46 protein-coding genes and 1 tRNA gene (1 of these 47 running past the window's edge) are annotated in these 57,671 nt (G+C 40.1%); 29 read left to right on the top strand and 18 right to left on the bottom strand.

The features are described from left to right. Positions 1 to 227: 227 nt before the first annotated feature. The 6 genes from xerA to ACE01N_RS18700 form a co-directional block, all read right to left on the bottom strand. Positions 228 to 1,586: a site-specific tyrosine recombinase/integron integrase gene (xerA, locus tag ACE01N_RS18675; protein ID WP_380592265.1), complete on the bottom strand. Its 1,359-nt coding sequence runs from the start codon at positions 1,584 to 1,586 to the stop codon at positions 228 to 230. A gap of 551 nt (positions 1,587 to 2,137) precedes the next feature. Continuing rightward, positions 2,138 to 2,209 (bottom strand) — tRNA-Gly (locus ACE01N_RS18680). Positions 2,210 to 2,438: 229 nt separating this feature from the next. After that, entirely contained in the window at positions 2,439 to 3,785 is a 1,347-nt protein-coding gene (locus tag ACE01N_RS18685) for a glycoside hydrolase family 88/105 protein (protein ID WP_380592267.1), read from the bottom strand. Positions 3,786 to 3,975: 190 nt separating this feature from the next. Continuing rightward, entirely contained in the window at positions 3,976 to 5,484 is a 1,509-nt protein-coding gene (locus ACE01N_RS18690) for a rhamnogalacturonan acetylesterase (RefSeq protein ID WP_380592269.1), read from the bottom strand. A 195-nt stretch (positions 5,485 to 5,679) separates the two neighbouring features. Beyond that, a complete protein-coding gene (locus tag ACE01N_RS18695; RefSeq protein ID WP_380592271.1) occupies positions 5,680 to 6,558 on the bottom strand; it encodes a M90 family metallopeptidase in 879 nt (292 codons plus the stop codon). 5 nt (positions 6,559 to 6,563) lie between these two features. Beyond that, the gene (locus ACE01N_RS18700; protein WP_380592273.1) at positions 6,564 to 7,187 is read right to left on the bottom strand and encodes a hypothetical protein; all 624 of its coding nucleotides are present in this window, start codon (positions 7,185 to 7,187) and stop codon (positions 6,564 to 6,566) included. A 137-nt stretch (positions 7,188 to 7,324) separates the two neighbouring features. Between ACE01N_RS18700 and ACE01N_RS18705 the strand changes: the two genes are divergently transcribed. Next, positions 7,325 to 7,783 (top strand): GAF domain-containing protein, encoded by a 459-nt coding sequence (locus ACE01N_RS18705; protein ID WP_380592275.1) that lies wholly within the window; start codon positions 7,325 to 7,327, stop codon positions 7,781 to 7,783. A 52-nt stretch (positions 7,784 to 7,835) separates the two neighbouring features. Here ACE01N_RS18705 and ACE01N_RS18710 read toward each other — a convergent pair whose 3' ends face one another. Genes ACE01N_RS18710 through pyrB form a run of 3 tightly spaced genes read right to left on the bottom strand, consistent with a single transcriptional unit; the run spans position 7,836 to position 9,848 of the window. Then, complete coding sequence (locus ACE01N_RS18710) at positions 7,836 to 8,411, bottom strand: flavin reductase family protein (RefSeq protein ID WP_380592277.1); 576 nt, start codon at positions 8,409 to 8,411, stop codon at positions 7,836 to 7,838. Between the two features lie 45 nt (positions 8,412 to 8,456). Then, positions 8,457 to 8,921, bottom strand: a complete 465-nt coding sequence (gene pyrI / locus ACE01N_RS18715) for an aspartate carbamoyltransferase regulatory subunit (RefSeq protein WP_375726301.1) — start codon at positions 8,919 to 8,921, stop codon at positions 8,457 to 8,459. 18 nt (positions 8,922 to 8,939) lie between these two features. Next, positions 8,940 to 9,848, bottom strand: a complete 909-nt coding sequence (pyrB, locus tag ACE01N_RS18720; protein ID WP_380592279.1) for an aspartate carbamoyltransferase — start codon at positions 9,846 to 9,848, stop codon at positions 8,940 to 8,942. Positions 9,849 to 10,173: 325 nt separating this feature from the next. Between pyrB and ACE01N_RS18725 the strand changes: the two genes are divergently transcribed. Both ACE01N_RS18725 and odhB read left to right on the top strand, forming a co-directional pair. Then, positions 10,174 to 13,020 (top strand): 2-oxoglutarate dehydrogenase E1 component, encoded by a 2,847-nt coding sequence (locus tag ACE01N_RS18725; protein ID WP_380592281.1) that lies wholly within the window; start codon positions 10,174 to 10,176, stop codon positions 13,018 to 13,020. A 12-nt stretch (positions 13,021 to 13,032) separates the two neighbouring features. After that, positions 13,033 to 14,283, top strand: a complete 1,251-nt coding sequence (odhB, locus tag ACE01N_RS18730; protein ID WP_380592283.1) for a 2-oxoglutarate dehydrogenase complex dihydrolipoyllysine-residue succinyltransferase — start codon at positions 13,033 to 13,035, stop codon at positions 14,281 to 14,283. 575 nt (positions 14,284 to 14,858) lie between these two features. On the opposite strand, the gene ACE01N_RS18735 is transcribed toward odhB, so the two are convergent. Next, positions 14,859 to 15,236 (bottom strand): GxxExxY protein, encoded by a 378-nt coding sequence (locus ACE01N_RS18735; protein ID WP_380592285.1) that lies wholly within the window; start codon positions 15,234 to 15,236, stop codon positions 14,859 to 14,861. Positions 15,237 to 15,910: 674 nt separating this feature from the next. On the opposite strand from ACE01N_RS18735, the gene ACE01N_RS18740 reads away from it, so the two are divergent. The 5 genes from ACE01N_RS18740 (at position 15,911) to ACE01N_RS18760 (ending at position 22,338) form a co-directional block, all read left to right on the top strand. After that, positions 15,911 to 16,792, top strand: a complete 882-nt coding sequence (locus tag ACE01N_RS18740) for a T9SS type A sorting domain-containing protein (protein ID WP_380592287.1) — start codon at positions 15,911 to 15,913, stop codon at positions 16,790 to 16,792. A 189-nt stretch (positions 16,793 to 16,981) separates the two neighbouring features. Continuing rightward, on the top strand, positions 16,982 to 17,287 hold the full coding sequence (locus ACE01N_RS18745) for a hypothetical protein (RefSeq protein WP_375726307.1): 306 nt from the start codon (positions 16,982 to 16,984) through the stop codon (positions 17,285 to 17,287). A 316-nt stretch (positions 17,288 to 17,603) separates the two neighbouring features. Then, entirely contained in the window at positions 17,604 to 18,422 is an 819-nt protein-coding gene (locus ACE01N_RS18750) for a FixH family protein (RefSeq protein ID WP_380592290.1), read from the top strand. An 11-nt stretch (positions 18,423 to 18,433) separates the two neighbouring features. Continuing rightward, a complete protein-coding gene (locus tag ACE01N_RS18755; RefSeq protein WP_380592292.1) occupies positions 18,434 to 20,485 on the top strand; it encodes a TonB-dependent receptor plug domain-containing protein in 2,052 nt (683 codons plus the stop codon). Between the two features lie 284 nt (positions 20,486 to 20,769). Then, entirely contained in the window at positions 20,770 to 22,338 is a 1,569-nt protein-coding gene (locus ACE01N_RS18760) for a carbohydrate binding domain-containing protein (RefSeq protein WP_380592294.1), read from the top strand. 92 nt (positions 22,339 to 22,430) lie between these two features. On the opposite strand, the gene ACE01N_RS18765 is transcribed toward ACE01N_RS18760, so the two are convergent. Further along, entirely contained in the window at positions 22,431 to 23,090 is a 660-nt protein-coding gene (locus tag ACE01N_RS18765) for a metal-dependent transcriptional regulator (RefSeq protein ID WP_380592296.1), read from the bottom strand. Positions 23,091 to 23,181: 91 nt separating this feature from the next. On the opposite strand from ACE01N_RS18765, the gene ACE01N_RS18770 reads away from it, so the two are divergent. Further along, positions 23,182 to 25,041, top strand: coding sequence for an Nramp family divalent metal transporter (locus ACE01N_RS18770; protein WP_380592298.1), 1,860 nt, complete (start codon positions 23,182 to 23,184; stop codon positions 25,039 to 25,041). Positions 25,042 to 25,164: 123 nt separating this feature from the next. Then, complete coding sequence (locus ACE01N_RS18775; protein WP_380592300.1) at positions 25,165 to 26,091, top strand: NAD(P)H-binding protein; 927 nt, start codon at positions 25,165 to 25,167, stop codon at positions 26,089 to 26,091. Positions 26,092 to 26,096: 5 nt separating this feature from the next. On the opposite strand, the gene ACE01N_RS18780 is transcribed toward ACE01N_RS18775, so the two are convergent. Then, positions 26,097 to 27,269: an MFS transporter gene (locus tag ACE01N_RS18780; protein WP_380592302.1), complete on the bottom strand. Its 1,173-nt coding sequence runs from the start codon at positions 27,267 to 27,269 to the stop codon at positions 26,097 to 26,099. A 340-nt stretch (positions 27,270 to 27,609) separates the two neighbouring features. Between ACE01N_RS18780 and ACE01N_RS18785 the strand changes: the two genes are divergently transcribed. The 4 genes from ACE01N_RS18785 (at position 27,610) to ACE01N_RS18800 (ending at position 31,250) form a co-directional block, all read left to right on the top strand. Beyond that, positions 27,610 to 28,173 (top strand): Crp/Fnr family transcriptional regulator, encoded by a 564-nt coding sequence (locus ACE01N_RS18785; protein WP_380592304.1) that lies wholly within the window; start codon positions 27,610 to 27,612, stop codon positions 28,171 to 28,173. Positions 28,174 to 28,238: 65 nt separating this feature from the next. Continuing rightward, positions 28,239 to 29,018 carry an acyl-ACP--UDP-N-acetylglucosamine O-acyltransferase gene (gene lpxA, locus ACE01N_RS18790; protein WP_380592305.1) on the top strand — a complete coding sequence of 260 codons (780 nt, stop codon included), beginning with the start codon at positions 28,239 to 28,241 and terminating at the stop codon, positions 29,016 to 29,018. A gap of 229 nt (positions 29,019 to 29,247) precedes the next feature. After that, complete coding sequence (locus tag ACE01N_RS18795) at positions 29,248 to 29,796, top strand: DUF1697 domain-containing protein (protein WP_380592307.1); 549 nt, start codon at positions 29,248 to 29,250, stop codon at positions 29,794 to 29,796. Positions 29,797 to 29,879: 83 nt separating this feature from the next. After that, positions 29,880 to 31,250, top strand: coding sequence for an MFS transporter (locus ACE01N_RS18800; RefSeq protein WP_380592309.1), 1,371 nt, complete (start codon positions 29,880 to 29,882; stop codon positions 31,248 to 31,250). 140 nt (positions 31,251 to 31,390) lie between these two features. Here the strand turns inward: ACE01N_RS18800 and ACE01N_RS18805 are convergent, their stop codons facing one another. The 3 genes from ACE01N_RS18805 to ACE01N_RS18815 are packed head-to-tail and all read right to left on the bottom strand — an operon-like array spanning position 31,391 to position 35,573. Next, positions 31,391 to 32,149, bottom strand: coding sequence for a LytR/AlgR family response regulator transcription factor (locus tag ACE01N_RS18805; protein ID WP_380592311.1), 759 nt, complete (start codon positions 32,147 to 32,149; stop codon positions 31,391 to 31,393). After that, entirely contained in the window at positions 32,146 to 33,174 is a 1,029-nt protein-coding gene (locus ACE01N_RS18810) for a sensor histidine kinase (protein WP_380592313.1), read from the bottom strand. Before ACE01N_RS18810 ends, ACE01N_RS18805 begins: the two co-directional genes overlap by 4 nt. Positions 33,175 to 33,179: 5 nt before the next feature. Further along, a complete protein-coding gene (locus ACE01N_RS18815; protein WP_380592314.1) occupies positions 33,180 to 35,573 on the bottom strand; it encodes a TonB-dependent receptor in 2,394 nt (797 codons plus the stop codon). A gap of 243 nt (positions 35,574 to 35,816) precedes the next feature. Between ACE01N_RS18815 and ACE01N_RS18820 the strand changes: the two genes are divergently transcribed. From ACE01N_RS18820 to ACE01N_RS18835, 4 genes are all read left to right on the top strand, one after another. Then, positions 35,817 to 36,296 carry a DoxX family protein gene (locus ACE01N_RS18820; RefSeq protein ID WP_380592316.1) on the top strand — a complete coding sequence of 160 codons (480 nt, stop codon included), beginning with the start codon at positions 35,817 to 35,819 and terminating at the stop codon, positions 36,294 to 36,296. Between the two features lie 4 nt (positions 36,297 to 36,300). Beyond that, on the top strand, positions 36,301 to 37,038 hold the full coding sequence (locus ACE01N_RS18825; RefSeq protein WP_380592318.1) for a hemerythrin domain-containing protein: 738 nt from the start codon (positions 36,301 to 36,303) through the stop codon (positions 37,036 to 37,038). Positions 37,039 to 37,285: 247 nt separating this feature from the next. Then, the gene (locus ACE01N_RS18830; protein WP_380592320.1) at positions 37,286 to 38,596 is read left to right on the top strand and encodes a DUF6055 domain-containing protein; all 1,311 of its coding nucleotides are present in this window, start codon (positions 37,286 to 37,288) and stop codon (positions 38,594 to 38,596) included. 775 nt (positions 38,597 to 39,371) lie between these two features. Continuing rightward, on the top strand, positions 39,372 to 40,424 hold the full coding sequence (locus ACE01N_RS18835) for a two-component regulator propeller domain-containing protein (RefSeq protein ID WP_380592322.1): 1,053 nt from the start codon (positions 39,372 to 39,374) through the stop codon (positions 40,422 to 40,424). A 175-nt stretch (positions 40,425 to 40,599) separates the two neighbouring features. On the opposite strand, the gene ACE01N_RS18840 is transcribed toward ACE01N_RS18835, so the two are convergent. Then, on the bottom strand, positions 40,600 to 41,556 hold the full coding sequence (locus tag ACE01N_RS18840; protein WP_380592324.1) for an AraC family transcriptional regulator: 957 nt from the start codon (positions 41,554 to 41,556) through the stop codon (positions 40,600 to 40,602). 54 nt (positions 41,557 to 41,610) lie between these two features. Between ACE01N_RS18840 and ACE01N_RS18845 the strand changes: the two genes are divergently transcribed. From ACE01N_RS18845 to ACE01N_RS18870, 6 genes are all read left to right on the top strand, one after another. Continuing rightward, a complete protein-coding gene (locus ACE01N_RS18845) occupies positions 41,611 to 42,504 on the top strand; it encodes a dihydrodipicolinate synthase family protein (protein WP_380592326.1) in 894 nt (297 codons plus the stop codon). A 1-nt stretch (position 42,505) separates the two neighbouring features. Further along, entirely contained in the window at positions 42,506 to 43,984 is a 1,479-nt protein-coding gene (locus tag ACE01N_RS18850; protein ID WP_380592328.1) for an aldehyde dehydrogenase (NADP(+)), read from the top strand. Positions 43,985 to 44,056: 72 nt separating this feature from the next. After that, the gene (locus tag ACE01N_RS18855; protein ID WP_380592330.1) at positions 44,057 to 45,070 is read left to right on the top strand and encodes a 4-hydroxyproline epimerase; all 1,014 of its coding nucleotides are present in this window, start codon (positions 44,057 to 44,059) and stop codon (positions 45,068 to 45,070) included. A 6-nt stretch (positions 45,071 to 45,076) separates the two neighbouring features. Next, the gene (locus tag ACE01N_RS18860) at positions 45,077 to 46,333 is read left to right on the top strand and encodes an NAD(P)/FAD-dependent oxidoreductase (RefSeq protein ID WP_380592332.1); all 1,257 of its coding nucleotides are present in this window, start codon (positions 45,077 to 45,079) and stop codon (positions 46,331 to 46,333) included. 254 nt (positions 46,334 to 46,587) lie between these two features. Continuing rightward, positions 46,588 to 49,209: a YCF48-related protein gene (locus ACE01N_RS18865; RefSeq protein ID WP_380592334.1), complete on the top strand. Its 2,622-nt coding sequence runs from the start codon at positions 46,588 to 46,590 to the stop codon at positions 49,207 to 49,209. A 575-nt stretch (positions 49,210 to 49,784) separates the two neighbouring features. Beyond that, positions 49,785 to 50,861, top strand: coding sequence for a sensor histidine kinase (locus tag ACE01N_RS18870; RefSeq protein ID WP_380592335.1), 1,077 nt, complete (start codon positions 49,785 to 49,787; stop codon positions 50,859 to 50,861). A gap of 1 nt (position 50,862) precedes the next feature. On the opposite strand, the gene ACE01N_RS18875 is transcribed toward ACE01N_RS18870, so the two are convergent. Then, entirely contained in the window at positions 50,863 to 52,311 is a 1,449-nt protein-coding gene (locus ACE01N_RS18875; RefSeq protein ID WP_380592337.1) for a TrkH family potassium uptake protein, read from the bottom strand. A gap of 296 nt (positions 52,312 to 52,607) precedes the next feature. On the opposite strand from ACE01N_RS18875, the gene ACE01N_RS18880 reads away from it, so the two are divergent. From ACE01N_RS18880 to ACE01N_RS18890, 3 genes are all read left to right on the top strand, one after another. Next, complete coding sequence (locus ACE01N_RS18880) at positions 52,608 to 53,828, top strand: MFS transporter (RefSeq protein WP_380592339.1); 1,221 nt, start codon at positions 52,608 to 52,610, stop codon at positions 53,826 to 53,828. Positions 53,829 to 53,871: 43 nt separating this feature from the next. Continuing rightward, entirely contained in the window at positions 53,872 to 54,174 is a 303-nt protein-coding gene (locus ACE01N_RS18885) for a hypothetical protein (RefSeq protein WP_380592341.1), read from the top strand. 349 nt (positions 54,175 to 54,523) lie between these two features. Beyond that, on the top strand, positions 54,524 to 55,390 hold the full coding sequence (locus ACE01N_RS18890; protein WP_380592343.1) for an ATP-grasp fold amidoligase family protein: 867 nt from the start codon (positions 54,524 to 54,526) through the stop codon (positions 55,388 to 55,390). Between the two features lie 48 nt (positions 55,391 to 55,438). Here the strand turns inward: ACE01N_RS18890 and mnmE are convergent, their stop codons facing one another. Continuing rightward, entirely contained in the window at positions 55,439 to 56,839 is a 1,401-nt protein-coding gene (mnmE, locus tag ACE01N_RS18895; RefSeq protein WP_380592345.1) for a tRNA uridine-5-carboxymethylaminomethyl(34) synthesis GTPase MnmE, read from the bottom strand. A gap of 471 nt (positions 56,840 to 57,310) precedes the next feature. Here mnmE and ACE01N_RS18900 point away from each other — a divergent pair, with 471 nt between their 5' ends. Continuing rightward, positions 57,311 to 57,571, top strand: a complete 261-nt coding sequence (locus ACE01N_RS18900; protein ID WP_380592347.1) for a hypothetical protein — start codon at positions 57,311 to 57,313, stop codon at positions 57,569 to 57,571. Further along, positions 57,555 to 57,671, top strand: the start of a protein-coding gene (locus ACE01N_RS18905) for a T9SS type A sorting domain-containing protein (protein ID WP_375726338.1). Its footprint extends 123 nt past the window's final position; only the first 117 of its 240 coding nucleotides appear in the window; it begins with the start codon at positions 57,555 to 57,557; the stop codon falls past the right edge of the window. Before ACE01N_RS18900 ends, ACE01N_RS18905 begins: the two co-directional genes overlap by 17 nt.

Genomic DNA, 57,671 nt, shown 5'->3' on the forward strand with positions numbered 1-57,671 from the left:
CTGAGCTTTACCCTCTCTTTTATTCTCACTTTTTTTCTTTAATTTAAAATCTTGTCCAAATAGGGTATTTATTTGGGTTATTAATATTAATACAAGCATAAAGTTTTTCATATTCCATTTTTTTAAAGTTGCGCACAACTAGTATATATACCGATATAATATCGGTATATCCAACCATATTGGTCGATAAAGCCGAATTCTTATCGGTTTTATTTTATTAAAGATAATCAAAATTTTATATCGTCAAGTGGGTTGCCGAGTTCTCCAAGTTTCCGGTTCGAAACATACGTGTATATCTCGGTCGTTTTACTGCTCTTATGCCCAAGTAATTCCTGAATGTAACGAAGATCAACACCTTTTTCAAGCATATGAGTAGCATAACAATGGCGCAAAACATGTGGTGTGATACGTTTATTTATGCCTGCCCGTTTTGCACAACGTTTCACAATATTCTGTACACTCGATGGGGCATACGATTCACCGTTGTATCCATCCAGTAAAAGATGTTGAGGCAAATAACTTTTAATATATTGTTCCAACATCTCTTTAATGCTTCGGGGAATCGGTAAACGTCTGTCTTTGCTCCCTTTACCTTTACGAACCCAAAGCGTATTATTATTCATATTGATATCTGAAACCTTTAGCATTAATAATTCGTTCAACCTCAACCCACAACCGTAAAGTAACAACAAAATAAGGCGGTGTTTTGCATTATTAGTAGCGCCAATCAGTCGTTCGACCTCTTCTTTCGAAATTACTTTGGGAAGCTGACGGCCTTTTTTAGGCCTTGGTATATCAGCGTCCATCACGTTACGATGGTACATAATTTTATAGAACGATTTTAATGCACTTACCATCTGGTTTTGGTACGAAACGGAATATCCTTTGTATTGCCGGTGATCCAGAATATATTCCCGAATGTTTTCAATAGAAATTTTATCAGGTTCAGTATCGTGAAAATGATTCAAAAACTGGTTTATAAAACTCTGGTAAATTTCAATAGTTCGCCTGCTTTTATTTTGCAGCATTAACTGGTCAGTGTAATGCCTGGGAACCAGGTCATTTTCGGGCTTGGTTTTATACTGCTTAATGGCTGAAAGAGGATTATCGGTAGTCCTTTCTGTCACACTAAAGTTATTCTCTGGAAATATCAGACGCAGAGCCTCAAGGCTGTCTTCATTATCAGGAACGGACCATATTTTTGCTCCGGGATGATACCAAATTCCTTTTATATGTTTCAGTTTTTCTATCACATCTTCGTTGTAGAAAAATTTAATATAAATTACCCTGTCGCTGCTGTTGTGTTCAAGAGTAATATTCTCTTTTGCAGGCACAGGTGCCGGTGAGACTGTCTCGTGTTCCTTTTTGCGGTCATAGGTAATTTCAACTTCATCCTGAAGTTTGCTTTTAAAATCTTCAAAATTAAATACGGCCCTGGGAATATACCAACACTTATGAGTATTGGAGTAGGTGGCACCAACTGGTTTAAGCAGGGCCGCAACAATTGGGTCATAGCTGAACCGGATGAAAATAACCTGCTTTTCCCGGTGTATTCCACGTTCTAATTTTATGATAGGTTTGATCATTATTTATGGATTTTTCACTGCTTCGCCATCTCAGTTACATACGTATACTGACTATGTACTTCCGGAAATTGGATTGCTTCCGGAATTAAATTAAATAACGTTCATACTTCCTAAAGAATTTCAGGCAAAATCTTTTTTAAATATATATAAAATTAGATTACAGTCGCTCTGTTGAGGTTATTTGAGCCGCAATATGGAAAGAATTTAAATTAGGTTGCTCACAATATGTTAGCCGGAATTTTTCCAGGGAAAGACATGACGGTTTATTGAAAGAAGTATAGTGTGAGAGGGGAGGCGTGAACAGAATGAACTGGTACTGCTATCCTGGGTAAATCAGATAAATACAGTAACAGAATGTGAATCTAAAAAATAATGAGCGGGAAACGGTCCCGACACATCGGGAGGACCCGCGACCCCTCAGCAACCTACATTATTATTTTTAGAATGAACTTTAAGTATAGTGAGCGGGAAACGGTCCCGACACATCGGGAGGACCCGCGACCCTTCAGCAACCTACATAATTATTTTTAGAATGAACTTTAAGAATAATGAGCGGGAAACGGGATTCGGACCCGCGACCCTCAGCTTGGGAAGCTGATGCTCTACCCCTGAGCTACTCCCGCTAGTAATTCGAAATACGTATCAAAAGTAAGTAATCCCATTTATATAACAAAGAGGGAAATAAGTATTATTTAAGATAATGCCGGTATAGAATTAATTGAGCATTATGAGTGAAACGACATAAGGCACATTTTAATTCATAATCGGTATAAAATACGGATTAGTTATTATTAGCCTGAATGTTTTTTTCAATGCAAATTATAATCGCAGACAAAAATAGCGGCATTTACTTTAGTCATAAAACATTAAGGCACTATCGTTAATTTCAATTTTATGTGTGTTTACCAGTTTTATCATTTCGGCTCCTGCCAGTAATACCGGACCATAACCATGTGCAGCATACACATTAACTGGACGGTAATAATAAAAGGCCGGGTCAAAACCCATACCGGTGCCCACACAGGTTCCTTCAACCTGACCTTTTTCATTTACTTTAGTAGCAACGGCATTCCACCCAAGGCATACCATCGGGCCGTAAACCTTGGCATCCACATATCCGTTATTAATGGCTTTTGCAATGGCATATGTATAAATTGCTGTGGCTGATGTTTCAAGATAGGTGTCATTTCGGTCTATTAACTGGTGCCAGAAACCTTTACCTGACTGATATTTTGCCAGACCATAGATGTGAGAACGCAACAGATCCAGAACTTCGTCTCTGCCTTTGTAATCCTGAGGTAATACATCAAGCAGTTCAACTAGGGTCATTACTGCCCATCCATTGGCGCGTGCCCAGTGAAACTGAGGATGTTCATCCATTCCCTGGATCCAGCCGTGCATAAACAATCCTTTTTCGTTATTGAACATGCGTTTGGAAAACTGCAGGACCTGTTTCACGGCATCATCAAAATATTTCGTGTTACCGGAATATTTTCCCATCTGAGCCAAAGCAGGAACGCTCATGAACAGATCGTCCAGCCACAGCGAATTGGGTTGTGGCCTGTTACGGGCTAATGTCCCGTCTTTTAATCTGAACTGTTTCGTGCTGATGTAATCAATATAATTCTCAATCATCGGATCAAGGTTTCCTTTGTAACCATCGCGTTCAGCTTTAATCATGGCAGCACACATAGCACCCGCATCATCCAGTGCATGAGGATGCAGAACCGAAAACATGGCATAACGCTGACCCTGATTTTCTTTGTCGAGCTTTATAAACCACGGACGAATATCCTCTAAAAACTTAAAGCGTTGTTCGGTATATCCTGCATATTTAGGATCTCCCGTATTTTGTGTTGCCAGCAACATTCCGGCATATGTCACACCCCATTCATAGCTGATGAGCCTGAAGTCGCCCGGTTCAAAAATCGTATTAAGATTTATATCGTTGTGATCCGAAATTTCCTTTCCCGTTGTTTTATCCACCAACACTGTTGGTGTTGTGGCGCTCAGATAATCATACACACGGTCAAGCACGGTAACAATGTCTGCCTTTTCCGGTTTATGATACGGCGTTTCATAGTCTGGCTGCATCAGGTGAAGCGGAGTAGTGGAATCAGTTTGCCGCTTTTGAGCACTAACTGAAAGGTTTATAAGTAATAACCCTGTCAGGGATACGAATGCAGTTTTTATGTTCATATTATCAGATGTTTAATTGATTAATTCCTCGTGGCTTGCCACGGGATCTCCTTATTGTCTCCCCATTATTTTCAAGGTGGCTGTCAGTGAGGTAAAATATATCCTTTATTCTATCAATGAATGACATACAATAACTTTAGTTCTTCCTCTTAAATCTTATATCTTAAGTCTTACGTCTTGATTCTTATGTCTATTTCAACTCCACATATCCTCTCAGTTTACAATCCCTTAGCTCATATATCTGCTGTGCCAGAGTCAATGCATTAAGCTTAGCGCCGGCCTCATTGGTATGGGTATGATCCTTAGGGAAGTATTCGCTAACCATTTTGGGTCCCATTGTCTCATAAATTTCAGCAACGGCATTGTTAAGGTCAACAAAAAATGCGCCTTCATTTATGGCAGCTTCCTTGGCCCATTTTCCATATGTTTCATCAGCACGTTCCACCTTGCCATCGTGCCAGATGTTTCTCGGGATCTGCGAGATAATAATAACACTCACCCCTTTTTCTAAAGCTTCAGAAACATACTTTTCCATGTACCAACCGTACGTGTGTACAATTTCAATGATGCTGTCCCGCCTGGTAACCTGAACTACGGAGTCGCTCATTCCCTTTAGCGACCCTCTGAATTTTGGTTTGTCAAGGTTTCCGCCATCATTATGTCCAAACTGAATCAATAAAAAGTCACCCTTTTTAAGCTGATCCAGAACATTCTTCCACAATCCTTCGTACCGGTAGCTACGACTGCTTCGGCCACCTCTTGCCTTATTTATCACATTTACGCGGGTGGTGTCCATGTATGCATACAATTCACGTCCCCAGCCAACAATACTGTCATTTCCATTGGCTACGGTAGAATCACCAATGATCCAGACATTTCGTTTCACGGGAAATTTAATTACCGGATTGGCCAGTAAATAATCCTTCAGGCTGCAGTCTTCCAGTTCCTTTAAACCTTCTACAACTTGTGAGGCTGCCAGTACCGCACCCTGTGCGCTGGTATGTGTGTGATCGCGCTTAAAAAAGTAAAATCCGGTTACACTGTCTTGACCGATTTTATCCATGGCAAGCGCCATTTTTTTATTCAGATCCACAAAACATACTTCTTCAAAATCAGCAACTTCGCGTGCCCACTTTCCATAACTGTTATCGTTAAGAATAACCTTACCGTCCTTCCAGTCGTTTCTTGGAATAGGAGAGAAGACGATGGGTATAGCACCCTTGGCTTTGGCTTCTGTAATATATTGCCTGATGTACCAACCATAGGTATGTACTGTTTCGTGTTCGCCGGTCAGCATGTTATCAATTTCTTCTGTTTCTTCTCCTATCCCGTGAATGGTTCCTCTTGCTCTGAAATTATCATTCAACGGGCCATTATCGTTATGACCAAACTGCATCAGTACATAATCGCCAGGATTTAAACGATTCAGCACATTTTCCCAGAGTCCTTTTGTCCGGTAGGTACGGCTGCTGGTTCCTCCCAATGCATGGTTTTCAATGCTTACTTTGCTGGTATCAAAATACTGTACAATTGGATCCCCCCAGCCCCAAAGTCCACCTGAGCCGTCTCCCTGGCCGTTTTTAACCGTTGAATCACCTATAATGTAAACAGTAGGTTTTGGTACCTTTTCTTCTTCTTTTTTTGAATGGCATCCACTGAACAGAAATACCAGCAGAATGAATTTCAGAAATCTGGTCATTGCTAAATTTTTTGGTTCATCAATGTTCGGAACCATATCCGGTAAAATATTTTGTTTTACCCGTTGCCTGAAAACAAGATGGCGAATCTGATCCGATATATTGATTTGTTATTAATTGGTTTTTCTCAAAATCGTCATAAAAATAGTAAAAATAGAAATGTGTTGCGTGTATCGGGTACAGTTTAAAAAGAATTGTTACAAATTTTTTCCACAACACTTTTTGTATTTTTTCCCACTGTTACAGGGACATGGATCATTGCGGTGTAGCACTGTTTTTAGGACTTTTTTTTGATTTTTAAGATCCTGGTTGAATATTTCCTCCATCACATCGTACAGTTCCGGGTGTTTAGTGGAAAGCATGGCAGGATTCTCAAAGAAGTATTCACTGGCAACAGAAAGGAATTCTGCATTGTTGGTGGCACCGTACGGATGAACATCGGAACGGCCTTTGGTAATGGCATCTATCTCGCTGGCCATCAGATTAAACCACGGAAGAGCATATTGTTTTTCAAGAAGTAACTGAGGAATCCCGTCTGTGGTCCCGTCTGCTTTGTCTATCAGATGTACAAACTCGTGAATAGCCGTATTTCGTTTATCACTACTGTACAAAAAACCATTGCGAAGCGCTGTTTTCGACAGGATCATTTTCCCTTCCATAAAACCGGTTCCTACCATACCAAGTATATTGGTGTCCTTCCCCGAAATCTGAAACCCGTCGTTGAAGGACGATGGGTAAATTAACACTTCATTCAGGTTGTTGTACCGCCAGTTGGGGAATGAAAAAATAGGAATGGTGGCACTCGCAGCAACCAGAAGACGATCGGTCATGTCAATGGTGCAATCTACCGGAGTGATCCTGTAATTCAGCAGAAATTCAACCACTTTATATTCAAACCGGTCCTGATCGGCTTTGTCCAGCGACCGGTAATATTCAACATATTCCGTTAGTATTTTTCGCCACTGTTCAGGGAATGGTTTTTCAGGAAGCCTCCAGTTTCGGGTGTGAATATTTTTGTAAATAAAAAATAGTCCGATACTGGCCAGAATAGCAATTGCGAATACACTTAAATTCATTGGTATTATTTTTCAAAGGTCAGAAGTGCCCGCATTTTTGGCTCATCCCAGTTGGTTAATTGTTGGAGCTCCTTCATGATCTCTTTTCGTGCAACTTCCTTCATGTTATTCTGATCGGCCAGTGTTCTTACATGAACCTGAACAGCATTTGATTTTTCACTGACCAGGTAAATTTTTACATCATACTTTTGCGATTCACAGGCTTTCTGTATAGCTTTTTTTGCATTCTCAATGGCCTTTTGTACTTTCTCTTTCTCTTCTTCTGTTGCTTTTGAAGCCATGGTCCACATCTGGAAATAAGTTATCATAACACCGGGAACGTTATCAATGGCATCCTTGTAAGCACCTTTATATGCTTCTTCTTCGGTAGATGCTTTGGAAATGCCCATGCCCCAGATATATTTTGGGATCTTTTTTTCATCCATAAGGTTTACCTCCCTGTAAAAGTCCAGAAGCGATTGTTTTAAGTCGCTGCCATCCTTGCAAACAAAACCTTTTTTGCCATACATCACAGCTTCGGCACTTGCTTTCTTTTCAGCTTTTTTTAATCCGGAATCGGACAGTGTGAAGTTTTGCGTTATGCCGTTCAGGCAGAACAGTGCAAGTAAAATAGTTAATAGTGGTTTCATGGTAAATTTTTTGATGTGAGTAAAAATACAATTTTTTTGTTTTGAACCGAACGTAATGGGAAAAATCACATTTACAAACGTTATCAGGTCTTGCAATTGGGAGCGAATTATACTTATTTTGTTCAAAATTTTTACGGATGAACGCAAAAACAAAAGCTGCACGATACGAGCGGATGTACCTTCAGATTAAGGACCTGGTTGAACCGGTAAAAAATCCGGTGTCACGTATGGCAACCATAGCTGCGGTATTACATCATAAAATGGATTACTTTTTCTGGACAGGTTTTTATCTTCTGGATGGGGAACAGCTTCACGTTGGTCCTTACCAGGGACCGCTGGCCTGTTTGCGTTTAAAACAACATACCGGTGTCTGCTGGGCAGCCATCGACCGAAAAGAAACAGTTGTGGTTGGCAATGTGGAGGAATTTCCGGGGCACATTGCTTGCAGTAGTTTAAGTAATTCTGAAATTGTTGTGCCTTTGATAAACGGAGATACGGTTACCGGATGTCTGGATGTGGACAGTCGCGATCTGAATAGTTTTGATGAGACAGACAGGGAAGGGCTGGAAAAAATAATAGGGCTTATTTACGGTTGAAAGTCAGCGGATGAGTTTTACAAGACTTTTATACTCATCCGCTGACTAAAAATTATTCTTTTTTCTTCTTTTGAACCGAAAAACCAAACTTCCCGATCTCTTCACCTAAGCCATAATAATGACCGTGAACATATGAAATCGGTTTGGCTACCGACAGCTTAAATGCCCCTGTTTTTTGATTCAGGTATTCTTCATCGGCTATCACATTTACCACCTCAGCAATAAACATATGGTGTGTTCCCAAAGGAACAATATCTTTTACTTTACATTCAATGTTAATGGGCGATTCCTCAATAGTAGGTGCTTTTACCACAGATGCTTTCCCCATGGTTAAGCCCATTTCCTTAAACTTGTTATATTCCGAACCACTACGCACACCACACCAGTCGGTAGCTTTTGCTATGTCTTCTGTGGTCAGGTTGATCACAAATTCCATGTTTTTCACCAGGATCGGGTAGGAATACCGTTCGGGTCGAACCGAAATATAACACATGGGAGGATTGGTACAGATGGTACCTGTCCACGAAACGGTAATAATGTTATGTTCATCCGGGGTTGAGCCGCAGGTTACCATTACTGCAGGCAACGGATAAATCATTGTCCCCGGCTTCCAGTTAATTTTAGCCATAATTATACGTTGAGATGCAAATATATTGTTCGGAAAGAAAAAATCCTATTCTTCCATAATAAATCTGAGATTTTCCTGGTCTGTTATTTTTTCGCAGTAATGGCATCTCAGGTTGATATTTTTCTTGTCAGTAACATAAAAACGGGTTGTTATCTTCTGGTGATTCGTCACACAGGCCGGATTCATACACCGTACTGCACCGACAATTTCGTCAGGAACTTCCACAACTTTTTTGTCAGTTACATGGTAATCCTTAATAGTGTTAAGCTTTGCCTGAGGCGCAACCAGCGCAATCTTATTCACATCGTTATCCTTAAAATAATATTCCGATATTTTTATGATCCCTTTTTTACCCTGTTGCTTACTGTCAAGGTTAGTGCCGAAAGTAATCATGGTTTTTACCTTTTCAAGGCCAAGGATATTAATAACTTTAAACAGGTTCTGTGCCGGTATATGATCGATTACGGTTCCGTTCTGGAGCGCGCTTACGTTTAATTCTTTTTTTGCCATTGGAGTAATTTTTAATGATTATACAAGTCCAAGTGCATATGCTATGATTGCCATACGGGTGAAAACTCCATTTCTGGCCTGGTCAAAGTAATATGCTTTTTCACTGCTGTCCACATCTTCGTGAATCTCGTTTACGCGTGGCAATGGGTGCAGAACCCTTAGGTTGGGTTTGGTATTCTCCAGCATCTTGCGTCTCAGTACATATACGTTTTTTACCTTTTCGTATTCTATCGGATCATTAAACCGTTCCTGCTGAACTCTGGTTACATACAGAATGTCGGCTTCACTGATAATATCGGTGAACTCGGAATGTTCAAAATACCGGATGCCCTGTGTTGTACAGTAGTTCTTATATTCTTTAGGCATTCTGAGTTCGTCAGGAGCAATAAAATTAAAGATCGGGTTAAAGTGTGCCATGGCCATCAGAAGGGAATGAACCGTGCGCCCGTATTTGAGGTCACCCACCATAAAAATATTCAGGTTTTCGAGGGAACCCTGTGTTTTTTTTATGGAGTACAGATCGAGCAGGGTTTGTGACGGATGCTGGTTCGCTCCGTCTCCGGCATTGACCACAGGAACTGAAGCCTGTTCAGATGCAAACTTTGCACTGCCCTCCAACGGATGGCGCATCACGATCAGGTCAGCATAGTTACTCACCATCTTAACGGTGTCTTTCAGTGTTTCTCCTTTTGAGGTGCTCGACGATTTTGAATCGGAGAAACCGATGACTCTTCCTCCCAGCCGGTTGATAGCTGTTTCAAAACTCAGTCGTGTACGGGTAGAAGGTTCAAAAAACAAAGTGGCAATCACTTTCCCTTTTAACAGGTTCTGGTTGGGATTTTTCTCAAAATAAGCAGCCAGATCAACAATTCTCAGAATCTCCTCTTTGGAGTAATCCGTAATTGATACTAAACTTTTGTGTTCCATTTATCAGTGTGTTTTTCAGTTATCAAACAAAAAAAAACCAACATTACATTTTGTAACATTGGTTATCTGAAAATTTAGTTTGTTTTCGTTGTCAGAAAAATAAAACCTGTAACCTTTCGGAGACTTTCTGTGCCCGGATTTATATAGGAGGTTGCAGTTTGGAATTATTTTAGTCATCTTAAAGCTCAAAAATAGTATATTTACCTCGATTATGTAATCATATTGAGTGATTTTTTTCACACAGTTTTCAACAGGTTTTAATTAAAAAATATTTTAGAAAACCTTTTATACTGTGGATTGTTTTATACAAAAAACAGCAGTGTCAATGGCACAAATGAACAAGGACCCATTCAGTTATTTAGCTAGTAGTGAAATAGGATCAATTGATGCAATGTATCAGCAATACCTAAAAGATCCTGATAGTGTTGAAAAATCCTGGAAAGACTTTTTTAAAGGCTTCGATTTTGCGTTAAAGGCTTATAAAGATCCGGTAGCCGTAGAAGGTGATGCGCTTAGCGATCGGGAATTTAAAGTCATTAACCTCATTATGGCTTACCGTCAACGGGGACATCTTTATACGGAAACAAACCCTGTAAGAAAACGTCGTAAATATTTTCCAACCCTTGATATTGAAAACTTCGGATTGGTAGAGGACGATCTGGAAACTCCTTTTTATGCAGGAAACCAGATTGGTATAGGAACAGCTAAACTAAAAGATATTATTGCACATCTAAAGGCTACTTATTGTAAGTCAATAGGTGTGGAATATCTGTATATGCGACATCCGGAAGTAGTGGCATGGCTGGAGGAACGCATGGAAAAGTCTCAGAACGGGATCAATTTTACACCCCGGCAGAAAAAGGCTTTTTATAAACAGTTGATGCAGGCTGTGAATTTTGAACAGTTCATCCATAAGAAATTTATTGGAGAAAAACGGTTTTCTCTGGAAGGAACCGAAGGACTCATACCTGCAATTTTCGCCATAGGGTTTAAAGGCGTGGAAATGGGAGCTAAAGAATATACCATTGGGATGTCTCACCGGGGCCGTTTAAATGTACTGGCCAATATCCTTCAAAAACCACTGGAACATATTTTCCGCGAATTTGAAGGGGAAGAATATGAAGGACGCATTTCTTTGGGTGATGTAAAATACCATTTGGGGTATGGGCGTGAAGCACAGATCCATCATAAATATAAAACACTGGTAAACCTTGTTCCCAATCCTTCGCATCTGGAAGCGGTTCTCCCGGTATTAGAAGGATTAACCCGGTCAAAGATCAATAATAAACATGATGGTGATGTAGACAGTGTTGTCCCAATTGCTATTCATGGTGATGCTGCCATTGCAGGACAAGGCGTGGTTTACGAAACGGTTCAGATGGCACAGTTACCGGGGTATAAAACAGGTGGAACAGTGCATATTGTGATCAATAATCAGGTAGGTTTTACAACCGATTACCTCGAAGGACGCTCCAGTACGTATTGTACGGATGTAGCTAAAGTAACCCGTTCCCCGGTCTTCCATGTAAATGGGGACGACGTGGAAGCCATTGTTTATACGGCATTGCTGGCCACAGAATTTAGACAGAAATTTAATTCGGATGTATTCATTGATATATTATCCTACAGAAAGTACGGGCATAATGAAGGAGATGAACCAAGATTCACCCAGCCGTTGTTGTACAAGGAGATTGCAAGTCATCCGAACCCAAAAGAAATATACGGTCAGAAACTGATTGATGAAGGTATATGTACAGCCGAAGAGCTGCAACAAATGAACGACGAATATAACCAGATGCTGGAAGATAAGCTGGCGATCGCCCGCGAATCGAAAAAACTGGATATTCGTCAATTCATGCCACTCACCTGGCAAAATTTCAGGTATCCAGAAGAGGAAGACTTCTTTAAAGCGGTAAAAACTGCGGTCAGTAAAGATGATCTGGTTGAAATTGGAAACAGGATCAACCTGCTGCCCGATAATATCAATTTGTTCAGTAAAGCTGTTAAAATTGTAAACGACCGCAAAAGCATGGTCGAGAATGGCGTGTTCGATTGGGGTATGACAGAGCTTCTGACTTACGGAACACTTATTGAACAGGGCTTTGGCGTTCGTTTAAGCGGACAGGATTCAGTACGCGGTACATTCGCTCACCGCCATGCAGAACTAACAGTGGAGGGAAGTGAGCAGCGCTTTAAACTGCTTCAGAATGTTGGCAAGAAAGGAGGACGGTTCAGTGTGTATAATTCACCACTGAATGAATACGGAGTAATGGGATTTGAATACGGTTATGCCCTGGCTGATCCGAACACGCTGACCATCTGGGAAGCTCAGTTTGGTGATTTTTCCAATGTGGCTCAGGTTATAATTGACCAGTTTGTAAGTTCGGGTGAAGAGAAATGGGGCAATATGAACGGTTTGGTGTTACTGTTGCCACATGCATACGAGGGACAGGGGCCGGAGCATTCCAGCGCTCGTATTGAACGTTTTCTGGCACTGGCAGCACGTAACAATATGCAGATCATGAATTTCACATCTCCTGCCAACCTTTTTCATGCATTCCGACGTCAGATGTTGCGCGACTTCAGAGTTCCGATGGTAATCTTTACACCAAAAAGTCTGTTGCGCCATCCTAAAGCAGTTGCAATGTACGATGATTTAACGAATGGTGAGTTTCAGGAGGTGCTGGATTGTGATAATAATGAACCGGAATCCGTAACACGGGTAGTATTCTGTACCGGAAAGATTTATTATGATCTTCTGGAACGTAAAACTGATCTTGATGCAAAAAGGGTGGCCCTGATCAGGATTGAACAGCTACATCCGTTCCCTGCAGAAGCGATTAAAAAGATTATCAAAAAATATCCGAATGCCTTGTTGCATCTTTGGGTACAGGAAGAGCCGGAAAACATGGGTGCATGGTACTATATTCGTGAAAACCTGCGTGATGTACAGCTTATTCCTGTGGCACGTAGAAAAAGCGGTAGTCCGGCAACGGGTTTGAAAGGTTTACATAAGGTGGGGCAGAAGGAAATTATCGATAAGGTATTCCGCAAATGTACCTGTAAACTGAACAACGATTACTGTGCTCTGCAATGTGTGGAAGGCGCTTCGCGAAAAGAAATTTTAAAGCAGCATTATTTTCTGCACGATCAGTCAAAATTCTCAATATAAGAACCATAAATTATGATTTTAGAAATTAAAATACCTTCACCCGGGGAATCTATTACAGAAGTTGAACTGGCAACCTGGAACGTGAAAGATGGCGATCAGGTTAAAAAGGATCAGGAGTTGGCCGAAATAGAATCGGATAAGGCTACTTTGCCTTTACTTGCAGAAGAAGGCGGAAAGATCTCTATTCTGATTAAGGAAGGGGAAATGGCAAAACCGGGTGATATTGCCTGCAAAATTGATACTGAAGCGGAGGGTGCCGTTGCGGAAAAACCAAAAGCATCAGCTAAACCAGAAAAAGAAGAGAAAGTAGAGGTAAAGCCCAAAGAGGAAGTAAAGGATGAGAAGACACCTGAAAAAAAGGAGACGTCCAAACCGGTTTCTGGATCATCGTCTGAGCATGCAGATGTAAAAGTAACGCCGGTTGCCAAAGCCATGATGGATGAGGCTGGTGTTTCAGTAGATGATATTATCAGTGGTCTGAAACGCATTAGCAGCAGGGAAGTAAATATGGTTCTGAATGAGAAAAAAGCTCCCTTACCTTCCGGTAGTGTTGAATATGAGGAACGAAAGGAGGAGCATCAGCGGATGTCGCAACTGCGCAAAAAGTTGAGTAAACGTCTGGTAGCCGTAAAGAATGAAACAGCCATGCTGACTACTTTTAACGAAGTGGATATGCACCGGATCATTGACTTGAGAAAAACATATAACGAACAGTTTATTGAAAAATATGGCATAAAGCTGGGATTCATGTCATTCTTTACTAAAGCCGTGGCGAAGTCACTGAAACATTTTCCGATGGTGAATGCCCGGATAGATGAGGATCAGATTGTTATGCCTAATTATGCAGATGTAGCCATTGCTGTTTCCACGCCAAAAGGCTTAATGGTTCCTGTGGTGAGAGATGCGGACAAAAAGTCCATTCCTCAGATTGAGCAGGAAATTGGTGATCTGGCCAAAAAAGCCCGTGAGGCAAAGTTATCCATTGAAGAGATGACAGGTGGGACTTTTACCATCACTAATGGTGGTGTATTTGGATCATTGCTGTCCACACCGATAATTAATCCGCCGCAATCTGCTATTTTAGGGATGCATAACATTGTAGAGCGTCCGGTTGCAGAAAACGGTCAGGTAGTGATTCGTCCGATGATGTATGTGGCTTTATCCTACGATCACCGGATCATTGACGGAAAGGATTCTGTAAGCTTCCTGGTTAAACTGAAACAATACCTTGAAAATCCGGAAGGTTTGTTTATGGAAATCTGAGACACAAGACACAAGATTTAAGACATAAGATTTTAAATAGTATTAATGGAGACGTCCGATTGGGGCGTCTTTTTTGTGAAGGATGGTCAACGGGTGAATAATATGAGTAATGAAAGTAATCACCCGGTGACTAATTAGATTTTGGAGAGTGGGAGTCAGGCAAAAGTTCTGCGATAATCCGCGTAAAAGTTCTGCGAAAATCAGCGAGAAACAAAAGGAGTTCTCGCAGAGTACCGCAGATGAGACACGCAGAGTAACGCAGAAATTGTCTTGCTTTGGAATGGATTATATGCGAAATCCAAGCCTGGAATAATTAACCTGTTCATATGAATGTTCTGCGAAAATTCGCGTAAAATAATCTGCGAAAATCAGCGGGAAACAAAAAAGTTCTCGCAGAGTACCGCAGATGAAATCGCAGAGTCTCGCTGAAATAGTTTTGCTATGTATTGGATTGTATCCGAACCCCAAGTCTTTAATAATTAACCTGTTCATATAAAGGTTCTGCGAAAATCCGCGTAAAAGATCCGCGTAAATCAGCGAGAAACAAAAAGAGTTCTCGCAGAGTTACACAGAAATTAAAGATTATTTACAATACGAACAATTGAATTTTTTAGAGATAATGAGTTGAAGTTTATCAATAGCCCCAGCTTTTTACCCGATAATTTTAAGTAGGTCAGTAATTGTTTGTGATGAACATCCAGGAGACTTTCAACAGATTTAATCTCTACAATGACTTTCTCATTAACAAGTAAGTCTAATCTGAACCCTACGTCAAACTTTATTTCTTTGTATTTCATTGGAACTCCGACTTGTCTTTTTGTATTACAACCGGATTGTTCTAATTCATACTGAAGAGCCATTTCATATACACTTTCTAAAAGTCCAGGTCCCAAATCTTTGTGGATGGTAAAAGCAGCTCCTCTTATCAAATAAGAAATTTCATTTTCTGTCATTTTTTTTAGGTTTTGGTAATATGAACAAATTTACTTATAATCAGTCAATTGTCAAAATTGAAAGTCTGCATAAATCAACGTTTAATATCAGCGAAAATCAGCGAGAAATAAAAAGGAGTTCTCGCAGAGTACCGCAGATGAAACCGCAGAGTTACGCTGAAATAGTTTTGCTATGTATTGGATTGTATCCGAACCCCAAGTCTTTAATTATTAACCTGTACATATGAATGTTCTGCGAAAATTCGCGTAAAATAATCTGCGAAAATCAGCGAGAAACAAAAGGAGTTTTCGCAGAGTACCGCAGATAAAACACGCAGAGTCTCGCTGAAATAGTTTTGCTTTGTATTGGATTGTATCCAAACCCCAAGTCTTTAATAATTAACCTTTACATATGAATGTTCTGCGAAAATTCGTAAAATATTCCGCGCAAATCCGCGAGAAACAAAAAAGTTCTCGCAGAGTACCGCAGATGAAATCGCAGAGTCCCGCAGATGAAAATCGCAAAGTTTTGCAGACAAACACTAATCGTCAAAATACTGAACATCACTAATTATATTCGTTGCTATATATGTTGCAGAATATTGCACAAGGTATTGACTTTCTAAACATATTTTCATAACGTTGTACTTTCGGGCCCTAACCCAACATATTATTAATCACTAAATTACTAAACCATGAAAGCAATTCATTTACTATTAATTGTGTTATTGGCGTGTTCATCTGTAATGAATGCACAGTTTTTTCACGAGAGTTTTTTGACCTCAGACTTATACCAGGTTACCATGGGAGCTGAAGGAAATGATGGAAAGTCTGACTATTTTCAGCGCGTTACCAACGACAGCATTGATGTAAGTTACTCCGGAGCGGACAGTATCTTTTTCGCCTGTCAGGATATTGACGATGGAGGCTGGGATGGGAGTGCAAGTCCTTCTCAATTAACCTGGAGCCACATTGATATTAAAGATATGGTCAAAGTACGCTTTGAAGGCCTGTTTGCTGAAGTAATCCAGGATGGCGGAGAGATTGACAGGACAGACGGCATTGTCCTGCAGTATAAAATTGATGACAATGACTGGGAAAATCTGCTGGTTCTGGCTAATGACGGATCACAATACAATTCTTTAATGTATTGGGATACTGATTTTGATGCCATAGGGGATAGTACATGTATCTCTTCTGCGGAGGGAACGATGGTTAAACTGGAACAATCATTCTTTGTCTGGGGAGATTCGCTCGCGCTGAGAATCAGTGTAAATCTGAACAGTGGAAAAGAAGATGTGGCTTTTGATGAGTTTAAGCTGTTTGAAGAGACGGTATCAAATATCGGAAAACCATCACTAAAAAGGCCCGATTTCAGGTTGGTTGGCAGGCAATTATATCTTACGGGGAATGATATTAGAGACGTGAAAATTTATACCCTCAGCGGGAAACTGATAAAAGAATCAACCAACGACATAAATCCAATAACTGTTGACAATTTGACCAAAGGAGTTTATATTATCAGAATAACGTCAGAATCGGGTGTCATCTCATCAGGAAAGTTTTTTATCCGATAGATTAATTCAACCTTTTATTACCGGTTACTTAAAAGTATCCGGTAATAACTTGTGAGTTTAACTGACAGGAATTAAACAATTTACGAATCCTAGTGTTTTAGTTGCATGACCCGCTGGTATGCGACAATATTACTCTCCGTATTTTTGTTCCAGGTATTACTTCCTGTATTTCCCTGGATTGAATATTACATGAATCATAAGTATATTGTTGAAAACCTTTGTGAACAACGGGATCTGGAAGTTAATACCTGTAACGGATGTTGTCATCTTAAAAAGGAAATTAAAAAAGTTGCTCCCGAACCTGAAAAAACGGATAAGTCCACACCGGCTAACAGAATCAGCATTAAGCTTCGTTTTAACGATTACATTTCTGTGATAAAATGGACCAGACCTGATCAGCCGGCTGATGATTATGACTTTAATAAATCAAAGGATCTGTATTCTTACTTATATCCTTCCTCCTGTTTCCATCCTCCTGAAGCGATTATTTCATAGGCAGGATCAATTCGAAAGTTATAAGGTAAATATTGTTTCGATTTTTTATATGGTTAGTTAATCGATCTGCATAAACCGTCCCTCTTTTAAAAGGAGGGTGGTCCTGACAGTAGTGTCAGCAGGATCGGGAGATTTAAAAACAGAAAGATTTACCCACCATGTTCAAATCGTCCGTCCCATTGTATCGGGATATTTTCTAATAAGTAGGAGAAATCATTATTATAACTGATCCTGATTTTGTTCAGATTTTTTCTGAAACATGATAAGGTATGCTGTAGATGCATACTATAAATTTAATTGAAATAATCATAATATAATGAAATACAATGTTTTAAAATTATTTGGTGCATTGCTGTTGCCCACAGTGATGGTTTTATCTTCCTGTGAAAATAATGACATGGACCCAATCACCGAAACAGACATGATAACCATTGCCGAAGGCATAAGTAATTCTGGTGATTATGCTGTAAAAGTACTGGCAGAAGATTCTCTTTTTGAAGGCTATAACAACCTCTACATTTCACTGACTGAGGTTGGAATCGGATCTGTGGTAAATGATGCAGAACTGCAGTTTCATCCCCTGATGGATATGATGACCAAGGTACATGCTGCACCGGTTGAAAATCCGGTACAGGCTGAACAGGGAGGAATGTATAAAGGTGCTGTAGTTTTTATCATGCCGTCTACCGGTGATATGGGATGGTCGCTTAAGCTGACACTAAATGAAGCCGGTACAGCAGATACGGTAAACTTTCAGCTTCCTAAAGTAAGGGCACTGAGTGAGGTGCGTAAAATAATGGTCGTATCGGATATTGACAGTACCGTTTATTTTGTGTCTTTGGTATCACCGCTAAACCCGGAAGTTGGCATGAACGATATTGAGTTTTCTGTGCATTACAAGGAAAATATGATGAGTTTTCCGGCAGCCGATGATTTGTCCCTGGAGATTACACCGGAAATGCCTTCTATGGACCACGGTTCACCTAATAATGTTGATCCGCAGCGGACAGAAAAAGGCCACTATAAGGGAAAGGTAAACTTTACCATGACAGGTTGGTGGCGTGTAAATCTCAACATAAAAAAAGGCGGACAAGTGGTAAAGGATAATGCATATTTTGATATTACCTTTCAGTAAATAACACTGTCATGAACAGATATATAATGGTAGTTATGTACATTGTGGTTATGGCGAATATTAGTGGCCAGAATCCGGCGTACAGAACCAATGATACATTGTTAATCGATGAGGTAAGGATTTCAGCATTTCAGCCTGTAAGCGACAGGTTGATGCTGAATTTCTACAAGACTTCACAATTTTCGTCTATTGATGATATAACGGCACGGCTTGGAGGTGTCTCTCTCATCCGGCGGGGAGCATATGCTATGGAACCATTGATTCATGGTATGGGAGCAGGCCGGATAAATGTTACCATCGATGGCATGCACATGTTCGGCGCCTGCACCGATAAAATGGATCCGGTAACATCGTATATTGAGCCAGTTAATTTGTCCTCAATTCAGGTTTTATCCGGGTCAGAGGGTAACCGGATGGGCAGTACAGTTGGTGGTTCACTCAATTTAATTACGGAAGAACCTGTTCCGGGCGCGGGAGAATCATTCGGTGCAGAAGGCGGTCTTTCATATTCTGAAAATTCGGGAGGAATTGATGGGAACCTGGCATTCTATCTGAATCAGGACCGGTGGGCACTCTTGTTCAGCACCACCACAAGGAACCATTCCGAATATCGTGACGGAAACGGAAAAACAGTACCTTTTTCACAGTTTTCAAAAAAAAATCTGCATGGCGCATTGGCGTATCAGCTTACAGATAAACAACTGCTGCGGGCTGATGTAATATATGATGATGCCCGAAATGTAGGATACCCGGCGCTTCCAATGGATGTGTCGCAGGCTACAGGTCAGATTTACAGCCTGGATTACAAATTAGCCAATACAGGTAAGCTGGATTTGTTAAAAGTCAAGCTTTACGGGAATTCAGTATATCATCAGATGGATGATTCTCAGCGCGATTCGGTATTTTACCTTGAGACGGGCGATACCGTGGTAATGCGGATGGATATGCCAGGGTGGAGCAAAACGTTTGGTGCATATGCTGAAGCAGATTACCGGCTCGGTTCCAAGGGCCACTTATTTGTAAAGCTGGATAATTACCTGAATATGGCCAGGGCCGAGATGACCATGCATATGCGTAATTTCAGTTCGCCTGGTGAACCACCCATGTACGTGGAAACCTGGCCGGATATGCAGCGTTATGTATCGGGAGCATACGTTAGTTATACGCATGCTTTTGGCGATAAGCTGGAACTGTTTGCTGATGCCCGTTTGGATTACAGTTCAACCTCGGTGACATCATTAGCGGGACAAAGACAATTCACTGTATTCGGTTATGACATTTCACAACCGGACTCCAGACTTGTAAAGGGAGGAAATATTAACCTGAAACTAAGACCGGATAAGCATTGGATATTCCATGCCGGAGGTGGTTACAGTGAACGTATTCCTGATATAACAGAACTTTACGGATTTTATTTGTTCAATGCATACGACGGGTATGATTACATTGGAAATCCTGATCTGAAAAATGAATCGGCTCTTGATGCGATACTAAAGCTGAGTTATACGGCAGATAAATTTAAACTGAAAGGGGAGGCCGGTTTGCATTTTATTCAAAACTATATCATGGGAATAACCAATTCATCCATCCCCAAAATGAACCTTTATGCCAGTGGAACAAGAATGTATCAGAACATTGACGGAGCACTGATATCCGGTAATTCACTATATATGCAGTGGCTTCCTGCAAAATATTTTGGCATCGTATCAACATTCAGGTATACTTATGGCAGGTTGTCATCGGGTGAACCGGTCCCATTGATCGAACCTTTTAAAAACTACACCACTTTTTATGTACAGAAGGATCAGTTTTCATTTCAGGCAGAAAACGAGCTGGCAGCAGCGCAAAACCGGATCAATGCTGCATATGGTGAGACTAAATCACCAGGGTATGATTTGATAAATCTACGTCTGTTATACGAAACTTACCTGCAACTGACGGAGGTAGAGCTTGGTGCTGGAGTGAATAATTTGTTAAACAAAACGTACAAAACACATCTGGACTGGGGAAATGTGTACCGGCCGGGAAGATCATTCTATGTGAGTCTTCGGATCAAAATATGATTAAAAACATAACAATTATGTAATACGATTGATATTGTATATTAAAATTAATTGCATGATATTTAAAGTTCAGTTACAATCACAAAATGAATACTATTGAACCCTGTATTTTGTGTAGTTTTGAACATCAGAATTAGAATAAAGATATGCATGGTGATTGCGGACATCAGCAAGTATCCAGCTGCTGATATTATTCATGTTTATTGCTTAAACTAATTCTGTTTTGTAAATGTTGAATATACAGTTGAACAGAAAATTTATATTTTAAACTAAACAAATAAAACATGAAACACATTAACAAGTTATTTTTGGTAGTAGCCTTATTTGTCACAATGGGCTTACACGCACAAAATCTTTTAGTCAATGGTGATTTTGAATCGTGGGTGGATGATACCCATCCGACAGGTTGGACAAAAGCAGAGAATATTACAAAAGAATCTGTGTCAGAAAATGTTCATGGTGGTTCTTTTTCAGCTAAGCATAGTGCCGATGGGACAAAGGATTTAAGTCAGACTATTAGTGTAACCCCCAATAACACTTATGTAATTACAATATGGTATAAAGTAGAGTCCGGTGATGGAACAGATGCAAGGATATATTCCTATTGGAAAAACGGTACAACATCGTTAGACGCAAATGCTACTGAATTAAGGTTAGATGATGGTTATTTTGATAGTAATACCGGAACCTGGTCAAGCTATTCCACACAAGTGACAGCTCCTGCTGATGCTGATAATTTGTACTTTGAAGTTAGAAGTTATGGAAGTGCAGTTGTTTACTGGGATGATCTTTCCGTTATTGAATTATCCTCTACAGCTCCTTCCATTACAAATATAACTGTAGCACCGACAGATATTACGTCTTCTGATGCAGTAACAGTAAGTGCCACAGTAACCGATGATGGTACAGTTATGAATGTTGCTTTAGGCTGGGGAACTGCTTCCGGAGAGACAACAACAAATGGGGTAATTATGACTAACGGTGGTTCTGGTGATGTATATACGGGAACGATTCCGGCACAGGCAAATGGTACAACTGTATATTTTGCTATTGGTGCAACTGATAATGATGCTGAAATTGCTGCTTCAGCTGAAATGAGTTATGTTGTAAGAGATCCTTCTACAGCAGCTCTTCCTTATACACAGGAATTTGATGCAGATCTTGGTGATTTTTATACTTATAGTGTTTCCGGCGATACTAAAAAGTGGTATTATACAAATGGTTATGCTGCTGCAAACGGTTATAATTCCGGTGATGAAGAAATAGATTATCTGATCACGCCCGGATTCGATCTGACAGGTACATCTGATGAGGTAATTTCTTATAAAACATGGCGTAAGTACGGTGTTGAAAGTGATGCAGATAATTTCCTGAAGTTGTATTATTCAACAGATTATGCCGGATTAGGTGATCCGTCATCTGCAAGCTGGACAGAAGTTACAGGTGCAACCTTTCCTGCACTTGCTGAATCAGAGATATGGACTAAAACAGAAGATGTGGATGTTTCTATGGCAGATGGCAACAATGTACACTTTGCATTTGTGTATAAATATCAGGCAGGTAATTACGTGAGCTGGGAAGTTGACAGCGTGGTGATTAAAGAAAATCCGGGTAATGCAATTCAGGGATTAACCTCGTCAGTTGGTGTCGCTTCGTATGCAAAAGATAATCTGAAGATCTTTTCTGATGCCTCTTATGATATTGCTGTTTACAGCTTATCAGGAATGAAAGTTAAAGAATTCCGTAATGTGAGTCGCCAGATAAATGTAGCAGATCTTAACAAAGGTGTATATATGGTTGCACTGGAAGATGCAAATGGTGCAAGGGCTGTACGGAAATTTATTAAGGAATAATGCACAATAAATTTATTCAATATAAAAAAGACTCCGGTTTTCCGGGGTCTTTTTTGTTTTCGATTATGAGAGTGCTACTTAAAGCTGTTCGCTTACTTAATAACCGTAACTAAAATCTGCTGACTTACCTTTTCAGAAAGTGTGATGTTGTTCAGCTCATTATAACTAATGGTTATACTTCTGTCAAACGCTTCTATCGAATCAATTGATATTTCCGTTCCCAGTGAAAGTTGTTTTGAATTTAACAACATCAGAAATTCCGCAGAATCGTTAAGCATGGCAGAAATGATAACGGTTTGTCCGGCTTTGCATTCGGAGAGAGGTACAAATGCCGGATGCACCATGTACCCTTTTTTATCGGGAATAGGAGACCCATGAGGATCGGTTTTGGGTGACCCCAGCATTTCATCCATTTTATCAAAAAATACCGGAGAATCGATGTGTTCCACCTGTTCGGCTATGGCATGCACTTCTTCCCATCCAAATCCCATAACCGTTGTGAGAAACATTTCTGTAAGACGGTGCTTACGCAGGATAAGAGCTGCACTTCTTCTGCCTTTTGGTGTCAGCGATAATGGCTTGTACTTTTCATAATTAACCAATCCCTGATTTTTTAGATTTTTTACCATGCTGTTGGCCGTGGGCAGTTTCACGTTTAAGTCATGACTCAGATCCGATAATGAAACACTTTCCTTTTCACCTGATAAGGCTAAAAGAGTTTTCAGATAGTTTTCTTCCGTATGAGATGCCATTATTAATATGTTTGATAAAACTATAAACAATATTAAAATAAAATTGTTAGAATATTCTAATAATAAAGTAAGAAAATAAAAACATTCATATATGAAATCTGAGTCACTAAGTGAAGTGCATTCAACCGTAAGAACCGATAAAAAGGGATGGCGGAAGATACTTGCATTTATTGGGCCTGCTTATTTAGTCAGTGTGGGTTATATGGATCCCGGTAACTGGGCCACCGATATTGCAGGTGGTTCCGCCTTTGGTTACAAGTTGATATGGGTCCTCCTGATGTCGAACCTGATTGCAGTTTTGTTGCAGTCATTGAGTGCACGACTGGGCATTGTTCGCGGAATGGACCTTGCCCAGGCCTCTAAGAACGCTTATCCCAAATGGGCCAATATTCCATTGTATATTCTGGCCGAAATAGCCATTGCAGCCTGCGATCTGGCTGAAATTGTGGGGATGGCGATCGGGTTGAACCTCTTGTTTGGTCTTCCGTTGATCTGGGGGATCAGTATCACGGCTTTTGACACATTGATTTTATTGTTTTTACTGAACAAAGGCATACGATCGATGGAGGCGTTTATCGTATCACTTGTATTCATCATCGGGTTATCTTTTTTGGTTGAAATGTTTATTGTTTCGCCTGTTTACGGTGATGTTGTAAAGGGATTTGTTCCTTCAAACCTTAATGGCAGTGCCTTGTATATTGCCATCGGAATTATTGGTGCCACAGTAATGCCGCATAATCTGTACCTGCATTCATCTCTGGTTCAAACCCGTAAATTTGACAGGAATAGGACAGGCATGAAAAGTGCCATTAAAATGAACCTGTTCGATACAACCATTGCATTAAACCTAGCATTTTTCGTGAATGCGGCGATCCTGGTCTTGGCAGCAGCTGCTTTTCATTACAACGGATTCTTCAAGGTAGCGGAAATTCAGGATGCATCAAAGCTGCTGGATAATCTGTTTGGTAAGGCGGCGCCAACATTCTTTGCTATTGCCCTGATTGCAGCCGGACAGAGCTCTACCATTACGGGTACTCTCGCCGGACAAATTGTGATGGAGGGGCACCTTAACCTGAGGATCAGACCATGGTTACGGCGTTTGATCACTCGTCTGCTGGCCATCATCCCGGCCTTGTTTACAATAATTTATTTTGGAGATAAAGCTCTCGGAAGTCTTTTGGTATTGAGCCAGGTAGTGCTGAGTCTTCAGCTTGGATTTGCTGTGATTCCGCTGATTCATTTTACCTCGGATAAGAAACAGATGAAGGGGTTTGCGTTGAAATGGTGGGTGAAGGTACTGGCATGGCTCAGTGCTTCTGTGATTGTTTATCTGAACATTAAACTTGTTAAGGATGAAATAGCAGGATGGATCAAAGAGTCTCAAAATCCGGTTTGGATCTACGTGATAGTAATTCCTTTGTCAGTGGCAAGCCTGGTTTTACTGTTCTATATTTTTATTCATCCGTTTTTTAAATCAGTTCCTAAGCGCAGGCGCCAGCTACCTCATGGACGGGCACTGGAATTTGCTGAAGCTGAGGATATCAATTACAGGCATATTGGTATTGCCCTTGATTTTTCGGGAAGCGATATGAAACTGATAAAAAATGCTGTGTATCAGGGTGGAAAAGATGCCACTTATACCTTTATTCATGTGGTGGAAAGTGCGGCAGCGCGTTATCTTGGTAAGAACACCATGGATTACGAAACACAGCTGGATAATGAGAGCCTGGTGCGGTATCAGAACAGTTTAAAGGAAAACGGCTATAAAGCAAAGTTGCAGATCGGTTTTGGTAATGCGGCAGTTGAGATTTCCAGGATCATTGAAGACAAGGATATTGACCTGCTGATTATGGGTGCCCATGGTCATAAAGGGATCAAAGACCTGGTATTCGGAACCACGGTGGATGCCGTGCGTCACAGGATTAAAATCCCTCTATTTATAATAAACTGATATATCCGTTTAAAATCATTAAAATTTGTCATTCAAATCAATGAATTTCATAACTTTAGATCACTTGTAATAAAAGATTCAATCCCACTGAAACAGACAGAAATTGAACTTAAAACGATTTGAATGCAAACAATTTTAGGAGCCGGTGGCGCCATTGGTGTTGAGCTGGCAAAAGCACTTTTAAAGTACACAAAAGATATCAGGTTGGTCAACCGGCATCCGGAAAAGGTAAATCCGACGGATACCCTGATGACTGCAGATCTTCTGGATCCGGATCAGCTTAAAAAAGCAGTGAAAGGATCAGAAATTGTATATGTTACGGTTGGGTTCCCTTACAATGCAAAAGTGTGGCAGGAAACCTGGCCACCATTCATGAAAAACGTGATTGAAGCCTGCATTGAAGAGAAAGCTAAGCTGGTATTTTTTGATAATATTTACATGTATGATCCGAAATTTCTGGATGGGATGACAGAGGAGACACCCATGAATCCCGTCAGTGAAAAAGGAAAGGTGAGGGAGAAACTTGTCAGGATGATCATGGAAAATGTGGCCACCGGAAAACTGACCGCTTTAATTGCCCGCTCAGCTGATTTTTACGGACCGGGAATCGATAATACCAGTATGTTGAACGAGATGGTGATAAAGCCACTTAGCAAGGGGAAACGGGCCAACTGGATGGCTTCGGTGAATTACAAACATTCATTTACATATACACCCGATGCCGGAAGGGCAACAGCCTTGTTAGGCAATACACCGGATGCATTTAACCAGGTGTGGCATATGCCTACAGCAGGGAATCCGCCAACAGGAAAAGAATGGATTGAGATGATAGCCGGTGAATTCGGAGCAAAATCAAAATATCAGGTGGCAAGTCGCGTTATCCTTAAAATGATGGGCTGGTTCATGCCAGTCATGAAAGAAATGCCGGAAATGATGTATCAGTATGATCGCAATTATGTGTTTAACAGCGACAAATTTGAGAAGCGGTTTAAAGTAATGCCAACACCCTATAGCTTTGGCATAGAGGCGGTTGTAAATACGGACTACTGATGAAATTACCGTTGTCTGAGTAAGCCGGGAAAAACAAATACAAGATTTAATGCCAGGAGCATTGTGCCGATGGTGATAAACATGGTTGGGTATCCATAACCGTCTATAAGCCATCCGCATAATGGACCAATGAGGACAAATAATATTCTGATAACCAGGCTGCGAATGGAAAATATGGTGGCCCTGTCACCTGACGACGCATGCACATTGATATAATTTTTTAATACCGGTGTAGCAACTCCTCTTACCATGTAAAACAGAACCAGAACCGCAATGGCAATATAGTTATTCAGGATGCCGGTAAGAAGGAACCCTACAGGTATGAAGAAAAGAATCCAAAGCTGCAATGATTTATTATCTACCTTTCGGGAAAGGTAATAGGCCAGTGCCGCAAACAGAGCGACAATCAGGTTGAGTACAGCCGTGGATGTGCCGATTAATCCGTATGAAAAATGCAGACCTTCGTCCAGGTAAAGTTGTACAATCCATGCCATTGTCAGCGTTCCCAGTCCGGTGAACGAGGAGAACAGAATGCTGTTTCGCAACCTGGGATGAGAAATTGATGACTTCAGAATACGTATTATATCCATAAAGCCTCGTTTGATATCGGATTGATGCTCAAATTTTGGTTCAACCAGAAGGAAAGCAGCAGGTACGGCAATAAACGCAATACCGGTTTGGATAAAGAACGGATAGCGAATGCTGATATCGGCAATAATACCACCCAGAATAGCTGATCCGGCCTCCGCAAAATTCCCGATAGCCGTCGTCCGTCCGTCAAATAATGTAAATTTCTTTTCCCGTCCTGTGGCCAGCAACGTATCGTACATCAGGGCACTGTCGGCACCTGAGATAAAGCTTTGACCAATTCCGAGGGTAAGTTCTGCTGCCAGGAAAAACCAAAACCCGTTTCCTAAGCTGTAAAACAGAAAACCTAGTGTGCCGCAAATGGCTCCGATAATGAGTGTCAGGCGCCTTCCAAGCACATCGGCAAAATAGCCGCTGGGAAGTTCTAACAGAACAATAGCCACAGAATAAATGGCTTTGAGTTTGAATGCCTGTTCGGTGCTCAGTCCGGTATCTATAAAGTACAGCATAAGGATAGGCTGCGTCAGCATAAACCATTTTGACACCTTTATGAGGTACAGGTTGATGATATTGTTCTGTATGTTTCGCATCCGGCTGCAAAAATAAGAAAGATTTGTCTTGATTGCTGTGTACTGGTTCTTACGCCTTTTAAAACCCGCCATTAAATATTAAACCTGTTCTAAATAACTTTTCAAGATTATGTAAGGTCCATAAATAATTTATTTTTCTGCAATTATTAAGTCTCTATTTCCCTATTGACTGAAAAACAGTGATTTTTGAAGGAGATTGTAATAAGAATACGATTAAATTTATAATTGGATGATATATCTACAATAGCCGGAGATATTCAAACGTTAAAAATAAACGGGTATATCAAAAACATTATTCTCACGAGTAAAGGATTCAATTTACAACATATAACAACAATAGATGATAGAACTAATAAAATATTTAAACAGCTTTCAAAAACTTGATGCAGAGACAGAACAAGCGATCAATAAGTACTTTATAAAGGAAACATTCAAGAAAAATGAATTCATTGTAAAGGAAGGTGCTGTTTGTACAAAAGTGTATTTTATTGAATCAGGTTTAGTACGTAGATTTTATATTAAGGATGGTAGAGAAATAACAAGATGGATATACGACATCAACCACCTTATGACAATGATGAACAGCTATTTTCTACAGCAGCCTACCCGTGAATATTTACAGGCATGTGAAAATACGGTTACCTATTCAATCTCATTTTCAGATGAACAAAAACTTTTGGAATATCCTTTATTTGCAAAATGTCATATTATACAGCTCCGGCTATATACGGCTACAGTGAGCGAGTTTCAGAAAAACTATGATTTAAAGACTGCTCAGGAAAAGTATTCCTATATTCTTAAATACTTTCCTGGCATGATCCAAAAAGCCAAACTACAGCATATAGCCTCACTAATAAATGTAAGCCCTGAAACGTTAAGTCGTATTAGAGCTTCAATTACTTGACATTACATCAAGAAAAATAAATCTGATTAAAACGACCTTTGCACTTTAATAATTAAATAAAAATCATGATTTCAAAAAGTGCAATAATCGGAGACCGAAGTGCAATAGGTGAAAATGTTACTATAGGTAATTTCTCCACGATAGAAAATGATGTTGTAATTGGGGACAATACAATAATCGGGAATAATGTTAGTATTTTGAACGGCGCTAGAATTGGACAAAACTGTCAAATACATTCAGGTGCCGTTCTATCAGGTATTCCACAAGACTTAAAATACAAAGGAGAATACACAACATTAGAAATTGGTAATTGGAATATAATCAGGGAATCAGTTACGATTAATAAAGGGACTTCCTCAAAGAAAACCACAAGAATTGGAAATAATAATCTTATAATGGCTAATGCTCACATTGGTCATGATTGTGAAATTGGTAATAATTGCATCATTGGATTTGGTGTTGGTATGCCAGGAGAAGTTATTGTTAGCGACTATGCAAACATAAGTGGATTGACTGGAATTCATCAATTTACAAGAATTGGAGAACATTGTATGATTGGAGGATTAAGTAAAATTGTAAAGGATATCCCACCATACATATTAGCTGCCAGAGAACCACTTTCATTTGAAGGAATAAACATTGTGGGTTTGAAGCGAAGAGGATTTGAACAATCAAAGCTAAATGAGCTGAAAGAAATTTATAAGATTATTTTTCAGCAAAAAAGGAACACCTCCTATGCCATGGAATTTATAGAAAATAATTTTAAGCAGACCCTTGAAAGAGATAAAATACTTAGTTTTATAAGACAATCCCAAAGAGGAGTAATTAAAGGTTGCTTTGAATAAAAAGGCATTTACTCTTTTCCAGACATTTCTTTTTCGGTAGGACTCTGAGACTTTTTGAGATTAACATCGATAACTCACAAGTGATACTTAGTTATTGAGGACAAATTATAGATAAGAAATCGATAAACGTCATAAATTATTAATCTTGTGTCCTGATGCCTAATACTTGCGTCTACTCAACATTGAACCCGCCTTGCATTTTTAATGTTTCTATAGCAAACAGTTTAATATGAAGACTTATATCGCACTTTTGAGAGGCGTAAATGTAACAGGCCATAATAAAATCAAAATGACTGATTTAAAGGTTGCATTCGTTAACAGCGGGTTTAAGGATGTAGCCACATATATTCAAAGCGGGAATGTGATTTTCAAAAGCAGTGATAAACCGGTAAATGAGCTGGAAAATGAGATACATGAACTTATTCAAAAGAACTTTAGCCTGGATGTTGAAACCATGGTACTGTTGCCTGAAGTTCTCAAAAATGCAGTTGAGGAATCGCCGTATAAGCCAGGTGCAGAAATAGATGAAAATCGAGTTTATTTTATGTTTTTAAAGTCAAAGCCCCAACAGGATGCCATACAAAAACTATCAGAAGTTCCTTTAAAGGATGAATATTATGTTCTTAAGGACCGTTTGTTATCCGCCCATCTGCCCAACGGTTTTGGAAAGGCAAAACTCACAACTACTTTCATTGAAAGTAAGTTAAAAGTAGCAGCAACAGCGCGCAACTGGAAATCAGTAAATAAACTGTTGTTACTGGCCGGTCCTGATACGTAACCCAAATTGGTAATACATAAAAGAAGTTGAACAACTAAACCATATGATGTATTAACTGTTTGTTTGGGGTAGACTTTACTTACATGGCTGAAAAAGGAAATAACAAAATTATCGCCTTACTCTTCACCGGTGTTTTAATGGGCGCACTGGACATTTCAATTGTAGGACCGGCATTACCGGCCATTCAATCCACCATTGCGATTCAATCGAGGCTTTTAGGCTGGGTGTTTTCTATTTATGTGCTGTTTAATCTCACCGGTATCTCATTTTTTGCAAAGTTATCAGATAACTATGGAAGGCGGAATATTTATGTGTTATCGTTGCTGATATTTGCGTTGGGATCGCTGATTGTATCGCTTTCTGATAATTTTACAGTTTTAATCGTAGGACGTGCGGTGCAGGGCTTCGGAGCAAGCGGAATCTTTCCTGTAGCCTCTGCTGTGGTTGGCGACCTTTTCCCGGTTGAGAAACGGGGCAGAATACTTGGTTTACTCGGTGCAGTATTCGGATTTGCATTTATCATTGGTCCTATCCTGGCCGGAACGTTGTTAAAGTTTTTCTCGTGGCACGCCTTGTTCCTGATTAATATCCCGATAGCGGCTGTTTTGGTGTTTTACAGTGTAAAACTGTTACCTAATATAAGAACATCCAAAGACAGTAAAATTGATTATCCGGGCATTATACTGATGGCGCTGATGCTGGGCAGTTTTGCTTACGCGGTGAATAATCTGGAAAGTGAAGGTTTGGTGGCCAGCCTGAAACAATGGAAGGTGTTTCCGTTTTTGATTGGTTCAGTGGTATTCCTGGTATTGTTGTTTTTAACAGAGCATAATAAGCCAAATGCCGTGGTCAAAACACACATGTTTAAAAACCGGCAGATCAGGATTGTGGGTCTGATCGCTATTGTAAGTGGCGCCATGCAGTCGGTATTTGTGTTTATTCCGGATTTTACAGTAAAGGTCTTTGGTGTTAATTCATCTCAGGCAAGTTTTATGTTGGTCCCTATTGTTCTGGCATCTGCTGTGGGTTCTCCTTTGTTTGGACGTTTGATAGATAAGATCGGATCCAAATGGGTCATTCTGTTGGGACTGGCACTGTCAGCGGGAGGATTTTACATTTTGTACGCATTCAAACCTGAACGAACCATATTTTATACAGCTGGTGCCCTGATTGGTTTAGGGCTTTCCATTCTGGCGGGGAGTTCACTGCGCTATATCATGTTGAACGAAGTCGGAAAAACAGACCGGGCCATAACTCAGGGAATGTTGTCCATCTTTACCAGCCTGGGCCAACTGACCGGAGCGGCCATTATTGGTGCAATGATCGCTTCTGTTGGTGAAATCGGATTTAACCGTTCATTTTATTACCTGGCATTACTGATTATTGTTGCATTGCTCTTTGCTTTGAGATTAAAGAACCACAAAAAAGAATTGGCTACCAAAGCCGAAGAATAGATTAAAAATGAACGATTAATAATGAATGATTAACAATGAATGATTAACAATGAATAATAATTTTTCATTCTTCACTGTTCATTTAATAACTTATAAAACTCCTAACTTTTAACCTGTAACCCGTAACCTGTTAACTTAACTCATCTGTCCAGCCATTTCCTGAATTCCGGCGATTTGGCAAAACTGACATAGGTATCGCTGTCCAGTTCTATGTTCAGATCAAGTTTGATACGGCTTTTCGACATTACGTGAATGGTTTTTATGGCATCAAAATGGAGTAGTGTTTGCCGGTTGATCCTGAAGTAATGATCGGGATTTAACATTTTTTCTACGCTGTCCAGTGAAAAGTCCACAGGGTAATTCTTGCCTTCAAAAGTAGTGAGAAAGGTGTTTTTTTCAAGGGTGTGAAAGCAGGCTATTTGTTTGGTTTCAACCGTAACAAGTTTATTGCCGATATTAATGATAAAGCGTGACTTAAAGCTGCTTTTCTGTTTTTCGATAAACTTCACAATTTCCTCTACTTTAAATGTCTGTGGCGTGCCTTTGAAACGCATAAATTTTTGATAGGCGGCTGCCAGATCTGCTTTTTTAACAGGCTTTAAAAGATAGTCGACGCTGTTCAGCTGAAATGCTTTCAGGGCGTATTCGTCATATGCTGTTGTGAAAATGATAAAACTATCGGTCTCAATAGTTCTGAAAATATCGAAACTCAGCCCGTCGCCCAATTGAATATCGAGTAAGATAAGGTCAGGATGCTGATGTTGGTTCAGCCAATGAACAGTGCCTGAAACCGAATCTGTGAATCCTGCAATCTCAGCATCCGGGTCAATTTCCCGTAGGAGGGTTGATATACGGTTTGCTGCCGGTTTTTCGTCTTCAACTATTAATATCCTGTTCATGATTTGACAATTAAAAGCGGAACCTTGACGCTGAATTGTTTTTTCGTTTGTTCAATAATAACCTCTTTGGTTGTAAAATACCTGTAGCGTTCAGTTATATTGCGAAGTCCCTGACCCGTTGAGGTGACAGTGCTTCTGTACTGCAGATTGTTGGTCACCACAATATAGTTATCATTCGTGAAAATGCGAATTTCAAGTGGATTTTCAGAAGAGATAATATTGTGTTTAATACAGTTTTCATATAACATTTGCAGTACCAGCGGAGGAATGGAGTAGTGGTAAAACGCAGCATCTATCTGCAAATCGGTATGCAGGTTTTCACCGAACCGGGATTGCTGTAAATCAGCATATTTCCGGAGAATTTCAATTTCTTCCCGAACCAGGACAAGTTCCTTATCGCGGCTGCTGAGGATGTACCTGAGAAAATCGGAAAGGTTGCTGATATAATCCGTGGCCTGTTCATTTTCTGATACCATGTTCGCCAGACTGTTCAGACTGTTGAACAGAAAATGCGGATTAATTTGTGTTTTAAGAGTTTCATATCTGGCCTCTATGCTATCCTTTTCAAGTCTTACGGAACGCGAAAAATTATATTTCCATTGCTGATAAAAAAACACAGATTCATGGATGGCCGTGATAAAAAAGGTAATGAGTAATGTAATGGCAATATCGCTGCCCAGATTTTTGTAATCGGCTGATATTAATCCTTTTTGTTTCCCGATCCATAAGACGAACATGCCAAATAAAACTGTATAGGTTGTAATGAGTAGGATTTCGATTATTAAACGTTTAAAAGGGTGGTGTTCCCATGGGATTTTTGCCCACAGATAACTGATAATGACCGTACAACCCAGCCATATTCCCGACGTCATAATGATGCTGTGTATGATGTTTGATCCCAGGTTAGCATTATTCCCGTTATCTATAAACAGAAAGTAAACCAAAGCAAGGATTAGGCTGACTCCGGGAATCAGGATAGCGGCAGTCCTGATATACCTTCTTCTGTTGTACATGAATTTATCCATATCGCTTAAAATTGTATTCTGTACAGAAACATCGGATAGAAGCCCTGCTGATACACTTCGTATATCTCATTTTTATCCGCATCGAAACCCTGCATAAAGATACTCTGATATCCTGAAACATTCTGCAAATCGATGGCCCATTCCTGGCTTGTTTTTTTACCGTTCAGTTTGATCCCAAACCGCACATCAGTTCTGAAGTAGTCATCAAACTTGTTTTCCCACGCATTATTCCAGTTGTAAACCGTTTCATGTTCTGCGATGGATTGAGTAAGATCTATGGGAATATACCGGCGTCCTCCCGCCAGAACCGTTTTCAAATCAACGGTGACCATTACTTTTTCACTCAGTTTTCGTTCATAGCCTCCCAGCAGGTTGAACACATAATTGCCGTTAAAGGCTGTATTTCGCCATACATTATCGGCTGCTTTGTATTTTGAATCAAAAATGGATGTGGTAAAGAGCACATAATATCCCTTACTCAAGAATTTTTCCAGGGTAAGTTCTATCCCGTAATTGCGACCAAGTCCATTGTTTACAAGATTGTCTTCCGTGGGGAGTGCAAAAAAATCACCTGCATTGACCAGTGAAAACTGCGCTTCGTATGGATTCTGCGGATTATCCTTAATCGGAATATGGAACAGATGCTGATAATACATTTCGGCTTTGATTCGGAAATTATTGCTTAGCATATTGTTATATCCCAAAACAACATGATCTGCTTTTGAAAATTTTACATCGTGGTTGGTCTGTGTATACGTGTTGGTTGATGAGTGGTACGTCTGTGCAAAATAGATGCTTTTAGGTTGAATCTGACTGTGCCGGCCATATCCCAGCGTAAATGTCTGTCCGTGGTTTGCCCTGTATCGCAGACTGGCTCTTGGTTCAACCGATGATTCTCCGTTCAGGTCAAAATACTGGCCATAAAGCCCTGCATAACCGGTAAGCCTGTTGTTGAAATTGTGTTGCCACTGTGCATAGGCGCGCAACATATTCAGATCATCTTTTGTATCCTGTGTAGTTATAAAATGCCCCTGATTATACGACATGGCACTATCGTTAAAATTCACAAAGTAGTGATCGTATATCACACCAATGCTGTAGTTATTTTTGGTATTGATCTTTTGTTTGAACTCAGTTGTTGCTGATACTTTAGCCTCATACAACGTGCCCCTGTATTGCGGTATCGTTGTATTGGTAGCATGCTGTATGGAATCGAATTTGGTAGTGGATTCCAGATACTGGTATGAAACCGTGGACAGAAACCGGCTGTTCTCATTGATAAAATACGTATGGTTTAAGCCGATAAATCCGAGCTTTGAACCGAAATCGGTAGCAGTTCCGCGCGGATTATAGTTATTGGCAGTTGTGTCAGTCTCTTCACGGCCCAGGTCAATGAAGCTGTCGCCCCAAAGTCCGATAAGCTTAAATCGTCCCAGTTTGGTTCCCGGCAGGTCCACAATAAACGTCAGGTCCTTATATTGCGGAATAGCTGATCCGGTTCCGACGCCGAAACCAATGAGGTCGAGTACTTCAAGGGTGGAGTAGCGGAAATTGGCAAGATAGGTGGCATTCTGGCCATTTTCTTTTCGTTTAAACGGTCCTTCAGCTCCCAGTTCAAATCCGTTAAACCCAATCTGCCCGGTGTATTCGTGTTCAAGATTATTACCCGACCGCATGTTCAGGTCAAATACGCCTGAAAGCACATTCCCGAATTCAGCAGGAAAGGCACCGGTGAGGAAATCGGAGTTGGTCAGAAGGTTATTGTTGAGCATGCTTACCGGACCGCCCGTTGTACCCAAAGCACCAAAATGGTTCGGATTTGGTATTTCCATATTTTCCAGGCGCCACTGTACACCTGTTGGTGAATTTCCACGAATGATGATGTCGTTACGTGAGTCGTTTTGTGTCATTACACCGGCATAGTTGGCAACCATTCGGGCCGGATCACCCAGACTGCCGGCAAAACGTTCGGTTTCCTCTACCGAGAATGACCGGGAACTGATCATCGCCATTTCATTCAGTGCTTCTTCTTTTTTAGTAAAGGATTTAACGGTCACCTCGTTGATGCTTGTTACTTTTTCTGTCAGTTTGATTTCAAGAAAAGTCTCCTTGGCACTGCTCAGCAGAAGGTTGTTGATGGTGCGGGATTCATATCCGATGAACGAAATACGGATGGACTGACGTCCAACGGGAACATCCGGAATGTTAAAGTAGCCATTGGCATCAGTTGTGGTTCCGACAACAGGTTCTGTTCCGATAAGAATTACATTGGCTCCCGGAATGGGATACCCTGTGACTTCGTCGATAATCTTGCCCCTGATATTCTGGGTCAGTTCGCTGGCATATATGGAGAGTGTAAATGTGAGGATCATCAATAACGAAAAAATTCTGCGTATCATTTCTGTCAATATTAAGTTATGATCCAAAAATAGGGTGGAAGATTTCTTTCGGAAATAATAAATCGACGAACGTGGAAATTAAGCGGATGAATATGTTTTTTATCCCGGTCTTTGGTTCCCGATTCATTGAAAGGTCATAAAAGGTACATGTTAGTTTAAAAAAGTTTAAATGAGCCGGTTTTTGCTAACATTACCGGTTTTTGAATTGTTGAATACAGTGAACCATATGTAAATCATGGTCTTATGCTTTACAGAATTCTGAATACTTCTTCACGCTTTGTTATTCTGATCCGTCTGATGGTGGGTTCCGTATTTTTATCAGAAGGTATACAGAAGTTTTTATTTCCTGCCTTGCGTGGCGCCGGACGTTTTGCCAAAATGGGATTTCCTTCCCCTGAATTCTTCGCCTCATTTGTAGGTGTATTCGAAATAGTATGCGGATTTCTGATGCTTATCGGGCTCTTGTCACGGCTGGCAGCCCTGATCATGCTTATCAATATATCAGTGGCTATTATTGTGACTAAAATCCCGATTGGATTTGGAGAGAGTTTTGGTCCCTTTATTTTGCGCGATATGAAAACGTATGGGTTTTGGAGCATGGCACACGAGATACGTACAGACTTTAGCATGTGGCTTGGTTCCTTATTCCTGCTTATTAAAGGAGGTGGGCGCTGGTCATTTGATTATGTGTGGATAAAGAAAATGGAACGAAATAAGAATTAATGATATGAAGACGAAACAGCTTAATATTCAGCAGGATAATCCCCGCAGAAATTTTATTAAAAAAGGTTCATTACTTGTTCTGGGATCGGCCGTAATTGGAATGGCCGGTACAAATGCCAGTGCACAAATGAAGGATGTGGATGATGAGGAGGAGGAAAAAGAAGTATCTGCCAATGAGGACCTGATGCGGGAACACGGTTTGTTGCAACGCATGATGATTATTTACGATACTGCAGTCATCCGGATGGGTAAGGATGAATATTTCAATCCGGTTTTTGTGAATCAAACGGCTGATATTATCCGGAATTTTGTGGAAGACTATCATGAAAAGCTGGAGGAGGATTATCTTTTCCCCCGTTTGAAAAAGGCAAACAAAGAGTCGGAACTTGTAGAGGTTTTACTGAAACAGCATCAGGGTGGGCGTAAGGTGACCGAGCAGATTTTAAAGCTGACTCAGCCCGGTCAGGATATGAAACCGGATGATAAACAAAAAGTGATCTCATTAATGAAGATGTTCAATCGCATGTACCGGCCGCATGAAGCCAGGGAAGATACCGTATTGTTCCCGGCTTTCAAATCTGTGGTCTCAGCACATGAATATGGTGCGCTGGGTGAGGAATTTGAAAAAATAGAACATCAGAAATTTGGTGGTGATGGCTTTGATATGATGGTGGATAAAGTATCAGAAATTGAGAAGACCGTTGGAATTTACGATCTGGATCAGTTTACACCGCATGTATAAACAAGGACAGACCTTCTAATGATCATCTGGGTTTAGTTATACTTTCAAATTTTACAAGTTTCCCAAAGGTGCTGTAATTTTCAACATATGTACTATTCTTACATTCGGGGATTCGTATATTTGTATCATACGTATAAACCCGAAATTTTTAATCATGCTTATTAACCGATCATTCTTGTGTAGTTCTGTAAAAAGATACCAATCAGTTCTTGCTGTTCTTGTTTTTCTTATCTCATTTGTTTCATGTATGAACCGGCCAAAATCTGCTTCTGACAGTCAGCAGGCAGGACTGGAAAAAGTGTTATATATCCCGGAAAAGGTGTACGCCATACCGGATAGCAATGATTATGAAAACCCCGAAAGTGACTTCTGCTTTCAGCATATGGTTCAGTCTGAAAATGTTGCGATATTCTGGCATAAGGAATATGGTGATGATCCTATGGCTAATCAGGATACTACCCGGAGGTTTGATGCGCAGTTTGCCTTAAAAGAATGTGAGCGGTTTTACGATTACTATGTTAATGAGCTTAAAATGGTTGAGAAAGGCCATTCTGTAACGGACACCTTTAAATTGCTTGTATATGTTATCGGTGGCGATGGCGGAACAGCATTTGGTGGAGGCGAAGAGGATAAGATCGGTATATTATGGACACCGGCAGTCCGCATCAATAAGGCGCCTTACGGTGCACTGGCTCACGAAATGGGACATTGTTTCCAGTATCTTAGCCGGGCGGAATCAGGAAAAGGACCGCGGGGAGCCATCATGGAGATGTCTGCACAGTATATGTTGTGGCATGTTTATCCGGAATGGATGACCTTTGAAAACTACCATCTGAAGGATTTCATGAAAGGAACACATTATGCCTTTCTTCACCCGCAGAATATGTATCACTCACCGTATGTGCTGGAGTACTGGTCGGAAAAGCACGGGAAGGAATTTTTCGGCGAGCTGTGCCGGAACACAGAAAAGGGAGAAGATCCGGTGATGACCTATAAACGCTTGAATGAACTGACACAGGAACAGTTTAACGATGAAATATTTGATGCTTCACGACGCTTTATTACCTGGGATCTTCAGCGGGTGGAAAAGGTGGCCCATCAATATGCCAATCAGCACTTTACAAAACTGGTAGATGCCGGAGAGGGTTGGTTCAGGATCGATTCAGCCAACTGTCTGCAGAATTATGGTTATAACGGCATAAAGTTGAATGTGCCTGAGGCCGGAACAACGGTTGAACTGGTTTTTGAAGGCATGGCAGGAACCAGCGGTTACAGCAGCGTAAAACCGGAACTGGCCGGCTGGCGTTACGGATTTCTGGCTTCTCTGGAAAACGGGAAACGGGTTTACGGGGATATGGGCCAAACAGCTTCGGGTAAGCTGACGTTTAAGGTTCCCAAACATACAGAATATCTCTGGTTGGTGGTAAGCGGTGCACCAACAGAGCACTGGCCGCTACCCATGCGCTGGGGGCGTCAGAAGGATGAGACGCCGGATGCACAATGGCCTTACAAAATTAAACTGAATGGTACAGGTCCCGACAAAGGAATGATTTTGTAAGACATAAGACATAAGACATAAGACATAAGACATAAGACACAAGACATAAGACACAAGACACAAGACATAAGACATAAGACAAATAGGTTCACGCAGACCCGCTATTGCGGGACGCAGATTAAAACGCAGGGTTACACAGAAAAAACAAATAACTGATTTTGTAATTCTTTTTATCTGTTGTGCAATAAAATTTATTAATACGGATTCTAAAGAAAACTTCTGCGAAAATCAGCGTAAAACATCAGCTAAAATTTGCGGGAAATAAATGAGGTTCTCGCAGACCCGCTAATGCGGGACGCGGATTAAAACGCAGAGTGGCGCAGAAAAATAAAATGACTGATTTTGTAATTCTTTCTATCTGTTGCTGCAATAAATTTTATTAATACGGATTCTAAAGAAAACTTCTGCGAAAATCAGCGTAAAACATCTGCGAAAATCTGCGAGAAATGAAGCAGGTTCACGCAGACCCGCTATCGCATGACACAGATTAAAACGCAGAGTTATGCAGAAAAACCAAATGACTGATTTTGTAAATCTTTCTATATGTTGTTGTAATAAAATTAATTAATACGGATTCTAAAGAAAAATTTCTGCGAAAATCAGCGTAAAACATCAGCGAAAATTTGCGGGAAATAAAGTAGGTTCACGCAGAACCTCTAATGCGGGACACAGAAAAAACCAGGTGTCTGTTTATTTATTATGGCTCGCAAAAAGAAGTTGTGTTTGTGAGCTTAAATTCCTAATTTTATGCAAGTTGAATAAATGTTTTAAACCAATGAAAGAATATGTTCAGTTTCACAGTCGCAGAGCAGTAAAATGCATGGTTCTTCTGATATGGTGTATTAGTTTTGTATTATTCTCGTGTGAAGACAATCCCGTTGAAGATAAACCTGATTACAGGCTTCAGAATAAGTTTAACGCAGAATTTAATACTAAGATTCTTAATGATTTTTTTGTGTATTCTATTGCTTTTGATAAAACCGGGAACACATGGATAGGAACTTTTAAGCAGGGGATCATTAAATGCAATGCTACCGATACTATCCTTTTTAATGCCGCCAATTCAGGTATTCCTGATAGTATGGTCATTTATGATATTGAGGTTGACAGTAAAAATAATATATGGTTTGGTTGCAACGGGCTTCTGAAGTATGACGGGGCATCTTTTACATACTATACAAATGAAAATTCTCCGATTCCCGAAAATTTTGTTTATGATATTGAAATTGACTCTAAAGATAATATTTGGTTTTCCTCATCCAGGGCATATAAAGGTGGTCTGGTTAAATACGATGGTAAAAACTGGACAATTTTCACCCCGGATAATTCTCTGTTACCAGCCAATGCAGTTAATGGAATCGCAATAGACCATAACGATAACGTTTGGGTAGAACAGGGAGTATGGGATGTTTCCGGTAATTATCTCGTAAAAATTTCAGGAGATGACTGGTTGGTTTATTCCGATGAAGACTTCGGTTTTGAGCCTTATTTCATTTCGGATATTGATGTAAACAGTAAAAATGAGGTATATGCTGTTATAAGCTATATGCTTTCCAGCGGTAGTCATAAAGGTGATCCTAATTTATTTGTATTTAATGGAGATTCAACCATAGAAATTTGTTCTTCCGATGATCTTTCTCACATAAGATATATAACAATTGATAATTGTGACAATATCTGGTGTGCCGCTTCGGGGCGTTTTGTTGTAAAAAATGACAGCCTGATCAGAACTGGTTACTTGGATGATGAATCTGTTTTTGTTATTGAACAGGCACCGGATAGCAAAATATGGATTGGAACAGGACGTGGAATCCATATCAGTAATTGATTTACTATACAGAATTGGCTTATAAAGTTTAAGTATTCCCCTCTTTGCGCCGATGCAATCGGTGGAGAGAGGGGTGGTTTTATCTGGTCATACCGGATGTCTGAACCGGGGTGAGTCATGAAAAAGGCTCCCTTAGATAAATTCTTAATTCCCCATTCCTAATTCATAATTAATTCTATCCATCTCCTCCAAACTTCCTTCTGTACATCAGTGGCGTTAATCCTGTTATCTGTTTAAACTTGCGGTTAAAGTATGAGATGTTATTAAAGCCACTTTCCAGGGCAATGTTCCCAAAGGAATCATGACTGCCGGAGATCATTCGACCGGCATACTCCACGCGGATCTCATTCAGAAAATTTGAAAAGGTTTTTCCGGTACGGTTTTTAAAATAGCGGCAAAAGGCATTGGGTGTCATGTTGGCTATGGAGGAGATCTTATCCAGGGAGATCTCCTGCGTGAAGTTCCCCGACAGATAATTAAAAACCACATTGATGCGTTCGTGATCACTGTCGCGGGAAGGAACATCAAAACGGACAGATGATAAAATTTCCAGGTGGTCAGACTGAGCCAACAGATCCAGAATTTCCATTAAAGCCTGAAACCGTTGAAACCCGTTCATGTCCTTTGTGGTAAAAATCAGTTGCGCCACCTTATCCCTGTCATCTCCTAAAAGTTTTACACCCATTGAGGCGATATCCAGCAGCCGCTTAATGTGCGCCATCTCCGGAATTTCAAAAAACTGCTGACCAAAAGTTTCGTCCTTTAAAAAGATGGATATGCCGAAGGAAGTCTTTCCGTTTGTTCCTTCGTAGTAGGCTTTATCCGATTTAAAAACATGAGGTACATTTTTTCCGATAAAGTACACATCTCCGGCAGTGAAACGTTCCACATGGTTCCCGATAAAGCAGGTGCCTTCACCTTTTACAATATAAGTAATCTGGTGTTCAGGGTGATAGTGAATTGTATCATAAAAATAAGGTTGCTTATCCAGTTGCACTCTGAATGAATTTGTGCTTGTTTTTGGAATGATAAACCGGACTGCTTTCATGACCTTAATTACCTTTAATAATTGATGTAATACAAAAATAGGATAAAATAGTTCAAAAACAGGGTAATAATTATCAATTTTCATCTTTAATCCCTTCGTAATTTTGAACCAGAATAAATAACAAAAATTCTTTTCGATATGAAACCAACATGGACCGGTGTATATCCGGCAATTACAACCAAGTTTAAAGAGAACGGAGAGCTGGATATCCCGGCATTTCTTAAAAACATCGATTATCAGGTAGAATCCGGAGTTTCCGGCATTATCGTGGGCGGTTCACTGGGTGAATCCAGCACCTTAAGTGCAGTGGAAAAACTGAAACTTGTAGAGGTCCTGCAGCCTTATCGTAAGAAAGTACCGGTTATTATGAATATTGCCGAGTCAAGTACAGTCAGGGCCATAGAAGCTGCCAGACTTGCTGAAGAGGGCGGAGCAGACGGATTGATGTTGCTTCCTCCGCTTTTATACAAGGCTGATGCAGAGGAAACCGTGGCTTATTTCAGGGAAGTGGCTGAATCCACATCGCTCCCCATCCTTTTATACAATAATCCGGTGGATTATAAAATTGAGATAACCATTCCGATGTTTGAACAGTTGAAAGATGTTCCGAATATAGAAGCCGTAAAGGAGTCAACACGCGATGTGACCAATGTGGTTCGCATGCGCAACGCCTTCGGTTCACGCTTTAAAATTATGGGTGGTGTAGATACGCTGTGCCTGGAAACATTAATGCTGGGAGCTGATGGCCTGGTGGCCGGTTTGGTCTGTGCCTTTCCCAGGGAAACAGTTGTTTTATTCGAACTGGCAAAAGCCGGTAAGTTTAATGAAGCAGTCAAATTGTACCATTGGTTTATGCCGCTTCTGGAGTTGGATATTCATCCTAAACTGGTTCAGTATATTAAACTGGCTGAAGTTTATACCGGTATCGGAACCGAATACGTAAGACCACCACGCCAGATGATCTCCGGTTCTGAGCGGGAAAAGATTGTTGGAATTATTGAACAGGCACTGAAAAACAAACCAAAATTTTAAGATGCAGACATTAAAAGATAACATAAATTCAAAACTTGAAAAGGCGACAGCAGCATTTCCGGTATACCGTGCGTTGTCGGGAAGACAAAGGGCTGTTTTTTTGAGGTCAGTAAGTGACGAAATTAATAATCTGGGAGATGAACTTGTTGAGACAGTGATGCAGGAATCCTTTCTTCCGGAAGGTCGTGTCCGTGGTGAGATGGGCCGAACGACCGGACAACTGAATAAGTTTGCTGATCTGCTTGATGAAGGCTCATGGCTTGAAGCTACAATTGACGTAGGTGATCCGAAGCGTGAACCACTTCCTAAACCGGATCTCCGGAAAATGATGGTTCCACTCGGTCCCGTCGTGGTTTTTGGTGCCGGCAACTTTCCTTTGGCTTTTTCTGTGGCCGGAGGTGATACCGCATCGGCCCTGGCCGGTGGAAATCCTGTTGTGGTAAAGGGCCATCCGGCGCATCCCCGTACAGGCGAACTGGTGGCCGGAGCCATTAGCACAGCAGTTGAGAAAGCCGGATTACCTGAAGGGGTGTTTGGTTTTATTCAGGATGCGTCCTATGAGTCGGGACAGTTGCTGGTGCAACATCCCATGACCAAAGCGGTTGGTTTTACCGGTTCACAAAAAGGGGGAAGAGCTTTGTATAATCTGGCTGCACAGCGCGATGAACCCATTCCTGTATTTGCAGAGATGGGGAGTGTGAATCCAGTGGTCATCCTTAAAGAAGCATTAAAGCATAACTATGAAACCATAGCAGCTAAGCTTGTAGCTTCAGTGAATCAGAATGCGGGTCAGTTTTGTACCAATCCGGGGTTGATTATTACAACACGCACTGACGGATTCAATGCCTTTTTAGAGCAGGTTTCATCACAGGTGAAGACTGCCTCGGGCGCAAAAATGTTCAGCGACAGTGTATTACGGAATTACAGGCTCAATGCAGATAAAATGTTTACACACTCTGAGGTAAAACTGATAGAGCGTGGTGCAGATGAGGCGGATCAGGATGTGGTAATGCCTGTACTGGCGATGGTCAGTGGTTCTGATTTTATGGCTAAGCCAACGCTGCATGAAGAAGTCTTTGGGCCGTTCAGTCTGATTGTGGCCTGTGATACTGACGCACAGTTTTCAGAAGTGCTACAGTCACTTGAAGGCCAGCTTACAGCAACGGTCCATGCGACGAATGAAGAGCTTGTTCAACGGAAGGATGTGGTGGAAGTCTTGTTGCAAAAGTGCGGCAGACTGTTGCTGAACGGTGTTCCTACCGGAGTTGAGGTCTGTGCAGCGATGCAGCATGGCGGACCTTATCCGGCCAGTACGGATGCCCGTTTTACTTCGGTTGGCGTATCGGCTGTTAAGCGCTTCGTCCGCCCTGTCAGTTACCAGGATTTTCCGGATGCATTGCTGCCGGATGAACTGAAAAACGGCAATCCGCTGAATATCATGCGGGTAGTGAACAATATTTGGACAAAAGATAAAATATAACTCTCTCTGTAAAAAGGTTAAAAGCCTCCCCTTTAGGGGAGGTTGGAGGGGTAAAATTATTAATTTCAATTTATGGCAAGGCGTACATTTTTCTGTATTGACGGGCACACATGCGGTAATCCGGTGCGTGTGGTAGCCGGTGGAGGACCTAACCTGAAAGGCAGGTCCATTTTTGAGAAGCGGGAGCATTTTATGCAGGAATACGACTGGATCAGAACCGGGCTTATGTTTGAACCAAGGGGGCACGAGCAGATGTCAGGCAGTTTTATTTTTCCGCCTGAGAATCCGCAAAACGATGCCGGGATTCTGTTTATTGAAACCAGTGGGTGCCTGCCTATGTGTGGACATGGAACCATAGGAACCGTGACCATTGCCATTGAGGAGGGCCTGATTACTCCTCAAACGCCCGGAAAACTGCGTTTGGAAACCCCTGCAGGTCTTGTTTTGGCCCATTATAAGCAGAATGAAAAAGGGAAGGTTACATCTGTTAAGATTGTAAATATCCCTTCGTTTTTATATAAAGCAGGCCTTAAGGTCGTGAGTCCGCATTTGGGAGAACTGACTGTGGATGTGGCGTACGGAGGAAATTTTTATGCCATTGTGGATGAACAGCCCAATTACTCAGGGATGCAGAATTTTACGGCAGATGAGCTGATCACGTTCAGCCGCGATATCCGTAAACGGCTGAATGAGCTCTATACCTTTGTTCATCCTCAAAATGAGAAAATTTCGGGTCTGAGCCATGTATTGTGGACCGGCGATACTATGAGTAAGGAAGCCGATGCACGCAATGCCGTATTTTATGGTGAAAAGGCCATTGATCGCTGTCCCTGCGGAACCGGAACTTCTGCCCGGATGGCACAGTGGTTTTCAAAAGGAAAACTGGATGTTGGTTCAACATTTTTACATGAAAGTATCATTGGCAGTCAGTTTACAGGCCGGGTAGAGGAACATGTGAAAATAGTTGAGTTCGATGCCATCGTGCCATCAATAGAAGGCTGGGCCATGGTTACCGGATATAACCATATAATTATTGATGATGACGATCCGTATGCACACGGTTTTCGTGTGGCAGGTAAACTGTAAGTGTATATGAAGAAGAAAGTAATTATAATCGGGGCAGGTACAGTGGGTTTGCACTGCGCCTTTTTCCTGAGTCAGGCAGGATTTGAAGTTGAGGTCATTGATGACCGGGCGAAAGATGATTATTCAAACTGCTCATTCGGCAACTGTGGTTATATTACGCCCAGTCATTTTGTTCCACTGGCATCACCATCCATGTTGCAGGCGGGACTGAAAATGTTGTTCGATCCAACCGGCCCTGTTTACTTTCCCCTATCGAAGAATATTAAAAAACTGCCCTGGTTCATGAAATTTGTCCGGTCCGCTAACTCAAAGCAGGTCAGAGAAGTTGCACCCACATTATATAAGTTAAACGAACAGAGCAGAAAACTCTATGAATTGTTGACCTTAAAATATGAGGCACAATCAGATCTTGTTGAAAATGGCTTATTGATGGCTTCAGTCAGCGAGGAAGGCTTTAAGGAGGAGATCGAACTGACGGAGATGGCTGGTTTGCTGGGCATTGAAACCAAAATTTACAGGTCGGGTGAATTAAAGGAAATTGAACCGGACCTTGAGTTTAATATTGCCGGTGCCGTTTTATACAAAAGTGATGCCCACATTCATCCGCAAAAGCATATGATCTGGCTAAGAAACCGGCTGATTGAAGATGGTGTAGGCATCAGAGACGGTATTCAGATCGATCGTATTCTTACTTCAAAAGGCCGGATTGAATCCATATTGGCAAAAGATAAAGTGTTCAGAGCTGATGAATATGTGATAGCTGCCGGCGCCAAATCATCTGATCTGGCAAAGATGGCCGGGATAAGACTCCCGGTCATTGCAGGGAAAGGATACAGTACGGACTTCGTCGATTCCGCAGTTAAACTGCATACACCTGTGATTCTGACCGAAGCGCGGGTTGCTTTAACACCGCTTAAAGATGGTTTGCGTCTGGGAAGCGGAATGGAGTTTAGTGGTGAGACCGGACATGTAAGATTAAGAAGAGTGCAGGCGATGCTGGACAGGACGCATCATGCCATCCCTTCCATTCCTTCTGCCGAAGCAGAAAAACTGAATATATGGGAGGGATTAAGACCTTTAAGTCCTGATGGTGTACCGTTTATCGGAAGAACCCAAAAGCTACATAACCTGCTTTTTGCCACCGGGCATGCCATGATGGGCATGAGTCTTGGGCCGGTAACAGGGCAAATAATCAGCGATGTGATTGCTGGAAACAAAACGGATTTTAATATGAATCAACTGCATCCCGACAGGTTTTCTTAATCAATTAATAATGAGAAGTGAAGCATGCGTAATTGTTTTTCATTGCCGAATACTGCTGTACTTCAAAACACAATATACCTGAATCTTTTCTTAACTATCACGACTTACGATTCACTTTTGACGACTCACGATTCCCGATTTAAGATCCTCTTGTATCTTTCATGATGGAAAAGGTTAATTTGTTGACATTCAGTATTAAATGTTGTAAATTGTAATGCTGATTATAGTTGGTCTAACCTCAAAATCCCCATGATATGAAACGGCTGATTATCCTTCCTCTTCTGTGTGTTATATCCCTTTATTTAGTCGCTCAAACTGGTTGGTTTTGGCAAAATCCCTTACCACAGGGAAACAGCCTGCACGCTGTTTCAATGAGTGGATCACATTGGGCCGTCGGTGCTGGTGGAACTGTCATTCATCATGTTATGCCGGGTGACTATTGGGAAGTGGTTGATATCGGTACAACAGAAAATCTGAACGATGTATATGTCAATTCCATTGACGGTCATGGTTGGATTGTTGGTGATAACGGGACTGTCTTTTTTACAAATGATAAAGGTCAAATCTGGATTCGGCAGAGAAGTGGTGTTACAGAAAATTTGAATTCTGTGTCTGCACATTCGCAGGCTTGTGTATGGGCCTGTGGGAATAAAGGAACTGTTATAAAATCCACTTATGACGGAGAAACGGAATGGAAAAATGTTAGTCCACCTCACAGGGTTAACTTTAACCAAATCAATGCTTACCATTGTAACGAAGCCTGGTTGGTTGGGGATCAGGGCGTTTTAATTTATACCACAAACGGGGGACAGCTGTGGACAAATGGTTTTGCAGGAACTTCATGGGATCTGACGGGCATAGATATGTCAGAAACATCTGTTTCCTATCTGTGTGGCCATTCAGGCACAATCTTAAGCAAAGAATGGGATGTAACAAGCTGGACGAACGAAAATGAATCTTTGGCCTTCAGATTATACAGTATTGTTAAGCAACTCGGGGAACCGGGTTATGCTGTAGGTGATTACGGAACTATTTTAAAAGGTACCGATGGGGTGTGGGAACCAATGGAATCTGAAGTTCCCTACAGCCTGTGGGATGTTGATAAGATTTCCCTTGAGGATTACACCTATCAGATTGTTGGGGATCATGGTATCATGTTGAAAAATGATGGCTGGAACAGTGAATTTTCTATTGTTAATGATTTGTGCTGGAACTTTGTACAGGCCATACAGTTTGTAAATAAGGATACAGGATGGGCCGTAACCAGTGATTACCAGTGGGACACAAGGAAGGATGGTACTATCCTGCATACTACCGATGGCGGTCAAACCTGGACCATACAAAAGGAAGTGGAGAACTCTTTCAATGATGTGTTCTTTATTAATGAGAATGAGGGATGGGCCGTTGGCAGATATGGAATGATTTTACACACCACCAGTGGCGGGCAATACTGGACGACACAAACAAGTCCCATTAAAGGACTGATAACTTCCGTTTATTTTGTGGATGAAGACAACGGCTGGATCGTGAGTCGCGACAATTGGGGTGAAGTAGCCCATACAACTAATGGTGGTAATACCTGGGTTGCACAGACCAATCCTTCCAGAAACCCGATGCATGATGTGTTTTTTATTGATGAAAATAAAGGTTGGGCCGCAGGATTGGATTCTTCTGTGATTCGAACCACAAATGGTGGTGAAACCTGGCAGTGGTATGATGTCAATGTATCTCAGGGATTTCGTTTTGCATCGGTATTTTTTATTGATGATATGCATGGATGGATGGCAGGTGTATTGGGGGTTATCATGCGAACAACGGACGGAGGTGAAACATGGCAGGAAGTTGAGAGCGGTGTGGATAAATCATTCAACGATATCTTTTTCATTGATCCGAACCAGGGATGGGTGGTTGGTGATCAGGGGATGATTCTACACTCAATGGATGGAGGACAATCCTGGCATAAACAGATCACCGGTGTTGCTTCTAATCTTTTGAGTGCCGTATTTTTTCTTGATGAAAACATGGGTTGGGTTGGAGGAGAAGCAGGAACCATACTGAAAACCACTAATGGTGGATTTAAGCATCCGTCAGGAACGTTCCTGGAAAATGGATTAGGGCTCATGATACGTGATAATGAAGAAACAACAAGTACTATTAATTTAGATGTTGTGGGGACAATAATGAAAAATGAAAATGTATCGAAGCTTAATAATTCCAGCGAAGAATATAAAATAACAGGTTTGGAACTGATGCTTGATACAATTATCCATTCAAGAGTGAGTGATCTTGAAATATACTTATCACATGCTAATGTTAAAGTTCTGGTTGTTTACCATGTGACAGATCAGGGCGAGAATTTCATATGGACACAACTTTCAGATTCAGAAACAGGTATTATTACTGATGGAAAAGCACCATTTTACGGAAATTTCAAGCCATATAATACCTTATCTGCCTTTAACGGCATGGATCCAAATGGGGAATGGACATTGACTGTGTATGATAGCGAACCCGGTAATCAGGGGACCCTTAAAGCCTGGGGCATAAGGCCCTTATATGAAAAAACAGTTTCAAATAAAATTGATGATACTTACCTGGCATCACACAGTGTGCAATTATTTCAAAATGTACCTAATCCATTTTCTGATCGGACCAGAATAGAATGGGTAAGCCAAATTTCCGGCCATACTACGTTAGAAGTTTTCAACATTAAAGGACAAAAGACTATGACTTTGCTAGACCAGCAAATGTCACCGGGAACATATGCAGTTGAAATGGATGGTTCAGAATTAAGCCCGGGGGTTTATTTTTACCGTCTAAAAGTTGGAGAGCACAGCCTGCTAAGAAAATTGATCCTTATAAATAAAGAACTTTAAGAATAAAATTGTGATATTAAAAGTGGTGTCTGTTTGTAACTCTTTACAGCAGACACCACTATAGGGCAACTTAATTGATAGTAATTGTATAACGAGTCGTTTAACCCAAACTATTGAAAGTTTTATGGATTAATATAAAAAAGTCCCCCTTGGAGGGTTGATCCGGTTGTTGACAGGTTAATTTTTGAATCTTATATGATTTGTAATCAAAACTTCTGATGCAGTTCGTTTTGTAATATAATATTTCGCTCAATTTCTTTTTCATGCGTATTTGGTCAAGCTAATTATATCCGCAAGTGAAAAATAAAACTGGTGAGATAAATCTTGGAGATGTACAAAGTGAGTGTTTAGCTAATGTTTTCAAAATTAATATTTTAAAGCGTAAGTTATCATTAAATGTATGTTATTTTATTATTTGATTTAGATTAAATAATAATAAAAAAAGTAGGGTGATTTAAAAATTCAACGGTAATATATATAAGTATAGTCTGGAATAACGTTGTCATTATATAGTAATTTAATACTGAGAATATCGCTGTATTAGCTAGTTTTTTTAAATTACATGAGAGTTTAGGATGAATGTAGTTAAATTACTTTGTAGTATCGTCTTTCTAATTTTCGGGGATTTTACAGCGGAATATACTGCGGATAATTTTGATATTTATGGACGCAGGTTTCAGACCGAAAATATAAAGGAAAGTAAACAGGTTCTGTTTACCCAAAATACTTATTTCCTGACAGGAAATAATATAGCAGAAAATATGGATCCGAATATGGTGATTGAATTGACTGCTGAGAGTAAAAAGAACAGGAGTATTATTATTATACAAAGATGGTTGGTGATTTTTCTGAGTGTTTTCGCAATTTGGCTGATATATCTTCTTAGAACCAATCTGAAAGGTAAAAAGAAAATTCGGGGCCTGAATAGTGATCTTGCTCAGTACAATAAAAAGCTGGAGGATCTGAACAGAAATAAGGATAAGTACCTTTCTATAATCTCTCACGATTTAAAAGCACCACTGGGAAGTATTAAGGAATTGCTTCAGGTGTATATTGATGAAGATGATTTACCGGATAAGGAGCAGCTGAAAGTATTATATGCTGAGGTGGACCATATAAATGCTTTAATGGAAGATCTCTTAAACTGGTCAAAAATTCAGTTTGAGAAGCAGAAGATTTATTTTGAGGTTTTCAAATTGAACGACATCGTGAATAAGGTTTTAAATGCACTGCTGATTATAGTGCATAAAAAGAGGATTACACTGGATGTATCAATTGATCCGGAAATAACTGTTTATGCCGATCGGAATATGGTTAAAATGGTTATGCGTAATTTAATATCCAATGCACTTAAATTTACACGATCGGACGGACTTGTAAATGTTACAGCAGTCAAAACTGAACATAATAAGATCCTGATAAAAGTAACAGATACAGGTGTTGGGATTGCCTCCAGCAGACTGGAGACTATTTTTGATCCGGCAAAGGTCATCTCAACGCCAGGAACAGAAAACGAGATTGGAACAGGACTGGGTTTGGTTCTTTGTAAAGAATTTGTGCAGTTAAATAACGGTTCAATACACATTGACAGCGTACAGGGAAAAGGAACAAAGGTAACCGTTACGTTAAACGGTGATCAGTCGAACATATAATTTAGTTCGTCCAGAAGGATCGCGAAAAGAGCGACAGAATGGTATAAATTTCCAAACGACCAACAATCATCAAAAAGGTGAGTACCAGTTTAGCAGCCTCCGGTAAATGAGCGAAATTACTTACAGGGCCAACCGTACCTAAACCTGGTCCGATACCTGCCATACATGTAGCAACTGCACTCACAGAAGTTCTGTCATCCAGCCCAAGGGCTATCATGGTTAAACTGCCGGCCACAAATACCATAAGATACACCGTAACAAAAGTGAGAATGGAGTTATTTGTTTCTTCAGTTAACGGCGTTTTGTTCAGCTTAACGGGGATTACGGCATTGGTTGATAAAAGCTGCCTGAATACCCGCTTGATATTACGGAACACAATTAAGTGGCGAACCATCTTAATTCCACCTGCTGTTGATCCTGTGCTACCTCCCAGAAACATAGCAAAGAATATCAAAACCCATGCAAATACAGGCCATGTAAGGTAGTCAGCTGATGCAAAACCGGTGCATGTAACAATTGAAATAACCTGAAAGAATGCTGCCCTGAATGATTCTTCCAACGGCAAATGCATTTTAAAATAAAGAGATATCGTTACCAGTAGTCCTACAATCAATACGACTAGCAGATAGAACTTTAACTCATCATTATTGGCTATGCGTTTAAATTTTCCTTTAACAATAAAGTAATGAACCACAAAATTGGTTCCCGCCAGCAGCATGAAAACCATAATAACATACTGTATATAAGGAGAGTATTCGGCTATACTGGTGTTCTTAGGTGAAAATCCTCCTGTGGCAACCGTTCCAAATGCATGGCACACACTGTCAAAAAGCGGCATGTGTCCGAACAGGAGAAAAATTACTTCTGCAAAGGTTAGAAACAAGTAAATGTAAAGCAGGCGTAACCCTACCGATTTAATCTTTGGCTGTATTTTTTCCTGTAACGAAGATTCCAGGGTAAATAGATGGTAACCACCGAGATGAAGTGTTGGCATAACTACAATTACCAGCACAATGATACCAATACCGCCAATCCAGTGCGTCAGGCTGCGCCAGAAAAGAATGGATTTTGGAAGTGCTTCTATATCTGTCAAAATTGATGATCCGGTGGTTGTGAAGCCTGAAACGGATTCAAAGAATGCATTTACAAAATTTGGGATCGAACCTGAAATGATGTAGGGCAAACAACCGAAAAAGGCAATGATAAGCCATGATAAGGTTACGGTTACATATGCTTCCCTTTTACTAACGTTAATATCTGAACCGGTTCGTCTGGAAATTAAAAAGAAGATTAATCCAGGTGTAAAAGCAATTAAAAAAGTATATAAAAACGGCAGGACATCTTCATGGTAATGGAGAGCAACGCCAACACAGCTAAGCATTGCACCAGCTATTATTAATAAATTCCTGCTTAAAACCTTTAATACTATCCTTGAGTTTACTTTACTCATAATTCTGTCACAAATTATCTTTCTTCGTTTAAGAAAGATCTCTTTCGTAGTACCCGAAATATAAGGTGTTGCAAAGTTAGTTCTATTTTATTTTTATAGACGTTTTTGTATAGAAAGTTTAGTTAAAAACTTTTCCATTAAATCACTAAAGGAAAATATATGGCTAACTGTTGTTTTGGTTAATGTTTTTATAATCAAATAATTATGTTCATTTTGACTATGTGTTGTGCGAAGTTGCTTATACGCACATTCTGAGTATTTTTGTACCGAGTATTTTCTCATTAACTTTTACTATAATGCAGATTCCTGTAAAAATATCCACACACAATTTTAAAGCGTTTATCTGGCATGCCGCATTTCTGGCTTTGGCACAAAGTTTTATGGATGTAGACACCGTTATTCCTGCCATGCTGGTTGAAGCGGGTGGAAATGCTTTTCATATCGGTTTAATGACAGCTATCTTAATGGGAGGCTCAAGTTTTACACAACTGTTTTTTGCGCCATTTATCAGTAACCGACCGTATAAAAAAGGAATTCTTCTTATAGGCATAAATGCCAGGGTTCTGGCTTTAATAAGTCTCGGACTGATCCTGTTTTACCTCTCAGGTCAGCATTCCGGCATTATACTGTATCTGATATTTGCACTGATATCTTTGTTTGCTCTGGGCGGCGCATTTGCAAATATTGCTTATGTGGACATCGTCGGGAAATCGATAAATGCCGAAAAACGCAAGAGGTTTTTTTCTTTGAGGCAGATTATTATAGGTGTAGCGGTATTAGTTTCTGCTTTTGCAGCAAAACAGATTATTACTTCCAGGGCCTTCCCGGTTAATTATGCGTATACGTTTTTAATTGGTGGAGTACTCCTGTTAACGGCATCCGGAGGATTCTGGAGCATAAAAGAACACGTCAGTTCGCATATGAAGATCAGTAGCTTAACCGATTTCTTCAGGGTGATGAAAACTGAGATAAAGCAGAATGAAAAGCTGATATATTTTCTGGGCTTTATTAATACACAGGGAATAGCCATATCCTTTTTGCCATTTGTTGTATTGTATGCCAAAACTATGTTTAATGCTGACAGTGCAGATACCGGAAATTTCCTTTTTAATAAGATTATCGGTGTTGTTCTGGTGAGTGTTTTTGTGCTGATATTTTCGGGAAAAGTAAAATACAAGTACATGCTGATCACTAATGTGATCCTGTCCGTTTTGCTGGCTTCGCTTGTCTTGTTTATAAATGACCTCGTTGCAATCCGGTATCTTTTTATCATCGGAGGAATCATTTTTTCGCTCTACAATATAAGTATGAATGGTGTGCTGCTGGAAGTGTCAGGAAATGAAAATAGGGCTTTATATGCAGGTTTTGCAGGAGCCGGAAATATATTGCCGGCTGTTTTTCCGTTGCTTGGCGGTTGGTTGATCCAGAAAATGGGATTCGCTACTTTCTTTGGATTGTTCATTGTTATCGTAATCAGCTCACTGTACTTTATCCGAAAGATGAATTGTCAAAAGTGATTTGTTTGTTATCTTTATCTCTCAGAAACAAAATGCAAATGATATGAAAAATTGCCCCAATTGTAACGCTGAACTGGAAGATAATTTTAACCTGTGCTGGAACTGCAATTACAGTCTGACCGATGAGGAAATAATACCGGAGGAAGAATTTGATGAAGGTCACAGGAACCTTAATTGCCTGCGCTGTGATGTTAAAATGAAATATTCCGGTGTTTATAAATTTCACGAAGGATTTAATACCGGAGTCCTTGGGGGTTTGTTTGAACTTTTAGTTAACAAGGAAAGTTTTGAACTTTATCTGTGTCCGAAGTGCGGAAAGGTTGAATTCTTCAGTCCGTTAATATGAAGCCTGACAAACAACAAAAGATTCTTTTAAGGCAGGATTATACTGTTGATTTGTTGTTTTTATTTAGATGATTTTATGGGTAAAAACCATAAATTTTTAAGTGAAATATATCTTTTCTGGTAATAATTTATATTTTTAAAACATAGAGAACGTCAATTACCTAAGAAAGCTCATTATTGTTCGCAAAACAAACAACATTCTTTAAATGAAAGTTATAGAGATAATTAACAATACTAAACAATTTTATCAAAAGAAAAAATTGGGTATAATTCTGTATCCAGTTGTCTGTATTTTTAATACGAGTACTAAGTTAATGTCTTCAAAGTTTAAGATAAAATTGAGTTATTTTATGAATTTTGGTAGTTTTCCTGATTTAAAAAATCCCAAGACGCTTAATGAAAAAATTAATTGGCTTAAACTTAATGATCGAACACCTTTACATACAATTTGTGCAGATAAGTATAAAATGAGAAATTATGTTCGAAAGAAAATTGGCGAAGAATATTTAGTTCCAATAGTATTTACGACAAAGCGCATTGAAGATATAAATGAATCAGCAATACCTGATTTCCCTGTAATTATTAAAACTAATCATGATAGTGGGGGTGGTTATATTATTAAAGATAAGTCGAAGGTTAACTGGAAAGAATTGCATAATATTTTAAAGAAACGCTTAAAAATAAATTACTATAATAAATCAAATGAATGGCAATACAAAAATATTGAGCGCAGAATAATAGTTGAAAAGCTTTTGACAAATGATAAAGGTGGGTTACCGTTCGATTATAAAATACTTTGTTTTAATGGGAAATACAATGTTGCTCATGTCCATATAGATAGGGGAACATCAAACTATAAACGAAATTTTTATATAAAGGACTGGGAAAAGGCACCCTTTTTATGGCCATCAGTACATGATGGCCATAAAATAGGATTTCCAACTGATTATGAGCTTCCTAAACCTGCTCAGTTTGAAAGAATGATTGAACTCTCTGAAATTCTGGCAGCACCGTTTCTTTGTGCAAGAATAGATTGGTACATTGTTGAGGGTAAATTATATATGGGTGAAATTACATTTCATCAGGATGGAGGACTATGTCCCATATATCCACCGGAGTGGGATTTAATGCTTGGGCAAAAACTTGATTTGCATATTAAAGGAAATGTATTTGAATTCAAACAAGTAAGCTCTGAAATAGAAATAGGTGGTTTGTAAATAGTTGTTGCATAAGAATAAAATTTTAGGGATTAGTTTTTAAGGCAGCTACTTCCCGATACAGAAATGCGCAAATATATAGCCCAGCATATCGTCAGTTGAGATTTGTCCGGTTATTTCACCTAAGTAATGCATGCATTCCCTTATGTCCTGTGCAAGAAAGTCGCCTGAAATGCCTGAATCCAAACCGTCTTCTACGCGTTTAATAGCCTTAAGCGATTTTTTCAGAATTTCGTAATGGCGCAGGTTGGTTACTATTAATTCGTTAGAGTCAATTTTTTCAAGGGAGACCGTTTCCAGCAAAAGCTTTTCCAGTTTATCGATATTGGTTTTATACTTGGCAGATATAAGTACAATTTCCTCATTATCAATTAATCGCAGGTCATGCGTCAGGGACCGCATCTCTTCTGAAGAAACAGCATCAATTTTATTTCCTATAATGATCAGCCGCTGATGTGTAATCTTTTCGCGCACCTTATGCAGCATTTCTTCAATGCGGGACAGTCTTTGTCGTGAATCGATGAGTAACAGTACTATCTGAGCTTGTTCCAGTTTCCTGAATGTTCTTTCTATTCCCAGATTTTCAATGGTGTCTTCCGTATGACGTATGCCGGCTGTATCTATAAACCTGAACTGCACACCTTTTATATTTGCCAAATCTTCAATCACATCTCTGGTAGTGCCATGAATTTCAGAAACGATGGCTTTTTCTTCGTTCAGAATAGTGTTCAGAAGTGTCGATTTCCCAACATTAGTTTCACCAACAATGGCAACCGGAATACCGTTTTTAATGGCATTTCCTAGCTGAAAACTGTCAGCAAGGCCTTGGATGTGGTTCCTGATGACTTCGGCCAGGTTTCTTAATTCTGTCCGATCTGCAAATTCAACATCTTCCTCTGCAAAATCAAGTTCAAGTTCCACCAATGAACCAAACTTGAGTAATTCGTTTCTCAGTTTGGTCAACTCCTCTGCAAATCCACCTCGCATCTGATGCATCGCCAGCTTATGTGCAGCTCTTGAGGATGAAGCAATAAGATCGGCTACTGCTTCTGCCTGCGAAAGGTCCATTTTCCCATTCATGAACGCCCGCTGCGTGAATTCTCCGGGATGAGCCATTTCGGCTCCGTTCTTCAGGAGTAATTCAAGAATTTGTTGCTGTATATAAAGTGACCCGTGACAGGAAATTTCAATGCTGTCTTCTCCGGTATATGACGTAGGACTTTTAAACACAGATACAAGTACCTCGTCAATAATAACTCCCTTTTCTGTAATGATATCACCAAAATGAATGGTTGCATGTTTTTGATCCGATACAGATTTCCCCGAAGCACTTTTAAATATTTTATCTGTGATTAAAAAAGCTTCTTTCCCCGAAATTCTAATGGTTGCAATGGCTCCGCTGCCATGAGCAGTGGCTATAGCACATATGGTGGCGTCAAACAGCTGCATCTTCCTTTTTTTACAAAAATAATCATTCTCAACCGTAATGTAATAATCTTTATTTGTTGGATTAGAAAGCCGGATTAAAGCTTGTTTTGAGTTTAATTTATAGTTAATTGTCTGATGCGGAAACACTTGTATTCATTCTTTTGATTTCAAAATGTTAATATATTCTGTTTTGTTTTTGTATTTAACAAAATATTAATCATATATAAGGCTTAATGTTAACATTTAATGAAGGGTTATGATTAATTGTTAAGTGGATAAATATTTTTTTAGTCTGCGAAATATATTTTGAAATATGTGATATTTAATTTATTTATCAATAAATGAGTGTGTTATGATTTTATTGTGTATTTAATATTGTGTTATTGTAAATAAAAAATACATTATAAGTTAATAAAACGTTAAAAATATTTTGAAATAAATAAAATATAACATATCTTTGACTTGAAATAATTATTAATCCACCACTCAGAGATGAAAAATGATATTAAAATATACCCGGCGATTGCAAGAGCTAACGAAAAGTTATCTTTGGCAGGGAATATTAAATATTTGGTTCATAATATCGATGAATATGGTAATTTAACAAATTGTTTATCCGATGAGCCCAGTTCACATCTTCTGAATGTTAATAAACTGAGCGATGGAGTTTTTTTAGTGAATGTGACAAGTATGATGAGCGTTGTACGTGTAGAGAAACCAGATAAATCACAAAGCTATGAACGAAGACGTTAGTGTATATCCCACCACTACAAAGGGGGAGGTATCGATTTCATTATCAGGAAATATAAAATATATGGTTCACATATATGATATTACAGGGAGCCTTGTAAAG

Origin of the sequence: Quyinboa ferrireducens (assembly GCF_042436675.1) — a bacterium.
In the GTDB taxonomy this organism is placed as follows: Bacteria; Bacteroidota; Bacteroidia; order Bacteroidales; family UBA5342; genus JBHJHP01.

Bases quoted from the DNA above. Each gene is read 5' to 3' on its own strand.
- xerA (WP_380592265.1), bottom strand. From the start codon at position 1,586: ATGATCAAACCTATCATAAAATTAGAACGTGGAATACACCGGGAAAAG.
- ACE01N_RS18685 (WP_380592267.1), bottom strand. From the start codon at position 3,785: ATGAACATAAAAACTGCATTCGTATCCCTGACAGGGTTATTACTTATA.
- ACE01N_RS18690 (WP_380592269.1), bottom strand. From the start codon at position 5,484: ATGACCAGATTTCTGAAATTCATTCTGCTGGTATTTCTGTTCAGTGGA.
- ACE01N_RS18695 (WP_380592271.1), bottom strand. From the start codon at position 6,558: ATGAATTTAAGTGTATTCGCAATTGCTATTCTGGCCAGTATCGGACTA.
- ACE01N_RS18700 (WP_380592273.1), bottom strand. From the start codon at position 7,187: ATGAAACCACTATTAACTATTTTACTTGCACTGTTCTGCCTGAACGGC.
- ACE01N_RS18705 (WP_380592275.1), top strand. From the start codon at position 7,325: ATGAACGCAAAAACAAAAGCTGCACGATACGAGCGGATGTACCTTCAG.
- ACE01N_RS18710 (WP_380592277.1), bottom strand. From the start codon at position 8,411: ATGGCTAAAATTAACTGGAAGCCGGGGACAATGATTTATCCGTTGCCT.
- pyrI (WP_375726301.1), bottom strand. From the start codon at position 8,921: ATGGCAAAAAAAGAATTAAACGTAAGCGCGCTCCAGAACGGAACCGTA.
- pyrB (WP_380592279.1), bottom strand. From the start codon at position 9,848: ATGGAACACAAAAGTTTAGTATCAATTACGGATTACTCCAAAGAGGAG.
- ACE01N_RS18725 (WP_380592281.1), top strand. From the start codon at position 10,174: ATGGCACAAATGAACAAGGACCCATTCAGTTATTTAGCTAGTAGTGAA.
- odhB (WP_380592283.1), top strand. From the start codon at position 13,033: ATGATTTTAGAAATTAAAATACCTTCACCCGGGGAATCTATTACAGAA.
- ACE01N_RS18735 (WP_380592285.1), bottom strand. From the start codon at position 15,236: ATGACAGAAAATGAAATTTCTTATTTGATAAGAGGAGCTGCTTTTACC.
- ACE01N_RS18740 (WP_380592287.1), top strand. From the start codon at position 15,911: ATGAAAGCAATTCATTTACTATTAATTGTGTTATTGGCGTGTTCATCT.
- ACE01N_RS18745 (WP_375726307.1), top strand. From the start codon at position 16,982: ATGAATCATAAGTATATTGTTGAAAACCTTTGTGAACAACGGGATCTG.
- ACE01N_RS18750 (WP_380592290.1), top strand. From the start codon at position 17,604: ATGAAATACAATGTTTTAAAATTATTTGGTGCATTGCTGTTGCCCACA.
- ACE01N_RS18755 (WP_380592292.1), top strand. From the start codon at position 18,434: ATGAACAGATATATAATGGTAGTTATGTACATTGTGGTTATGGCGAAT.
- ACE01N_RS18760 (WP_380592294.1), top strand. From the start codon at position 20,770: ATGAAACACATTAACAAGTTATTTTTGGTAGTAGCCTTATTTGTCACA.
- ACE01N_RS18765 (WP_380592296.1), bottom strand. From the start codon at position 23,090: ATGGCATCTCATACGGAAGAAAACTATCTGAAAACTCTTTTAGCCTTA.
- ACE01N_RS18770 (WP_380592298.1), top strand. From the start codon at position 23,182: ATGAAATCTGAGTCACTAAGTGAAGTGCATTCAACCGTAAGAACCGAT.
- ACE01N_RS18775 (WP_380592300.1), top strand. From the start codon at position 25,165: ATGCAAACAATTTTAGGAGCCGGTGGCGCCATTGGTGTTGAGCTGGCA.
- ACE01N_RS18780 (WP_380592302.1), bottom strand. From the start codon at position 27,269: ATGCGAAACATACAGAACAATATCATCAACCTGTACCTCATAAAGGTG.
- ACE01N_RS18785 (WP_380592304.1), top strand. From the start codon at position 27,610: ATGATAGAACTAATAAAATATTTAAACAGCTTTCAAAAACTTGATGCA.
- lpxA (WP_380592305.1), top strand. From the start codon at position 28,239: ATGATTTCAAAAAGTGCAATAATCGGAGACCGAAGTGCAATAGGTGAA.
- ACE01N_RS18795 (WP_380592307.1), top strand. From the start codon at position 29,248: ATGAAGACTTATATCGCACTTTTGAGAGGCGTAAATGTAACAGGCCAT.
- ACE01N_RS18800 (WP_380592309.1), top strand. From the start codon at position 29,880: ATGGCTGAAAAAGGAAATAACAAAATTATCGCCTTACTCTTCACCGGT.
- ACE01N_RS18805 (WP_380592311.1), bottom strand. From the start codon at position 32,149: ATGAACAGGATATTAATAGTTGAAGACGAAAAACCGGCAGCAAACCGT.
- ACE01N_RS18810 (WP_380592313.1), bottom strand. From the start codon at position 33,174: ATGGATAAATTCATGTACAACAGAAGAAGGTATATCAGGACTGCCGCT.
- ACE01N_RS18815 (WP_380592314.1), bottom strand. From the start codon at position 35,573: ATGATACGCAGAATTTTTTCGTTATTGATGATCCTCACATTTACACTC.
- ACE01N_RS18820 (WP_380592316.1), top strand. From the start codon at position 35,817: ATGCTTTACAGAATTCTGAATACTTCTTCACGCTTTGTTATTCTGATC.
- ACE01N_RS18825 (WP_380592318.1), top strand. From the start codon at position 36,301: ATGAAGACGAAACAGCTTAATATTCAGCAGGATAATCCCCGCAGAAAT.
- ACE01N_RS18830 (WP_380592320.1), top strand. From the start codon at position 37,286: ATGAACCGGCCAAAATCTGCTTCTGACAGTCAGCAGGCAGGACTGGAA.
- ACE01N_RS18835 (WP_380592322.1), top strand. From the start codon at position 39,372: ATGAAAGAATATGTTCAGTTTCACAGTCGCAGAGCAGTAAAATGCATG.
- ACE01N_RS18840 (WP_380592324.1), bottom strand. From the start codon at position 41,556: ATGAAAATTGATAATTATTACCCTGTTTTTGAACTATTTTATCCTATT.
- ACE01N_RS18845 (WP_380592326.1), top strand. From the start codon at position 41,611: ATGAAACCAACATGGACCGGTGTATATCCGGCAATTACAACCAAGTTT.
- ACE01N_RS18850 (WP_380592328.1), top strand. From the start codon at position 42,506: ATGCAGACATTAAAAGATAACATAAATTCAAAACTTGAAAAGGCGACA.
- ACE01N_RS18855 (WP_380592330.1), top strand. From the start codon at position 44,057: ATGGCAAGGCGTACATTTTTCTGTATTGACGGGCACACATGCGGTAAT.
- ACE01N_RS18860 (WP_380592332.1), top strand. From the start codon at position 45,077: ATGAAGAAGAAAGTAATTATAATCGGGGCAGGTACAGTGGGTTTGCAC.
- ACE01N_RS18865 (WP_380592334.1), top strand. From the start codon at position 46,588: ATGAAACGGCTGATTATCCTTCCTCTTCTGTGTGTTATATCCCTTTAT.
- ACE01N_RS18870 (WP_380592335.1), top strand. From the start codon at position 49,785: ATGAATGTAGTTAAATTACTTTGTAGTATCGTCTTTCTAATTTTCGGG.
- ACE01N_RS18875 (WP_380592337.1), bottom strand. From the start codon at position 52,311: ATGAGTAAAGTAAACTCAAGGATAGTATTAAAGGTTTTAAGCAGGAAT.
- ACE01N_RS18880 (WP_380592339.1), top strand. From the start codon at position 52,608: ATGCAGATTCCTGTAAAAATATCCACACACAATTTTAAAGCGTTTATC.
- ACE01N_RS18885 (WP_380592341.1), top strand. From the start codon at position 53,872: ATGAAAAATTGCCCCAATTGTAACGCTGAACTGGAAGATAATTTTAAC.
- ACE01N_RS18890 (WP_380592343.1), top strand. From the start codon at position 54,524: ATGAATTTTGGTAGTTTTCCTGATTTAAAAAATCCCAAGACGCTTAAT.
- mnmE (WP_380592345.1), bottom strand. From the start codon at position 56,839: ATGCAGCTGTTTGACGCCACCATATGTGCTATAGCCACTGCTCATGGC.
- ACE01N_RS18900 (WP_380592347.1), top strand. From the start codon at position 57,311: ATGAAAAATGATATTAAAATATACCCGGCGATTGCAAGAGCTAACGAA.